This is a genomic window from Streptomyces sp. NPDC033229, assembly GCF_055576875.1.
This window is the reverse complement of sequence record NZ_JBVIQR010000002.1, coordinates 1-56826: the sequence shown is the minus strand read 5'-3', so window position 1 is coordinate 56826 and position 56826 is coordinate 1. Positions and strand designations below refer to the sequence as shown.

47 protein-coding genes and 3 pseudogenes (1 of these 50 only partly in view) are annotated in these 56826 nt (G+C 72.0%); 29 read left to right on the top strand and 21 right to left on the bottom strand.

Annotated elements, in window-relative coordinates; translation table 11 throughout:
• From ACZ53N_RS02145 to ACZ53N_RS02135, 3 genes and pseudogenes are all read right to left on the bottom strand, one after another.
• Positions 1-737: the 5' portion of a KdsC family phosphatase gene (locus tag ACZ53N_RS02145; RefSeq protein WP_469139361.1), read on the bottom strand. 418 nt of this gene lie to the left of the window's left edge; only the first 737 of its 1155 coding nucleotides appear in the window; its start codon is at positions 735-737; its stop codon lies off the left edge, out of view.
• Positions 738-770: 33 nt separating this feature from the next.
• Positions 771-1277, bottom strand: a pseudogene (locus ACZ53N_RS02140) (acylneuraminate cytidylyltransferase family protein); the annotation flags it as partial.
• Positions 1278-1327: 50 nt separating this feature from the next.
• Positions 1328-2614, bottom strand: a complete 1287-nt coding sequence (locus tag ACZ53N_RS02135) for a DUF6716 putative glycosyltransferase (RefSeq protein WP_469139360.1) — start codon at positions 2612-2614, stop codon at positions 1328-1330.
• Positions 2615-2837: 223 nt separating this feature from the next.
• Here ACZ53N_RS02135 and ACZ53N_RS02130 point away from each other — a divergent pair, with 223 nt between their 5' ends.
• The 3 genes from ACZ53N_RS02130 to ACZ53N_RS02120 are packed head-to-tail and all read left to right on the top strand — an operon-like array spanning position 2838 to position 6360.
• Positions 2838-3815 (top strand): glycosyltransferase family 2 protein, encoded by a 978-nt coding sequence (locus tag ACZ53N_RS02130; protein WP_469139071.1) that lies wholly within the window; start codon positions 2838-2840, stop codon positions 3813-3815.
• Complete coding sequence (locus ACZ53N_RS02125; protein WP_469139070.1) at positions 3815-5221, top strand: polysialyltransferase family glycosyltransferase; 1407 nt, start codon at positions 3815-3817, stop codon at positions 5219-5221. The genes ACZ53N_RS02130 and ACZ53N_RS02125 overlap by 1 nt, the downstream gene beginning before the upstream one ends.
• A complete protein-coding gene (locus ACZ53N_RS02120) occupies positions 5218-6360 on the top strand; it encodes an acyltransferase family protein (RefSeq protein ID WP_469139069.1) in 1143 nt (380 codons plus the stop codon). Before ACZ53N_RS02125 ends, ACZ53N_RS02120 begins: the two co-directional genes overlap by 4 nt.
• Here the strand turns inward: ACZ53N_RS02120 and ACZ53N_RS02115 are convergent.
• Positions 6334-6990, bottom strand: a complete 657-nt coding sequence (locus tag ACZ53N_RS02115) for a TetR/AcrR family transcriptional regulator C-terminal domain-containing protein (protein WP_469139068.1) — start codon at positions 6988-6990, stop codon at positions 6334-6336. The two genes, ACZ53N_RS02120 and ACZ53N_RS02115, sit on opposite strands and share 27 nt — an antisense overlap.
• Before the next feature lie 69 nt (positions 6991-7059).
• On the opposite strand from ACZ53N_RS02115, the gene ACZ53N_RS02110 reads away from it, so the two are divergent.
• Positions 7060-8616 (top strand): FAD-dependent monooxygenase, encoded by a 1557-nt coding sequence (locus tag ACZ53N_RS02110; RefSeq protein ID WP_469139067.1) that lies wholly within the window; start codon positions 7060-7062, stop codon positions 8614-8616.
• 59 nt (positions 8617-8675) lie between these two features.
• Here ACZ53N_RS02110 and ACZ53N_RS02105 read toward each other — a convergent pair whose 3' ends face one another.
• Both ACZ53N_RS02105 and ACZ53N_RS02100 read right to left on the bottom strand, forming a co-directional pair.
• Entirely contained in the window at positions 8676-10073 is a 1398-nt protein-coding gene (locus ACZ53N_RS02105; protein WP_469139066.1) for a GntP family permease, read from the bottom strand.
• A 142-nt stretch (positions 10074-10215) separates the two neighbouring features.
• Positions 10216-10725: a gluconokinase gene (locus tag ACZ53N_RS02100; protein ID WP_469139359.1), complete on the bottom strand. Its 510-nt coding sequence runs from the start codon at positions 10723-10725 to the stop codon at positions 10216-10218.
• A gap of 221 nt (positions 10726-10946) precedes the next feature.
• Here ACZ53N_RS02100 and ACZ53N_RS02095 point away from each other — a divergent pair, with 221 nt between their 5' ends.
• Complete coding sequence (locus tag ACZ53N_RS02095; protein WP_469139065.1) at positions 10947-11648, top strand: FadR/GntR family transcriptional regulator; 702 nt, start codon at positions 10947-10949, stop codon at positions 11646-11648.
• Between the two features lie 124 nt (positions 11649-11772).
• Positions 11773-11934, top strand: a complete 162-nt coding sequence (locus ACZ53N_RS02090) for a hypothetical protein (RefSeq protein WP_469139064.1) — start codon at positions 11773-11775, stop codon at positions 11932-11934.
• Here ACZ53N_RS02090 and ACZ53N_RS02085 read toward each other — a convergent pair.
• Positions 11897-13336 (bottom strand): amidase, encoded by a 1440-nt coding sequence (locus tag ACZ53N_RS02085; RefSeq protein WP_469139358.1) that lies wholly within the window; start codon positions 13334-13336, stop codon positions 11897-11899. The genes ACZ53N_RS02090 and ACZ53N_RS02085 overlap by 38 nt on opposite strands.
• Positions 13337-13532: 196 nt before the next feature.
• Between ACZ53N_RS02085 and ACZ53N_RS02080 the strand changes: the two genes are divergently transcribed.
• From ACZ53N_RS02080 to ACZ53N_RS02060, 5 genes and pseudogenes are all read left to right on the top strand, one after another.
• Positions 13533-15032: an alpha/beta hydrolase gene (locus ACZ53N_RS02080; protein WP_469139063.1), complete on the top strand. Its 1500-nt coding sequence runs from the start codon at positions 13533-13535 to the stop codon at positions 15030-15032.
• Positions 15033-15083: 51 nt separating this feature from the next.
• Complete coding sequence (locus ACZ53N_RS02075) at positions 15084-15521, top strand: SseB family protein (protein WP_469139062.1); 438 nt, start codon at positions 15084-15086, stop codon at positions 15519-15521.
• Positions 15518-16105: a hypothetical protein gene (locus ACZ53N_RS02070; RefSeq protein WP_469139061.1), complete on the top strand. Its 588-nt coding sequence runs from the start codon at positions 15518-15520 to the stop codon at positions 16103-16105. Before ACZ53N_RS02075 ends, ACZ53N_RS02070 begins: the two co-directional genes overlap by 4 nt.
• A pseudogene (locus ACZ53N_RS02065) lies at positions 16105-20470 on the top strand (putative T7SS-secreted protein); the annotation flags it as partial. The gene ACZ53N_RS02070 and the pseudogene ACZ53N_RS02065, both read left to right, overlap by 1 nt.
• Positions 20471-20877: 407 nt before the next feature.
• Positions 20878-21342, top strand: a complete 465-nt coding sequence (locus ACZ53N_RS02060) for a hypothetical protein (protein ID WP_469139060.1) — start codon at positions 20878-20880, stop codon at positions 21340-21342.
• Between the two features lie 177 nt (positions 21343-21519).
• On the opposite strand, the gene ACZ53N_RS02055 is transcribed toward ACZ53N_RS02060, so the two are convergent.
• Positions 21520-22026: a MepB family protein gene (locus tag ACZ53N_RS02055; protein ID WP_469139059.1), complete on the bottom strand. Its 507-nt coding sequence runs from the start codon at positions 22024-22026 to the stop codon at positions 21520-21522.
• 106 nt (positions 22027-22132) lie between these two features.
• Here ACZ53N_RS02055 and ACZ53N_RS02050 point away from each other — a divergent pair, with 106 nt between their 5' ends.
• The gene (locus tag ACZ53N_RS02050) at positions 22133-22306 is read left to right on the top strand and encodes a hypothetical protein (protein WP_469139058.1); all 174 of its coding nucleotides are present in this window, start codon (positions 22133-22135) and stop codon (positions 22304-22306) included.
• Between the two features lie 160 nt (positions 22307-22466).
• Positions 22467-23705, top strand: coding sequence for a PLAT/LH2 domain-containing protein (locus ACZ53N_RS02045; RefSeq protein WP_469139057.1), 1239 nt, complete (start codon positions 22467-22469; stop codon positions 23703-23705).
• Positions 23706-23759: 54 nt separating this feature from the next.
• Here the strand turns inward: ACZ53N_RS02045 and rocD are convergent, their stop codons facing one another.
• Entirely contained in the window at positions 23760-24965 is a 1206-nt protein-coding gene (gene rocD / locus ACZ53N_RS02040) for an ornithine--oxo-acid transaminase (protein ID WP_130879539.1), read from the bottom strand.
• A gap of 102 nt (positions 24966-25067) precedes the next feature.
• On the opposite strand from rocD, the gene trpS reads away from it, so the two are divergent.
• The 3 genes from trpS to ACZ53N_RS02025 all read left to right on the top strand — a co-directional run bounded on the left by trpS (position 25068) and on the right by ACZ53N_RS02025 (position 28113).
• The gene (gene trpS, locus ACZ53N_RS02035) at positions 25068-26081 is read left to right on the top strand and encodes a tryptophan--tRNA ligase (RefSeq protein ID WP_469139056.1); all 1014 of its coding nucleotides are present in this window, start codon (positions 25068-25070) and stop codon (positions 26079-26081) included.
• A 174-nt stretch (positions 26082-26255) separates the two neighbouring features.
• The gene (locus tag ACZ53N_RS02030) at positions 26256-26855 is read left to right on the top strand and encodes a 2'-5' RNA ligase family protein (RefSeq protein WP_469139055.1); all 600 of its coding nucleotides are present in this window, start codon (positions 26256-26258) and stop codon (positions 26853-26855) included.
• A gap of 154 nt (positions 26856-27009) precedes the next feature.
• On the top strand, positions 27010-28113 hold the full coding sequence (locus ACZ53N_RS02025; protein WP_469139054.1) for a YhjD/YihY/BrkB family envelope integrity protein: 1104 nt from the start codon (positions 27010-27012) through the stop codon (positions 28111-28113).
• On the opposite strand, the gene ACZ53N_RS02020 is transcribed toward ACZ53N_RS02025, so the two are convergent.
• A complete protein-coding gene (locus ACZ53N_RS02020) occupies positions 28022-29233 on the bottom strand; it encodes a D-alanyl-D-alanine carboxypeptidase family protein (RefSeq protein WP_469139357.1) in 1212 nt (403 codons plus the stop codon). The genes ACZ53N_RS02025 and ACZ53N_RS02020 overlap by 92 nt on opposite strands.
• Before the next feature lie 148 nt (positions 29234-29381).
• Here ACZ53N_RS02020 and ACZ53N_RS02015 point away from each other — a divergent pair, with 148 nt between their 5' ends.
• Positions 29382-29660 (top strand): SCO4848 family membrane protein, encoded by a 279-nt coding sequence (locus ACZ53N_RS02015; protein WP_229822222.1) that lies wholly within the window; start codon positions 29382-29384, stop codon positions 29658-29660.
• A 103-nt stretch (positions 29661-29763) separates the two neighbouring features.
• A complete protein-coding gene (locus ACZ53N_RS02010; RefSeq protein ID WP_469139053.1) occupies positions 29764-31326 on the top strand; it encodes an ABC transporter substrate-binding protein in 1563 nt (520 codons plus the stop codon).
• Between the two features lie 19 nt (positions 31327-31345).
• On the opposite strand, the gene ACZ53N_RS02005 is transcribed toward ACZ53N_RS02010, so the two are convergent.
• A complete protein-coding gene (locus tag ACZ53N_RS02005; protein ID WP_469139052.1) occupies positions 31346-32137 on the bottom strand; it encodes an alpha/beta fold hydrolase in 792 nt (263 codons plus the stop codon).
• 61 nt (positions 32138-32198) lie between these two features.
• Here ACZ53N_RS02005 and ACZ53N_RS02000 point away from each other — a divergent pair, with 61 nt between their 5' ends.
• Complete coding sequence (locus ACZ53N_RS02000; protein WP_469139051.1) at positions 32199-32549, top strand: MerR family transcriptional regulator; 351 nt, start codon at positions 32199-32201, stop codon at positions 32547-32549.
• A gap of 157 nt (positions 32550-32706) precedes the next feature.
• Here the strand turns inward: ACZ53N_RS02000 and ACZ53N_RS01995 are convergent, their stop codons facing one another.
• The 5 genes from ACZ53N_RS01995 to ACZ53N_RS01975 form a co-directional block, all read right to left on the bottom strand.
• Entirely contained in the window at positions 32707-33474 is a 768-nt protein-coding gene (locus ACZ53N_RS01995; protein ID WP_356453444.1) for a succinate dehydrogenase iron-sulfur subunit, read from the bottom strand.
• A complete protein-coding gene (gene sdhA / locus ACZ53N_RS01990) occupies positions 33474-35228 on the bottom strand; it encodes a succinate dehydrogenase flavoprotein subunit (protein WP_469139050.1) in 1755 nt (584 codons plus the stop codon). Before sdhA ends, ACZ53N_RS01995 begins: the two co-directional genes overlap by 1 nt.
• A 20-nt stretch (positions 35229-35248) precedes the next feature.
• Positions 35249-35725, bottom strand: a complete 477-nt coding sequence (locus ACZ53N_RS01985; RefSeq protein WP_184733302.1) for a succinate dehydrogenase hydrophobic membrane anchor subunit — start codon at positions 35723-35725, stop codon at positions 35249-35251.
• A gap of 6 nt (positions 35726-35731) precedes the next feature.
• Positions 35732-36112: a succinate dehydrogenase, cytochrome b556 subunit gene (sdhC, locus tag ACZ53N_RS01980; protein ID WP_469139049.1), complete on the bottom strand. Its 381-nt coding sequence runs from the start codon at positions 36110-36112 to the stop codon at positions 35732-35734.
• Between the two features lie 287 nt (positions 36113-36399).
• Complete coding sequence (locus ACZ53N_RS01975; RefSeq protein WP_469139048.1) at positions 36400-37152, bottom strand: 2-oxo-4-hydroxy-4-carboxy-5-ureidoimidazoline decarboxylase; 753 nt, start codon at positions 37150-37152, stop codon at positions 36400-36402.
• A 332-nt stretch (positions 37153-37484) separates the two neighbouring features.
• On the opposite strand from ACZ53N_RS01975, the gene ACZ53N_RS01970 reads away from it, so the two are divergent.
• The 7 genes from ACZ53N_RS01970 to ACZ53N_RS01940 all read left to right on the top strand — a co-directional run bounded on the left by ACZ53N_RS01970 (position 37485) and on the right by ACZ53N_RS01940 (position 46462).
• Complete coding sequence (locus ACZ53N_RS01970; protein WP_469139356.1) at positions 37485-39065, top strand: beta-N-acetylhexosaminidase; 1581 nt, start codon at positions 37485-37487, stop codon at positions 39063-39065.
• Positions 39066-39192: 127 nt separating this feature from the next.
• Positions 39193-41256, top strand: coding sequence for a glycosyltransferase (locus ACZ53N_RS01965; protein ID WP_469139047.1), 2064 nt, complete (start codon positions 39193-39195; stop codon positions 41254-41256).
• Positions 41257-41577: 321 nt separating this feature from the next.
• A complete protein-coding gene (locus ACZ53N_RS01960; RefSeq protein ID WP_469139046.1) occupies positions 41578-42555 on the top strand; it encodes a DUF4328 domain-containing protein in 978 nt (325 codons plus the stop codon).
• A gap of 34 nt (positions 42556-42589) precedes the next feature.
• Positions 42590-43249, top strand: a complete 660-nt coding sequence (locus ACZ53N_RS01955) for an RNA polymerase sigma factor (protein ID WP_469139045.1) — start codon at positions 42590-42592, stop codon at positions 43247-43249.
• The gene (locus ACZ53N_RS01950; protein WP_469139044.1) at positions 43249-44289 is read left to right on the top strand and encodes a hypothetical protein; all 1041 of its coding nucleotides are present in this window, start codon (positions 43249-43251) and stop codon (positions 44287-44289) included. Before ACZ53N_RS01955 ends, ACZ53N_RS01950 begins: the two co-directional genes overlap by 1 nt.
• 311 nt (positions 44290-44600) lie before the next feature.
• Positions 44601-46199: an acyl-CoA mutase large subunit family protein gene (locus ACZ53N_RS01945; protein WP_469139043.1), complete on the top strand. Its 1599-nt coding sequence runs from the start codon at positions 44601-44603 to the stop codon at positions 46197-46199.
• A gap of 50 nt (positions 46200-46249) precedes the next feature.
• Positions 46250-46462, top strand: a complete 213-nt coding sequence (locus ACZ53N_RS01940; RefSeq protein ID WP_362217905.1) for a hypothetical protein — start codon at positions 46250-46252, stop codon at positions 46460-46462.
• Positions 46463-46702: 240 nt separating this feature from the next.
• Here the strand turns inward: ACZ53N_RS01940 and ACZ53N_RS01935 are convergent, their stop codons facing one another.
• Both ACZ53N_RS01935 and ACZ53N_RS01930 read right to left on the bottom strand, forming a co-directional pair.
• The gene (locus tag ACZ53N_RS01935) at positions 46703-47887 is read right to left on the bottom strand and encodes a glutathionylspermidine synthase family protein (protein ID WP_469139042.1); all 1185 of its coding nucleotides are present in this window, start codon (positions 47885-47887) and stop codon (positions 46703-46705) included.
• A 6-nt stretch (positions 47888-47893) separates the two neighbouring features.
• The gene (locus ACZ53N_RS01930) at positions 47894-48238 is read right to left on the bottom strand and encodes a hypothetical protein (protein ID WP_469139041.1); all 345 of its coding nucleotides are present in this window, start codon (positions 48236-48238) and stop codon (positions 47894-47896) included.
• A 106-nt stretch (positions 48239-48344) separates the two neighbouring features.
• On the opposite strand from ACZ53N_RS01930, the gene ACZ53N_RS01925 reads away from it, so the two are divergent.
• Complete coding sequence (locus ACZ53N_RS01925; protein WP_469139355.1) at positions 48345-49181, top strand: DMT family protein; 837 nt, start codon at positions 48345-48347, stop codon at positions 49179-49181.
• A gap of 31 nt (positions 49182-49212) precedes the next feature.
• On the opposite strand, the gene ACZ53N_RS01920 is transcribed toward ACZ53N_RS01925, so the two are convergent.
• Positions 49213-49938 carry a potassium channel family protein gene (locus tag ACZ53N_RS01920; RefSeq protein WP_469139040.1) on the bottom strand — a complete coding sequence of 242 codons (726 nt, stop codon included), beginning with the start codon at positions 49936-49938 and terminating at the stop codon, positions 49213-49215.
• 4 nt (positions 49939-49942) lie between these two features.
• A complete protein-coding gene (locus ACZ53N_RS01915) occupies positions 49943-51304 on the bottom strand; it encodes a TrkH family potassium uptake protein (RefSeq protein ID WP_469139039.1) in 1362 nt (453 codons plus the stop codon).
• Between the two features lie 433 nt (positions 51305-51737).
• Between ACZ53N_RS01915 and ACZ53N_RS01910 the strand changes: the two genes are divergently transcribed.
• A complete protein-coding gene (locus ACZ53N_RS01910) occupies positions 51738-55649 on the top strand; it encodes a polymorphic toxin-type HINT domain-containing protein (protein WP_469139038.1) in 3912 nt (1303 codons plus the stop codon).
• Positions 55650-55695: 46 nt separating this feature from the next.
• The gene (locus ACZ53N_RS01905; protein ID WP_469139037.1) at positions 55696-56118 is read left to right on the top strand and encodes a hypothetical protein; all 423 of its coding nucleotides are present in this window, start codon (positions 55696-55698) and stop codon (positions 56116-56118) included.
• Positions 56119-56290: 172 nt separating this feature from the next.
• On the opposite strand, the pseudogene ACZ53N_RS01900 reads toward ACZ53N_RS01905, so the two are convergent.
• Positions 56291-56641, bottom strand: a pseudogene (locus tag ACZ53N_RS01900) (nitroreductase/quinone reductase family protein); the annotation flags it as partial.
• Between the last annotated feature and the right edge of the window lie 185 nt (positions 56642-56826).

The window sequence follows — 56826 nt, the reverse complement described above, 5'->3', positions numbered from 1 at the left end:
TCGGTCTGGGTGCCGTCGAAGTCGAGGACGACCGCGTCGACGTCGTCACGGGTGGGCAGCGCGCCGGTCCCGGGGGCGTCGAGCAGCGGGGCGAGCGCGCGGGCCCGCGCGAGATCGTGCGGGTCGTCGATCTCCAGCACCCGGGCGGCGTCGGTCCGCACGAGCTCGGTGCGCCCGAAGAACCGGTGCCCGGCCCTGCGGAACCCGTCCGCGCGCATGGCGTACGCGGCACCGGTCTCCAGCAGGTCCTGGGGGCGGTCCTGACGGCGGGGGCGGTGGGACTTGTGGTGGTTCACGCCGTGGCCTCCGGCGGCGGGGGCGGCTCCGCCGGACAGGGCGGGAGGCGCGGACCCGTCCGCAACACCACTCACCCGCGCGGCCTCGGCCCCGGCGGGGGCGGCGACGCCGGTAGCTCCGCCGAAGAGGGCGGGAGGCGCGGGCCGGTCCGCCACGCCGCCGCTCGCGCGCGCGGCCTCCGCCCCGGTCCTGGCGGCGGCCCGGACGGCCGCGGCCCGGTCCGGCCGACTGTCGGCCTGCTCGGCGCCGGGTGCGCTCTGTTCGGAGGCCGCGACCACCTCCGGAGCGGCGAACCCGCCCGTCGCTCCGCCCGGGACGGTCCCGGGCACGAAGTGCCGGGCCGTGGCGGATCCGGCCGCAGGCGTCGGCAGCGCGACGGCCTCCGCTTGCGGGACGGCCCCGGGCCCGTGCGCCCGATCACCCCGGGCGGGGACCGGCACGGCGGCCCGGGCCGGGACCGGGGTGGGCTCGACCCCCGACGACGCTTCGGCCGGCGAGGCCACGGCCCCGGCGAAGCCGTCCCCCTCCCGCCATACGAAGCCGTGGAAGGGGGCCACTGTCAGCGCGCTGTCGGCGCCCTGTTCGAGCACCGCGGCGGCCACGCCGTCGATGTCCTCACCGGTGAGGAAGGGGCTGGTGCACTGGACCAGCAGGACCGTGCCGACCCGGGTGTCGTGCGTGGCCTCGTACGCGTCCATCGCGTGCAGCACCGCCGCCTCGCTGGTCGCGGTGTCGCCCGCGATCGTCGCGGGGCGCTGGACCACGACCGCGCCCGCGCCGCGCGCGGTGGCCGCGATGGCGGCGTCGTCGGTGGACACCACGACGTCGGTGACCAGGCGGGCCGCCCGGCAGGCCCGTACCGCGCGGGCGACGAGCGGTACGCCGCCGACGGCGGCGAGGTTCTTGGCGGGCACGCCCTTGGACCCCCCGCGGGCAGGGATGACGGCCAGCACGGCGGGGCCGGACGGGGCGGCGGACATGACGGTCTCCTTGCGGTGGCGGGATGTTCCGTCCCTCACAGCTCCGGCCCTCACAGCTCCCCCAGCCGGCGGATGGCGGGGGCGACGCGCTGGACGCCGTGGCGGTACGCGCCGCGCGCCGCCTCGCGCACCGCGCGCCGCACGGCGCCCGGCTCGCCCGGCTCCCGGGCGGCGCCGGGCAGCGGCCGGCCCTGGGGGTCGAGGCCGTGGCGGGCGAGGAGGGCGGGCAGGTAGTGAGGGGCGGTCTCGGTCGTGTAGTACGGGGCGAGCGGGGGCAGCGTGTCCGCCGCGACCAGCTCCGTGATCCGCCGCCGTGCCGCGTCGAAGGCGGTGGCGTACGAGCCGTCCGCGGCGACGCCCTGGCGGGCCGTCCACGCCGGATCGGCCACCGGCAGGTGCCCGGCGTCGAGTTGGTCCCAGGAGGCGAGGCAGCCGGAGCCGAGGAAGTGGTGGTTGCCGAGCGGTTCGCGGATGCCGAGATCGGTGAGGACGGCGGTCGGGATGCCCCGGTGGAGGGACTCCAGGGCGGCCGTGGAGCTGACGGTCACGAGCAGATCTGTCCGGTCGAGGACCTCGCCCATGTGTCCGTAGACGAGACGGCAGTTGGGCGGCAGCCCGCCCGGCAGCCTGGCCGCCAGCTTCTGGTACGGGAGTTCCTCGATGTGCGTGGTGTGCTCACCGGGCTTGCTGCGCAGCTTGATGAGCACCTCCCGGCCGGGGTGCCGCCGGGCGTGCCCGACGGCGCGGCGCAGCAGGTAGGTGCGGTCGGCCCGGTTGTCGGGGACGGAGGGCTGGGCGGCGAACACCACGGTGCGGAGCCCCTCCGGGGCGGCGGGCCCGGCCGCGTACCGCTCGCCGCCGAGGAACGGCAGCGCGCACTCCGTGACGCTCTCCCCCGGGGCGCCGACGCCCGCGTACACCTCGCGGAACCGCTCCGCGTCATGGCGGGAGTTGGCGAGCACCACGTCCGCGCCGTGCCGCAGCAGCAGTCCGTCGGCGAGCTTCTCGTAGACGACGCCCACGTACCCGGTGACCACGACCGGTCGCGCCGGGGCGCCGTCCCAGGCCCGGGCCAGGCCGTGCAGCATGGCCTGGACGGCGCCGCCGACGCAGGCCAGTACGGTGACGTCGTACCGCGTGCGGTCGACCGCCCTGACGAACTCGGTCCCCGTGACCTCGCGCAGGGCGTCCGCCCGCACGCCGACCTCGGCGAGCTGCCGGACGGTCGGCGTGGCGCGGCCGCGCAGCAGATAGCCGTCGAGCCGGGCGGCGTCCGGGGCGAGGCGGTGCGCGGTGAGGGCACCCCATTTCCACCGGGTGTCGGAATCGGCGAGCACGGCGACGCGTGGCGGGGATTCGGTTCGTAGTGGCACGTGGCCGACGATAGGAATCCATTCCGTTTCGTTGCCCAACGCGAGTTCAACAACCGGTAAACAGCACACCGCCGGACGGCGAATCGGCTTGCGTCCGCGGCGGGTTCATCATTCCGCCGTTCTTCGTTCACCTCCGCGTACGCCATAGGTCAAGACGAATGCCGGGGGGCCACCTAACGTCACCCGAGTGGTTAAGCTCTCCGTCATCGTGCCGTTCTTCAACGTGCAGACCTACGCGCCCGACACACTGAGGAGTCTGCGCGCGAACGCCCGCGCGGACTTCGAATTCATTCTCGTCGACGACTGTTCGACCGACGAGACCCCGGACATCCTCCGGCGCGCCGAGCGCGAGTTGCCCGGGGCCGTGCTCGTGCGGCACGAGAAGAACGGCGGCCTCGCCACCGCCCGCAACACCGGGCTGGAACGGGCGCGCGGTGAATACATCACCTTCCTCGACGGCGACGACTGGCTGGCGCCGGGCCACTACGAGCAACTCCTCGAAGTGATCGAGGGGTTGGGGGTGGAATTCGTCCGCACGGACCACGTCCAGTGCACGGCCCGCGCCCGGACGGTCCACCGCGTTCCGCACGGCCGGCGCGGTGTGGTGCTCAGCCCGCGCGACGCGATACTGCCCGCCGACCGCTCCACGTCCGTGGACTACGCCTACGCGTGGGCCGGGATCTACCACCGGCGACTGCTGGACGAGGGGCTGCTGCATTTCCGGCACGGGCTGCGGACGGCCGAGGACCGGCCCTGGATCTGGCGGCTGCACCGCGAGGCGCGTACGTTCGCGGTGGCCGGGCTGCTCGGTGTCTTCTACCGGCGCGGGGTCGCGTCCTCACTGACCCAGATCGGTGATGTGCGGCAACTCGATTTCCTTCGCGCATTCGATCAGGTAATCGACGAAACCTCGCGCGACGCGGATGCGGAGATCCTGCTCCCCAAAGCCGTGCGCACCTATTGCGCGATCATTTCCCACCATCTCGGTTCCATCGAACGATTCGAACCGGCCGTGGCCCGGACATTGCGTTCGAAGAGCGCGGCCGCCCTGCGGCGAATGCCCCAGGATCTCCTCAAGGACGCCTTGAATTCCATGGACGACGATCGCGCGGCCCGGCTGCGCAGGCTCCGCCGCCGCCCCGCACCGGCGGAGGTGACCGGCTGATGGCCGAGCCCCGGCGCACCCAGATCTTCCTCGCCTCGACGCTGTACGGGGCGGCGACGCTCGCCGCCGCCCTGGATGCCGAGCAGTTCCCCCGCGCCGACCGTCGGCTGCTGCTGGTGGCCAACAACGCGGCGACGCCCGAGACCACCCCCGCCTTCGACGAGGCGCCCGGCTTCGAGCGGCTGCGTACCCGCTTCGACGGGGTGCTGTCCTGGAACGAGACGATCAGGCCCTTCCACCCCGGCGGCTGGTCGCCCCGGTTGGACGACGTCCCGCTGTGGGAGCGGCACCTGCGGCTGCTGTGGGGGCTCGGCACCGACGACGTCGAACTCGTCGTCGAGTCCCTCCAGGTCAACCCGGCCCTCGCGATCGCCCAGCTCTTCCCCGACGCACCGCTCGAGGTCTACGCCGACGGTCTGATGAGCTACGGCCCCACCCGCAACAAGCTCGACCCGCTCGTGGGCGGGCGCGTGCGGCGGCTGCTCCACCTCGACCTGGTGCCGGGGCTGCGGCCGCTGCTGCTCTCGGAGTTCGGCGTCCCGGCGGAGATCGTGCCGGCCGAGGTCTTCACCAAGGTGCTGGCCGAGCTCTGCGACGCCACCCCGCTGGTCGAGGCCCCCGAGGGAGCCGCGCTGCTGCTCGGCCAGTACCTGTCGGCGATCGACATCCTCACCCCCGAGGAGGAGGAGCGGCTGCACGTGCGGATGCTGCGCGGCGCGGCCGCCCTCGGCCACCGCGAGCTGGTGTTCAAGCCGCACCCGAGCGCCCCGGCCCGCTGGTCGCGGATGCTGGAGACGGAGGCCGGGCAGCTCGGTGTCGCACTGACGGTCCTGGACACCCCGGTCCTGGCCGAGGTGGTCTTCCGCCGGTCGCGTCCCGCGCTCGTCGTCGGCTGCTTCTCGACGGCGCTGCTCACCGCCAGCACCTTCTACGGGCTGCCCGTGGCGCGGGTCGGCACGGATCTGCTGCTGGAGCGGCTCAGCCCGTACCAGAACAGCAACCGGGTGCCGGTCACGCTCGTCCACGCGCTGCTGCCCGACCTCGAACGGCCCGAGACGGTCGCGGGCCGGCCCCCGGGGAAGTTGCCGGGCGAGGGGCTGTCGGGGCTGCTGGCCGCCGTGGGCTTCGCGATGCAGCCGCAGATCTACCCAACGCTGCGCCAGGCCGCCGAGCGCTATCTCGCGGACCACCTCGACGCCGGCACCCGGCGCTACTTCAAGCGCCGCCGCCTGACCGCCCTCGCCCTCCCGGGCGCCGTCCCCTCCCCACTGGCCTTCCTGCCGCGCAATCCGACCGTGCGGAAGGTGGCCCGCCGGGCGCGGTCCGCACAGCGGCGCCTGGCGCTGCGGCTGCCCGGACAGCGGGCGTCCGTTCCGGGCCGGCCCCGGAACGGCAGCGCGCGGTGACCTCCGAAGCGGTGCTGCCCGCCGCACCGCCGGACGCCCGGACGGCCCGCCCGGCACCAGCCTCCCCGCCCGCTCGGGGCAAGGGCCGCCTCCGGGCCCTGGACGGCCTGCGGCTGCTCGCGGCCCTCATGGTGGCGCTGTACCACTACGGCGGCCGGGGCGGTGAGGTCCAGCAGGCGTGGGGGGCTTCGCCGCGCCGGGAGTTCCCGAGCCTGTCGGGCGTCTTCGCGTACGGCTGTCTCGGCGTGCAGATCTTCTTCGTCATCAGCGGCTTCGTGATCTGCATGAGCGGCTGGGGGCGCCCGCTGCGCTCGTTCTTCGCCTCGCGCGTCGCACGGCTCTACCCCGCGTACTGGGCGGCGATCGCGCTCGTCACGCTGGCCTTCGCGCTGCCGTGGGTCGCGTACCGGACGGTCTCCCCGAGCGACCTCCTGGTGAACCTCACCATGCTGCAACAGCCGGTCGGCGCGCGGCGGGTGCTCGGGGTGTGCTGGACGCTCTGGGCGGAGCTGCGTTTCTACGCGCTCTTCGCGCTCTTCGTGGTGCTGCCGGGCGCGACCCGCCGCCGGGTGGTGCTCTTCTGCGCGGTGTGGACGCTGGCGACGGTCGTCACGACCGCTTCGCACCTGGAGGTGCTCCGGGTCGTCGTCATGCCCGAGCACGCGTCGTTCTTCATCGGCGGCATCGGCCTGTATCTGATCCACCGGTTCGGTCATGACGCCCTCGCCTGGGGCATCGTGGCGGTCAGCTTCCTGATCGGCCAGCACTACGCGGTCACCGGCCTGTGGCACCCGCCGGGCCCGCAGTACTTCTCCTACCGCTCCCCGTACGTCATCATCGCCGTCGTCGCCGTCGGCTACGCGGCCGTCGCAGCCGTCGCCGTGGGCAGGCTGCACTGGGCGAACTGGCGCTGGCTGACCGTCGCGGGCGCCCTGACGTACCCCTTCTACCTGGTGCACGAGCACCTGGGGTGGGTGGTGATCGGCGGTCTGCACCGGGGTCTGCGCATCCCGTCGTACGCGGCCTTCCCGCTGACGATCGCGCTGATGCTGCTGCTGGCGTGGGTGCTGCACCGCTGGGTGGAAGAGCGGCTCACTCCCCTGCTGCGCGCGTCACTCCTGCCCGGCCGGGGCCGGTAGCAGCGTCACCCCGATGCCCGCGATGACGGCACGCAGCCCGTCGTCGAACCCCGCCTCGAGGTCGTCGAAGAACTCGTGCCCCGCCTCGATGGCCAGCGGGGAGCCGTCGCCGAGGCGGCGCGCCCGTACCGCGTGGTCGTAGGCGGGGTCGCGCTCCCCCGGCACGGGGTGCACGGACTGCTCCTCGATGGCGTAGCCCATCGTGTAGGTGTTCACCGTGAACCAGGCGCGGGCCGCGCCGCGCGAGGTGAAGCCCGCGTCGAGGCAGGCCCGCAGGAACGACTCCAGGGTTCCGGCGTAGAAGTCGTCGGTGAAGCGCGTGCCGCTGAAGACCTTCGCGCCGTCCCGGTAGCCGAGCAGCTCCTGGCGCATCACATGGGCGGCGTGCGCCATGAGCTCCTGCCAGGTGGCCCCTTCGGGCAGGGCCAGCTTCGGGACCATGCGGCGGAACATCTCCGTCGCCATCTCGTCCAGCAGCTCCTGCTTGCCCTTGAAGTGCCAGTACAGGGCGGGAGCCTGGACGTTCAGCTCCTTGGCGATCCTGCGCAGCGTGAGCCCGTCGAGGCCCACCTCGTTCAGCAGGCGCAGAGCGGTGTCCGCCACCAGGGCGCGGTCGATTCGAGTTGCCACCTTGACAGCTTAACGCTGTTCAGTTCAGGCTGGGGTCACAGCGAACTTAACGATGTTAAGGAGGCTCTCATGAGCCTGCCCTCGACCGCTCCGACCACTTCCACCACTTCCACCGCTTCCACCACCGAGGTCCTGATCGCCGGTGCCGGGCCGACCGGTCTGGTCCTCGCCATCGACCTCGCCCGGCGCGGCATCCGGCACCGCGTCGTCGACCGCTCCGAGCGCGGCTTCCCCGGTTCGCGCGGCACCGGGATCCAGCCACGCAGCCAGGAGGTGCTCGACGACCTCGGCGCGATCGACGCGCTGTGGGCCGCCGGTGGACCGTGCCCGCTGGTGCGGATCTGGGAAGGCACCACCCACGTCGGCGAGCAGCGGATCGTCGAGCCGGCCGAGCCGTCGCCCGGCGTGCCCTACGGCGAGATCCTGATGATCCCGCAGTGGCGCACGGTGGAGATCCTCACCGCACGGCTCGAAGAGCTGGGCGGCCGGGTGGAGTTCGGCACCGAGCTGACCGGCTTCGACCACGACGCGGACGGCGTCACGGCCACCCTGCGGGACGCCGACGGCGCCGAGCAGACCGTGCGGGCGGAGTATCTGGTCGCGGCCGACGGCGGGCGCAGCACCGTCCGCAAGGCGCTCGGCATCGCCTTCACCGGCGAACAGGTCGACGCGCGCCCGGTGCTGATCGCCGACGTGATGATGGAAGGCGAGCTGCTGGACCGCGACCACTGGCACATGTGGCCCCGGGCGAAGGGCGGTCTCCTCGCCCTGCGGCCGCTGGAGAACGTGGAGACCTGGCAGGTCATGGCCAGTTTCAGCGACGCCTCCTACGAGCTGGACCCGGCCCGCGACGCCACCCCCGAGGCCCTGGCCCGCCTCATCTCCGAGCGCACCGGGCACCCGGGGGTGCGCACCGGCGAGGTGCGGTGGGCCTCCGCCTTCCGGGCGCGGGCCGCCATGGCCGAGCGGTTCCGCACCGGCCGGGTCCTGCTCGCCGGGGACGCGGCGCACGTCCACTCCCCGGCGGGCGGCCAGGGGCTGAACACCAGCGTCCAGGACGCGTACAACCTCGGCTGGAAGCTGGGCGCGGTGCTGCGGCTCGGCGCGCCCGACGCGCTGCTCGACACCTACGACACCGAGCGGACGCGGGTCGCCGCCGACGTGCTCCGCCTGTCCACCAGCGTCCATCAGGCCGACCAGGCCGGCGGGGGTCCGAGCCTCCGGGGCCGCGAGACACACCAGCTGACCCTCAACTACCGCGAGAGCCCCCTCACCCGGGAGCTGCGCCGGGACCTGCCCGAGGGCGCCCTGCGAGCGGGCGACCGCGCGCCCGACGCGCCCTGCGTGGACGCCTCGGGCACGGCCGTCCGTCTCTTCGACGCCTTCCGGGGCCCGCACTTCACACTGTTGGCGCTGGGCGACGCGGAGTGCGCGGCGCCGGACGCCGCGTGGGTGCGCACCTACCGCGTGGGCGGCGGCCCGGCGGCGGACCTGCTGGACGCGGAGGGTCACGCCAAGGCGGCCTACGGTTCGGGGCTGTTCCTGATCCGCCCGGACGGCTATGTGGGCCTGGCGACGGACGACCCGGCGGATGTCGCGCCGTATCTGTCGGAGGTGTCGGGGTAGAGCGCGGGGCTCAAGCGCGGGACGGGCCGCACCACTTCCGGCAGCTACAGCACCAGCGACTACAACACCAGCGACAGCAGCATCACGAAGCCGATCCCGACGACCGAGATGATCGTCTCCATCAGCGACCACGTCTTGATCGTCTGGCCGATGTCCATGCCGAAGTACTCCTTCACCAGCCAGAACCCGGCGTCGTTGACGTGGCTGAAGAACAGCGAGCCCGCGCCGACGGCCAGGACGAGGAGGGCGGAGTGGGTCGTGCTCATGTCGGCGGCGAGCGGGGCGACCAGTCCGGCGGCGGAGATCGTGGCGACCGTCGCCGAGCCGGTCGCCAGCCGGATGCCGACCGCGATCAGCCAGGCCAGCAGCAGCGCGGAGACGGACCAGTCCTCGGAGAAGTCCAGGATCATCTGCCCGACGCCCACGTCGATCAGCGTCTGCTTGAAGCCGCCGCCCGCGCCGACGATCAGCAGGATGCCAGCGATGGGCACCAGGGACTTCTCGACGGTCCCGGCCAGCCGGTCGCGGCCGAAGCCCGCGGCCCGGCCGAGGGTGAACATGCCGACGAGGACGGCGGCGAGCAGCGCGATCAGCGGTGATCCGACGACGTCGGTGACCCGCTGGACGTGGTCCTTCGGGTCGTCGACGACGATGTCGACGAGCGCCTTGGCCAGCATCAGCACCACCGGCAGCAGCACGGTCGCCACGGTGGCCGCGAAGCCCGGGCGGCGTTCCAGGTCCTCCGAGGGCCGCTGGGGTATCAGCTTCTCGGGCGGGGCGATGTCGACCCAGCGGGCGGCGACGCGGGAGAACAACGGGCCCGCGATGACCGCGGTCGGCACGGCGACGAGCACGCCGAGCGCGAGCGTCACCCCGAGGTTCGCGCCGATCGCGTCGATGGCGACCAGCGGGCCGGGGTGCGGCGGCACGAGGCCGTGCATCACGGACAGCCCGGCCAGCGCCGGAATGCCGATGCGCATCAGCGAGTAGTTGCCGCGCTTGGCGACCAGCAGCACCACCGGGATCAGCAGCACGATCCCGACCTCGAAGAAGAGCGGCAGCCCGATGACGGACGCGATCAGCACGATCGCCCACGGCATCGAGCGGGGGCCGGCCTTGGCCAGGATCGTGTCCACGATCTGGTCGGCACCGCCGGAGTCGGCGAGCAGCTTGCCCAGGATCGCACCGAGCGCGATCAGCACGCCGACGCCCGCGACCGTGGCGCCGAGCCCGGTCGTGAAGCCGGCGATGACCTTGTCGAGCGGTGCGCCCGCGACGGCGCCGAGCACCAGCGAGCCGATGGTCAGCGACAGAAAGGCGTGCAGCTTGAAGCGGGTGATGAGGAGGACGATGACGGCGATGCCGACGAGGACGGCGATGCCCAGCTGTGCGTGACCTGCCGAAGTGATCGGTCCGGCGGGGGCCGCGGCCAGCATCTCGACGCTGAGAGTGCTCACGGGGCTTCCTAGAGAGGCGGGGGGACGGGGGGGCCGAAAGGTGGTCAGGGCCGAGGTACCAGGGCCGAGGCATCAAGGCCGCCGGGCCGAGGTGTCAGGGCCGAAAGGTGTCAGGGCCGAAAGGTGTCAGGGCCGAAAGGTGTCAGAGGTGCCGCAGTGCGGCGGTCGCCCGGCGGGCGATGGCGTCCGGGCCGGGCGCGACGTCCACCGCGACGCCCGCCTCGTCCGCGTCCAGCGGCTCCAGGGCCGCGAACTGCGAGTCCAGCAGCCGGGTGGTCATGAAGTGCCCCTTGCGGGCCTCCATCCGCTCGGCGATCAGCGCGCGGTCGCCGGTGAGATGGAGGAAGACGATGCCGGGGGCCGCGGCGCGCAGCCGGTCACGGTAGACGCGCTTGAGGGCCGAGCAGCTCACCACTCCCCCTCGTCCGGCGCGCCCGTGCGCCCAGGCGCCGATGGCGTCGAGCCAGGGGGCGCGGTCGGCGTCGTCCAGCGGGGTGCCCGCGCTCATCTTGGCGATGTTCGCGGGCGGGTGGAAGTCGTCGCCCTCGGCGTAGGGGACGCCGAGGGCGTCCGCCACCAGCGGGCCGACCGTGGTCTTGCCCGTGCCGGACACGCCCATGACGGCCACGACAGGGGGGTGGGGGGCCTGCATCGCTACCTCGCTGTCCTCGTTGACCTCGACGCCATTGGCGATGCGGACACTCAAGCTCATAAGTACGACGTATACAAGACCTCGTGACTTAAAAGTCATACGTAATTGCCTCCCCGGATCGCCCCGGGCCGCCGTTGCGGATCGCCCCCGGCCGCGACCCGGATGGCCCCGGTCGGGCCCGGGCGGCCGGGGGCGACCGGCGGAAACCGTAGGCTGAGCCCATGGAGAACCAGGGGCAGGGGCTGCACGCGCGCGTGCTGCAATCCCTCGGGCCCGCGATCACGGCCGGCGAGTACCCGCCCGGCAGCGTGCTGCGCACCGACGAGCTGGAGCAGCGCTTCGAGGTCTCGCGCACGGTCATCCGCGAGGCGATACGCGTACTGGAGTCCATGCGGCTGGTCGCCTCCCGGCGCCGGGTCGGGGTGACGGTCCTGCCCACCGAGGAGTGGAACGTCTACGACCCGCAGGTCATCCGCTGGCGCCTCGCGGGCGCCGACCGCCCGCGCCAGTTGCGCTCACTGACCGTGCTGCGCTCGGCCGTGGAGCCCATCGCGGCCGGTCTCGCCGCCCGGCTCGCGACGCCCGCGCAGTGCGCCGAGCTGACGGACCACGCCCTGGGCATGGTCGCCACCTCACGCGGCCAGCAGTTGGACGCCTATCTGGTCCATGACATCGCCTTCCACCGCGTCATCCTGCGCGCCTCCGGCAACGAGATGTTCGCCCGGCTCGGCGACGTCGTCGCCGAGGTGCTGACCGGCCGCACCCACCACCAGGTGATGTTCACCGACCCCGACCCGGCCGCCGTCACCCTGCACGTCCGCGTCGCCGAGGCCGTACGGGAACGGGACGCGGCCCGCGCCGAGGCCCTGACCCGCGAGATCGCCACCGGGGCGATGGCCGAACTGGACATCCTGGCGCCGTAGTCGGCCGCGCGCGGCCCACCCGCCGATGATGGCGATGTCCCTGCTCCGTACCGGCCTTGCCACAAGCCACCGTCCTGGCCGTAAAACTGACACATCATCGAACAGGCGTCCGTAGGCTGGCTCCATGAGTCGCCATCCTGACCACGAGCCGCTCCTGGTCCGCCAGCGGTACGGAAACCGCTGGGTCTACCACCACCGCAACCCCGGGGGCCTCGCCCTCGTCGTCATCACCCCGATCGTCGCCGTCCTCACGCTGTGGGCCCTGTCGAGCGGCATCCCGCGCTGAGCGGACCGCTCCGCCCGGCCGCGTCCGGCCACCGCTCGTACCACCGCTGGTCCGCCTCCAGTTGCGCGGCCAGCGAGATCAGCAGCGGCTCGCTGTTCGCCGGGCCGAGGAGTTGTACGCCCATCGGCAGACCGCCGGGGGTGAACCCCGCGGGTACGTTCACCCCCGGCCAGCCGAGCACGTTCCAGGGCCAGGCGTAGGGGCAGGCCGCGATCATCGTCGCGTCCGTCCGGTGGCTCGACAGCTCCGCCAGCTCCCCGGTCCGCGGCGGCGGCACCGCCGTGGTGGGGGTCAGGACCACGTCGAACCGGCCGAAGAGCTCCCCCGCCCGGCGCCGCAGCGGCCCCTCCGCCGCCCGCGCCGCGCGCAGCACCCCGCCGCCGAGCAACAGCCCGCCGCGCGCGTTCACCCGCGTACGGGCGTCCAGTAGCGACGGATCGGGCACCCGCCCGACCCAGTCCCGGATGCCGGCCATCGACCGCGGCACGAACGACAGCCCGACCAGCCCGTAGCGCGGCTCCTCCGCCACCACCTCGTGCCCGAGCGCCGCCAGCCGCTCACCGATCCGCACGGTCGCGGCCCGGACGACCGGGTCGAGCCGCTGCCGGACCACCGCGAAGGCGGGCCGCAGCGACAGCGCGATCCGCAGCCGCCGCGGCTCGCGGCCCGCCGCCGTGAGCAGGTCGACGGACGGCGGCCGGTGCAGATCACCGGCGTGCGAACCGCTCGCCGCGTGCAGCAGCAGAGCGGCGTCGGCGACCGTCCGGGCCAGCGGACCGTCACAGGTGATGCCCCGGAACGCCTCCGCGTCCGGCCAGGTCGAGATCCGGCCCCGCTGCGGCTTGATGCCCACCAGATGCGTCCAGGCGGCGGGGATGCGGATCGAGCCCGCCCCGTCCGATCCGAGCGCGGCCGGTACGAGCCCGGCGGCGACGGCCGCGGCGGAGCCGCCCGACGACCCTCCGGGGGTGTGCTCCAGGTGCCACGGGTTGCGCGTCACCCCGAAGGCCGTCCCCTCGGTGACCGGCCATTGCCCCAGCTCGGGCGTGTTCGTCTTGCCGACGATCACCGCGCCCGCGGCTCGCAGCCGCCGCACCGCCTCACTGTCGGCGCGCTTCAGCGGAAACCGCCCGGGACACCCGAAGGCGGTCGGCTCGCCCGCCACGTCCATGTCGTCCTTGACCGCCACCGGCACGCCCAGCAGCGGCAGCCGCTCCCCCGCCGCCAGCCGCCGGTCGGCCGCGTCGGCCTCCGCCCGCGCGGCCTCGGACCGCACCCTGCGGAAGGCGTTCACCGTCGCCCGCGTCTGCTCGATCCGCTCCAGCGCCCGGTCGACGAGCTCCCGCGAGGACACGTCCCCGTCGGCCAGCGCACGGGCTTGCTCCACCAGCCCGTCGGCCATGAACCCGGTCACCCCGATCCCCTCCCGTCGGTCGCCCACACCGGTCGAACACACGGTAGGGGAGCACGAGTTGCTCGCACATCAGTCTTGCGGTGGTGGAGGCCTCGTAGAACGACGGGCGCCGGGGGCTACCCCCACCCCTGGGGGAACGGCTGGCCGGATGGGCAGGACGCCGGGCGTCAACCACCCTTTCCCCATGCCACTTTCGAACCGTACGCACCGCAAGGCCCTGCTGCTCACTCTCGCCACCACGGCGGTCGCCGCGACGCTCGCCACCCCCGCGCAGGCAGCCCCCACCACGCCCACCCTCGACTGGAAGCCGTGCGAGAGCCCGGCCGGCGCCACCGAGTGCGCGACCCTTTCCGTCCCGATGGACTACCGCGACCCGGGTGGCCAACGGGTCGATCTCGCCGTCTCCCGGCTGCGCGGCACCGAGTCCCCCGCCAAACGCGGCACCTTGCTGGTCATCCCCGGCGGCCCCGGCGGTTCGGGCGTGGCCCGCCTGGCGACCAAGGGCGCCGAGCTGCGGAAGCAGACGGGCGGGGCGTACGACATCGTCGCCTTCGACCCGCGCGGCGTCGGCGGCAGCACCCCGGTCGACTGCGGTCTCTCCGACGACGACCGCGAGCTCACCCACCTCCGCCCCTGGCCGGGCCCCGACGGCGACATCACCGCCAACGTCGCCCGGGCCCGCCGCGTGGCCGCCGCCTGCCGGACCAACGGCGGGGCCATGCTGCGCAACATCTCCACCGCCAACGAGGTCCGCGACATCGAGAGCCTCCGCCAGGCCCTCGGCGAGAAGAAACTGTCGGCGTGGAGTACCTCCTACGGTACGTATGTGGGGGCGATGTACGCGCAGAAGTACCCGCACCGCACGGACCGCCTGGTGCTGGACAGCAACGGCGACCCCGACCCGAAGCGGGTCGCCCGGGGCTGGTCGGCGAACATGTCCGTCGGCGCGGAGGACCGCTTCCCCGACTTCGCCGCCTGGGCGGCCGACCCGGACCGCGACCGCGCACACCGCCTGGCCGAACGCCCCGAGGACGTCCGCCCGATGTTCCTGGAGCTGGCGGCGGAACTGGACGCGGCACCGAGGAAGTTCGCCGACCCGGACCACTTCCCCCTCACCGGCAACCGGTTGCGCCAGGCCCTGCAGCAGACCCTCTACAGCAAGAACGCCTTCGAGCCCCTCGCCGAACTGATGCTGGCCGCCCGCGACACGACCGGCCCCCTGACCGTCCGCGACGTCCTGCCCGGCGGCCCGCTGAGCCAGCGGGAGACGGCGGTCATGGTCGGCACCATCTGCAACGACGTCGACTGGCCCCACGACATCGCCTCCTACGCCCGCGCCGTCACCGCCGACCGCGCCCGCCACCCCCTCACGGCGGGCATGCCGGTGGGCGTCATGCCCTGCGCCTTCTGGAAGACCGCCCCCGCCGACAAACCCGTCCGCATCACCCCCCACGGCCCCTCGAACATCCTCATGATCCAAAACCTCCGGGACCCCGGCACCCCCTACCACGGCGCCCTCAAAATGCGCGAGGCATTCGGCGACCGCGCCCGCCTCGTCACCGTCGACTCCGGCGGCCACGGCGCCTACTTGGCAAACGGCAACACCTGCGGCGACCGCATGGTCACCGACTTCCTGACCACGGGCCGCCGCCCGGCGGGGGACGTGGTCTGCCCGAAGGAGTGACGTGATCTTCGCGGTTGCGGCTGCGAAATCGCGCGTGCGAGCATCGCGGTCATGACCATGACGGGGGATCAGGCGCGGACGCGGACCGACGAGGGGGACGTGGCGGCGTTCGACGCGGCCCGCCGCGCGTTCGCGGCCACGCTCGGCGACTTCCGCCGCTCCCCCGTACTGGTCCCGCTCGACGACCGGGGCGGGCTGTGGACCACGTCGTACGGGGGCGTGTGGTGGATCCACGCCTTCTCCGACGAGGAGGCCCTGGCCGACTTCGCCCGGGCGCGGGACGAGCACGCCGGGAGGCAGTGGGACTACGTCTCCGTCCTCGGCGCGCGACTGCTGGACGTGGTGATTCCCGGCATGGGAGAACCCGCGGGCGTCGCCCTCGACCCGGGAGGGGCGCACCCGGTGCTGTTCCCGCCGCTCATGGGAGTCGTACCGGACAGTGCCGCGGTCGACGGCGGCACGCACACGTACGAGGAGGGGGCGCGGTGAGCGACCAGCCGGATCTGAGGGCCCACGCGCACGACCTGTCCCTGATCGCGAAGGGGCTGACGGACGCACTCTCCGAGCTGGGGGAACTCAGCCCCTTGGGCGGGGCCGCCGCGGGTCGCGGCTTCGAGGACATCGCCCTGTCCGGCCTGGAGCTCGGGCACATGGGCCTCGCGGCGCGGTTCAAGGAGTTCTGCGAGCGGTGGGAATGGGGGGTGCGCACCCTCGTCCACGACGGGAACGAGTTCGCCCGGCGGGTGGGGTTGTCGGCCGGCACGTACTACGAGCAGGACAAGTACGCCGAGGGAACGATGAAGGTGGCCGGTGCCGCGTTCGGCGCGAACCCCAACCTCAAGGACGAGGACGTCGAGAACATGTCCTGGGACGAGGTGAAGGCGAACGGGAACTTCGCGGACGCCGACTACAGCGGGAAGTCGTTCGAGAAGTCGTGGGACCGCGCCAAGGAGACGTGGGACGGGGTGGCCAAGGACATGGAAGCCACCCGGAACGAAAGGTTCCGGATGCTGCTGGAGCAGGCCGCGCAGCACGCGCCGCGATCGGCCGACCAGCGGCAGGGTGACCGCTGATGGGCACCTACGACATGTTCAAGGACGTCGTCAACGCGGCGGCCGACAAGGCCGGCGACCTGGTGGACAAGGGCAAGGCGAAAGCCGGGGAGGCCGTCGACTGGGGCACCGAGCAGCTCGCTGCCGGCCTGGAGCGGGTGGGCCTGCACGACGCGGCCGACGTGATCGAGGACGCCGGTGACTTCCTCGCGGGCCGAATGGGCGCGAAGGTCGACGAGCAGCAGCTCGGGCAGACCGAGCAGGCCAATGAGCTCATCCACGGATCGCCGGGGAGGATCCGGGCCTCGGCACTGCACCTGAAGGATTTCCACGCCGCGTTCGACCGCGTCGGCCAGGGGATGAAGGGCTTGGACTCCGGCCAATGGCGCGGGGAGGGAGCGGAGGCGTTCCGCAAGAAGTTCGCCATGCACCCCCAGCAGTGGCTGAAGGCGGCGGACGCGTGCGAGGAGGCCTACAAGGCCCTGGAGTCCTACGCGGAGACCGTGACCTGGGCCCAGGGCCAGGCGAGGGAGGCCATCGCCGCGTACAAGGCGGGCAAGGAGGCCACCAAGAAGGCCGCCGCCGCGCACAACGCGCAGGTCCACGCCTACAACGCGGCGGTCGACGCCTACAACGCCCGGCTGGGCGAGGGCAAGGACCCCGGTGCGAAGCCGACGGGCGCGCCCGGGGCGTTCAGCGACCCCGGCGCGGCCAGGATCAAGGAAGCGCGGGAGATCCTCGCCCGGGCCCGTTCGCAACGCGATTCCGCCGCCGAGAAGGCGCGGGAGACGGTCGGCGGAGCACTGGCCCACGCCCCGGCGAAGCCCGAGTTCACCGACCGGGTGTCGGACGATTTCGCCGACTTCCGCACGGCGTCCGCCGACACCGGCCTCCATGTGCTGGGAGGCGCGACCAAGGGGGGCGCGGGCGTGGTGAAGTTCGCCCGCGGCGTCTTCCCCCTCGACCCGTACAACGTGACCCACCCCGCCCTCTATCTGGACCACCTCAACGCCAGCGTGGCGGGTCTGACCACGCTGGCGATGCATCCGGACCGGGCGCCGCAGGCGCTGCTCGGCGACGGCTGGGGCAAGGACCCGAGGGAGGCGGCCGGACGCCTCGGCTTCGACCTGACCTCGGCACTCGCGACCGGCGGGTCGAGCGCGGCGGGCAGTGCGGGACGGCGGGGCCTCGCCGCCGGGGCCAGGGAGACGGGCAAGGAGGGCGCGGAGAGCCTGGCCCGCAGGGAGCTGGGCGGGGACGCGCGCGAACCCGCGCGCACGGACGGCACGAAGGCCACCTGCGAGACCGACCCGGTGGACCTCGCGACCGGCAGGATGTTCCTGTCCCAGACCGATGTCGCGCTGCCCGGCACGCTGCCCCTGGTGTTCCGCCGACGGGTCCAGTCGGGGTACCGGCTGGGGCGATGGTTCGGCCCCTCCTGGTCGAGCACGGCCGACCAGCGGCTGGAGATCGACGCGGCCGGTGTGGTCTTCGTCCACGAGGACGGTCTGCTGCTGGACTATCCGCACCCGGCGCCCGGTGTCCCGACCCTGCCGGTCGAGGGCCCGCGGTGGCCCCTGGAGAACGCGGCGGACGGCGGGTACGTCGTCACCGACCCGGTCGGCGGCCGCACCTGGCACTTCACACCGCACGGCGACGGGCTGGCCCTGCTGGACCAGATATCCGACCGCGGCGGTCACTGGATCACCGTCGAATACGACACCGACGGCACCCCCACGGCCCTCGCCCACGACGGCGGTTACCGCGTCCGCGTCTCCACCGACGCCGGCCGCGTCACCGCCCTGCACCTCGTCGGCGCGGGGCCGGGCGGCACCGACACGGAGCTCGTCCGCTACGGCTACACCGACGGCGATCTGACCGAGGTGATCAACTCCTCCGCTCTGCCGCTGCGGTTCACCTACGACGGGCGCGGCCGGGTCACCTCGTGGACGGACCGCAACGACAGTCGCTACGACTACGCCTACGACGACGAGGACCGGTGCGTCCACCAGTCCGGCGTCGCGGGCCACATGCGCAGCACGGTGGAGTACGGACCACGCGACCCGGCGAGCGGGCTGCGGGTCACCCGGGTGACGAACTCGCTGGGCCACACCAGCCGTCTCACCTTCAACGCGGCCCATCAACTCCTCGCCGAGACCGACCCGACCGGTTCGACCACCCGCTACCGGTGGGACCGCTACGACCGCCTCCTGTCACGCACCGACCCGCTCGGCCGCACCACTCGGTTCCGCCACGACGAGGACGGGCGGCTGCTCGCGATGGTCCGCCCCGACGGGCGCGAGGCGACGACCGCGTACAACGCGCTGGGCCGGCCGGAGACGGTGACGCACGCGGACGGCACGACCTGGCGGCAGACCTTCGACGACGCCGGCCGCCGGACCTCGGTGACCGACCCCTCGGGCGCGACCACCCACTACGCCTACGACGCGCTCGGCCATCCGGCCTCGGTCACGGACGCGCTGGGCAACACCACCCGCGTGCGGTGCGACCGGGCGGGGCTCCCCGTCGAGACGACCGACCCCCTCGGCGGCGTGACCGCCTGCCTCCGTGACGCCTTCGGCCGTGTCACCACGGTCAGATCCCCTCGGAGCGACGACGAGGCTGTCGTGGTCGGTGGAGGGCAAGCTGGTCCGCCACGTCGCTCCCGACGGGTCGGAGCAGTCCTGGACGTACGACGGCGAGGGCAACTGCACCACGCACACCGACGCCCTCGGCGGCGTCACCCGTTCCGAGTACACCCATTTCGACCTGCTCAGCGCCCGGACCGGCCCCGACGGGGTACGCCACGAGTTCACCCACGACACCCGGCTGCAACTGGTCGAGGTCACGAACCCGCAGGGCCTGACGTGGAGTTACACCTACGACCCGGCGGGCCGCCTCGCCGCCGAGACCGACTTCGACGGACGCACGCTCACCTACGCGCACGACGACGCCGGTCAACTCACCGCCCGCACCGACGCGTCGGGCCGGACCATCACGTACCGGCACGACGAACTCGGCCGAGTGGTCGCCAAGGACGCGGACGGCAAGGTCACCACGTACGCGCACGACGCGGCGGGCAGGCTGCTGGAGGCGTCGGGGCCGGACGCGACTCTGCTGTACGGCCGCGACCGGCTGGGCCGCGTCAAGTCCGAGACTTCCAACGGCCGCACGACCGTCTTCGCCCACGACGCACTGGGCCGCCGCACGCGCCGTGTCACCCCCATGGGGGCCGTCAGCACCTGGACGTACGACGCCGCGGGCCGCCGCACCTCGCTCACCGCTTCCGGCCACACCTTCACCATGGAGCACGACGCGGCGGGCCACGAGATCGCCCGCCACTTCGGCGAAGCCCTCACCCTGTCGCACGGCTGGGACGCGGCGGGCCGCCTCAGCTCACAGACCCTGACGGGCGAGGGCGTGGGAACGGTCCAGTCCCGCGCCTACACCTATCGGCGCGACGGCAACCTCACGGCCGTCGACGACCACCTCTCCGGCCTCCACACCTTCGACGTGGACACTGCCGGGCGCGTCACCGCCGTATCGGCACCCGGCTGGTCCGAGCGCTACGCCTACGACGAGACGGGCAACCAGACCGAGGCCGCCTGGCCGGCCGAACACACGGGCCCGGCTGCCCTCGGCCCCCGCTCGTACACCGGCACCCGCATCCAGCGCGCGGGGCGCGTCCGCTACGAACACGACGACCTCGGCCGTGTCGTCCTGCGCCAGAAGCCCCGCCTCTCCCGCAAGCCGGACACCTGGCGCTACGAGTGGGACGCGGAGGACCACCTCGTGGCCGTCGTGACCCCGGACGGCACGCGCTGGCAGTACCTGTACGACCCGCTGGGCCGCCGCATCGCCAAACAGCGCCTGACCGACGCCGGGGACGTCGCCGAGCGGGTGGACTTCACCTGGGACGGTCCGACGCTCGTCGAACAGACCACGACGACGACGGCCCTGCCGAATCCGGTCACGCTCACCTGGGACCACGACGGCCTGCGCCCGGTATCCCAGACGGAACGCATCACGGCTGCGGACGCGCCCCAGACGGAGATCGACAGCCGATTCTTCGCCATCGTCACCGACTTGGTCGGCACGCCCAGCGAACTCGTCGACGAATCCGGCACGATCGCGTGGCGACGCCGCGCGACGCTCTGGGGTGCGACGACGTGGGCGGCGGACAGCACGGCGTACACGCCGCTGCGTTTCCCGGGCCAATACTTCGACCCGGAATCGGGCCTCCACTACAATTTCTACCGCCACTACGACCCGGAGACGGGCCGCTATGCGTCTACGGACCCGCTGGGCTTGGCGCCGGCGCCGAATCCTTCGACATATGTGCATAATCCGCTTACGTGGGCGGATCCGCTGGGGCTGGGGCCGTGCCCTGGAAGAGTCCCGATCTACCGGGGTACAAATATGTACCTGGAAAATGAAATCGCGGACCAAACCCGCATGCTCATGAGTCAGGCCGCGCAGGATGCCTATATGGCGACCGGCTCCGTTGAGGCCGCACTACGGGCGTCACGGGACGCTCATGCGGCAGCCCTATCCGAATGGGGAACCATCGAGGACCTTGCACATGCTCACGCGGAATTCGGTACGGAAATGCAGCGGACCTACGGGAGCCGCACGATGATGTCCTTCACCACCGATCCCGATATTGCGAAATTTTTCGCCGGTGGCGGAACTGTATACACGGCAGATATTCGCCCGAATGAGGGGTTTTGGCAGACCCTTGCCACATCAGGAGAAAGTGAAATCCTCATACCCCACATGATCGAGGTCAGACCATGGACCAGCTGACAATTCGTTTTGGAAAGCGTAACGTCACCTACATCCCTGCAGGTGAACTCATCGCTATGCAAGACGAAATTGGGAACCTTGACGAGCCGGAAGACAGGTCCCTTGCTCGCCACCCAGGCATGCGACGCATCCTGGTAAGGCTATTTCCCCACCGCCCCCTTGCTTTGTACTACCTTCACTGGAGCGACGGAACCGACCTCGACCAGCTCGACAGCCGAGTCCGCTCCGGAGCAGTAATGGACGATGACTTCACCAACGCTCTGGTCGGCGAAGCAGTCGACATGAGATGCCTGGAGTGCCAAGCAGATCATCGAGTAGTAGTGGCATCCGTTCCCTCTCCGCTCTTTCATGACAATCTCAGGCGACTGCAATCCCATTCCTACAGAGAGTACTGCCCAATTTGCGAGAAACGGTGGACAGCCAGCGTGCTCGAGTTCATCGATACCAAATAAGAATCTCGCCAATTCAGGGGTGTCAGCCTCGCTCCGCGTCCGTCCACGACGGCCAGGCCTCGGCAGCGACCGAGACCCGCCACAAGGTTCCGCCGCCAAAACGCACCACACCCCGCCCACCGAGCGGCCGAGCGTCGACGATGCCCTGATCTCACGGTTGCGGGCGCAGTCGCTGACTCAAGGGTGATACAGCATCCGGGTACGCTCCCGGTCGACAGAGCCGTCCTCGGGTATCGGCAGGAAATACCGCGTCTGCCACTTCTGCGTGGTACCCGCCTGGCGGTTCGTCGTCGTGACCCACGGCGGGTAGACGCGGAACGCCCGCTTTCCGCCGACCCCATCCGTCGACACGATGTCGCGCCCGCGCAGCACTTCCCGCGGAAAGACGAACTGACCGAAGCGGTCGCCGTCGCGGGTGCTGATGACGAAGAGGTCGACCGGGTCCGCCGTGTCGAAGGGCTGGATCGGGCCGCCCGGGGATCTCTTCCACACCGTGACGAATTGGCCCACCTTCGTGGGCGTCGTCTTCGCCGCCCGGAACCTCACCGACCGGCCGTCCACCGTGAATGCGTGCGCCGCGTACTCGGCGCTCTCCGCCTCGGGCACCGGCTCCGAGCAGGTGAACCCGCTCGGGTCGTACACCAGCGTCTTCGCCGCGAGCAGGTCGCCGTGGGTCGTCGTCATCGCCTCATCGTGTCATCCCGCCGAAAGCACGGGATGCGGCCCGCGGCCCCTCGTGTCAGCCTTTCCGCGAGACCCGATCCGCGTCACCCGCAGGGAGTGATCAAGCATGGGTAATGAAGAGAAATCGCGGGGCAAGGCGCGGCAGAAGTCCGACGACGCCGCGTCCAAGACGTCCAAGCCCAAGGAGCAGGCCGAGGAGCAGGCCCGTAAGGCCAAGCTGAAGGCCGACGAGGAGGACCAGCGGGCCCGCGAGACGTTCGACCGGGACTACGACGCCTGACCGCCTGAGCCGGGCCGGACCCGGCCCGACCGCACCCCCTATGCGACCGTTCGGGTCGATTTTATGTAAAGAATCCCACCCGGCCGCGTGCCCCGCCCCGCATTCGCCACGATCCCTGGCGCCCTTTTCTCAACAGGAGCGTAAAGAAGGGGCTGATCACATGTTGATGTACAAGGTCAGGATCGCCGTCGCCGACATCAACGAGGCCGGCACCGACGAGAAGGTGCAGGCACGCCTGGTCTTCCGGGACGGCTGCTCCACGGTGTGGACCATGCTCGGCACGTTCCAGCGCGGCACCAGCCCCGCCTTCGACATCGTCCTCGAGCAGGACCTCGGCACGCCGACGGGGATCGAGCTGATGAAGAACGGCCCGGACAATCTCTGTCTGACCGCGATCGAGGTGATCTGCCCCGGCGGGGCCATCGCCCGGTGGATCGGTGACGGCGGGGCCCGCGAGTGGCTGGCCCACGAGACCAGCGACCGCTACGACACGTACTTCGGTGTCCGGAGCCTCTTCGACCTCAGCCCGGCGGACGCGACGACCGCCATCGCCCGGCCGGCAGCGCAGCCGATGGCACAGCCGGCAGCACAACCGGCGACACAGCCCGTCGCCCCACCGGCCGCCCCACCCCCCGCGCGGCCGGCCGCTCGCGCCGCCGTCGTGCACGCCGTGCTGCCCGTCCCCGACCATCAGCGCATTGACGGCAGGAGCCGCTTCTGGGCGTTCAACGGCGACCAGTACCGGCTGATCGAGATCTCCGACGGCCCCGACCGCACCGCCACCATCGTGACCCGCGACCGGCCGATCTCGCAGTGCCCGGCGCTCGTCGGGCTGCCCGCCCTCGACACCATCTGGCCGGTCCCCGACCGCCAGCGCATCGGGCCCCTGGACGGCGGTGAGGGCACGGAACCCACCAGCGAGTTCTGGGTCTTCTCCGGCGACCGGTACCGGAAGATCTCCATCGAGGACGGTCCCGCCCACTCCAACCGGGCGCTCGGCGAGGACCACCCGATCCGTGACTGGTCGGCCCTCGACGGGTTCTCGTTCCTGGACGCCGTCCTGCCCGTGCCCGGCCATCAGCGCGTCAACGGCACCAGCCGCTACTGGGTGTTCTCCGGCGACCGCTACCGGCTCATCGAGATCGAGGACGGCCCCGCGCACACGAACACCATCATCACGCCCGACCGGCCGGTCGGGCAGTGGGCGGCGTTCGAGGGCTGGACCCACGTGGACACCTTCCTGCCGGTCCCCGACCACCAGGGCGTGTTCGACAAGAGCCGCTTCTGGGCGTTCAGCGGTGACCGGTTCCGGATCATCGAGATCGACCACGGCGTGGGACACGCCGACAACCTCGTCGCCGGCGACCGGCCCGTCTCGCAGTGGGCCACGCTCACCTAGAGCCGGCAGATGGTGAGGGGGCGAGCCACCCAACCGCTCGCCCCCTCACCCCCCTCACCCCTCCAGTACCGCCCTGAGCTGGTCCAGCCCCCAGTCCAGGTCCTCCTTGCTGATCATCAGCGGCGGCGCGATCCGGATCGTCGAGCCGTGGGTGTCCTTCACCAGCACGCCCCGGTCCATCAGCCGCTCCGAGATCTGCCGGCCCGTGCCGTGGGAGGGGGCGATGTCGACGCCCGCCCACAGGCCCCGGCCGCGGACCGCCTCGACCGCGCCGGTGCCCGCCAACAGGCCCAGTTCGTGGTGGAGGTGCTCGCCGAGCTCCGTCGCGCGCTGCTGGAACTCGCCGGACTTGAGGATCGCCACGACCTCCAGGGCCACGGCGCACGCCAGCGGGTTTCCGCCGAAGGTCGAACCGTGCTCGCCCGGGCGGTAGACGCCCAGGACCTCCCGGGAGGCCGCCACGGCGGAGACCGGCACCACGCCGCCGCCGAGCGCCTTGCCCAGGATGTAGACGTCGGGCACCACGTCCTCGTGCTCGCACGCGAAGGTCTTTCCGGTACGTCCCAGCCCCGACTGGATCTCGTCGGCCATGAACAGCACGTTCCGCTCGGCGGTCAGCCGCCGGACGCCCGCGAGATAACCCGCCGGCGGCACGAGCACCCCGGCCTCGCCCTGGATCGGCTCCAGCAGCACGGCGACGGTGTTCTCGTCCACCGCCGCCTCCAGCGCCGCCAGATCGCCGTACGGGACGATCTCGAAGCCGGGGGTGTACGGGCCGTAGTCCGCGCGGGCCTCGGGGTCGGTGGAGAAGCTGACGATCGTGGTCGTGCGGCCGTGGAAGTTGTTGTCGGCCACGACGATCTTCGCCCGGCCGTCCGGCACGCCCTTGACGCGGTAGCCCCACTTGCGGGCGGTCTTCACGGCCGTCTCGACCGCCTCCGCCCCGGTGTTCATCGGCAGCACCATGTCCTTGCCGCACAGCGCGGCCAGCTCGGTGCAGAATTCGGCGAACCGGTCGTGGTGGAAGGCGCGCGAAGTGAGTGTCACCCGTTCCAGTTGTGCCTTCGCCGCGTCGATCAGCCGGCGGTTGCCATGGCCGAAGTTGAGCGCCGAGTAGCCGGCGAGCATGTCCAGATAGCGACGCCCTTCGACGTCGGTCATCCACGCGCCCTCCGCGGTCGCCACGACGACCGGCAGCGGGTGGTAGTTGTGGGCGCTGTGTTCCTCGGCGGCCGCGATGCTGTCTTGCGTGAAGGTCAACGTGTGCTCCGTTCGGTGTCGGGGCATGCTGCTCGTCACTTTCTAACACCCCCACCCCCACCGCCGGACCGAGTCCGGTTCCGCACCTGAGAGAATGTGTGCATGGCCCTTGATCGTCCGCGCGCTCTCTCCGGTATCCAGCCCACCGCAGGCTCGTTCCACCTCGGGAACTACCTCGGTGCCGTCCGGCAGTACGTGGCGCTGCAAGAGACCCACGACGCCTTCTACATGGTCGTCGACCTGCACGCGATCACCGTGCCGCAGGACCCGAAGGAGCTGCGGGCCAACACCCGCATCGCCGCCGCCCAGCTGCTGGCCGCCGGCCTCGACCCGGACCGCTGCACCCTCTTCGTCCAGAGCCATGTGCCCGAGCACGCCCAGCTCGCCTGGGTGATGAACTGCCTCACCGGCTTCGGCGAGGCCTCGCGCATGACGCAGTTCAAGGACAAGTCCGCGAAGCAGGGCGCCGACCGCACCACCGTCGGCCTGTTCACCTACCCCGTGCTCCAGGTCGCCGACATCCTGCTCTACCAGGCCGACTCCGTACCGGTCGGCGAGGACCAGCGGCAGCACGTCGAGCTGACCCGCGACCTGGCCGAGCGCTTCAACACCCGCTTCGGCCAGACGTTCACCATGCCGTCGGCGCACATCGTCCGCGAGACCGCGAAGATCTACGACCTGCAGGACCCGACGGCGAAGATGAGCAAGTCGGCGTCGAGCACCAAGGGCCTGATCAACCTGCTCGACGAGCCCAAGGTCTCCGCCAAGAAGATCAAGAGCGCGGTCACCGACACCGACACCGTGATCCGCTTCGACGCGCAGAACAAGCCCGGCATCAGCAACCTGCTGACGATCTACTCCACGCTCACCGGAACGGGTGTAGCGGAATTGGAGCAGAAGTACGAGGGCAAGGGTTACGGTGCGCTGAAGGTGGATCTGGCCGAGGCCATGGTGGAGTGGGTCACCCCGTTCCGGGCCCGCACCCAGGAATATCTGGACGACCCCGAGACGCTGGACTCTGTCCTGGCCAAGGGCGCCGAGAAGGCCCGCGCCGTGGCGGGCGAGACCCTCGCCCGGGTCTACGACATGGTGGGTTTCCTGCCCGCCAAGCACTGACAGCACCGGTCATCGGGCCGGTGCCGACCGGCCCGTACCACCGGTGACGGGACGGTCACGGAGCGCGCGGGGCCGGGGTCCCGCGCGCGAAGGACCGAGTGACCTGGCGACAGGTGTGGCTCAGCCGCCACACTGGCCACGGGGACGTACAGGCTGCACAGGAGGGAGAACGCAATGGGGACCGTAACGCTCGGCGTTTCGATCGCGGTCCCGGAGCCGTACGGCAGCTTCCTCCAGAAGCGGCGCGAGGGCTTCGGCGACCCGCACGCACACGGCATCCCCACGCACGTCACCCTGCTGCCGCCCACCGAGGCGGACGACTCCTGCCTGCCCGCCATCGAGGCCCATCTGGCCGAGGTCGCGGCCGCGGGCCGGCCCTTCCCGATGCGGCTGTCCGGGACCGGTACGTTCCGCCCCCTGTCTCCCGTCGTCTTCGTCAACGTGGTCGAGGGCTCCGCCGCCTGCGCCTGGCTGCAGAAGCGGATCCGCGACACCGCCGGCCCCGTCGCCCGCGACCTGCTGTTCCCCTACCACCCGCACGTCACCATCGCGCACGGCATCGCCGAGGAGGCGATGGACCGGGCGTTCGAGGAGCTGGCGGACTTCGAGGCCGCCTGGGCCGTCGGCGGCTTCGCGCTCTACGAGCAGGGCACGGACGGCGTATGGCGGCTGGAGCGTGAATACCCTTTCGGACAGGGTGAGCAGGACGCGCCGCCCTTGGCATCCGGCGTACCTCATCAGGGTGTGGTGCGCCCTTCCGCGCCCTCCCGCTGACGCGCAGCCGAAGCCAACCAGCCCCGGCGCGCGGGGCCGTGCTTCTTCCCGCCCCTCCCTCGCGCCCCGCTCCGGCGCCACACCCTCGCGACGCTGCCCGCTCACGCTTTCGGGGGACAGGGGTGTCCGGCCGTGAAGTGGTTAGGTGTCGTCCATGGACTGGTTGACCCGGCTGCCGTGGATCGGACCCCTGATCGTGCGGCTGATGCGCACCCATGTGTGGCGCTCGTACGAGACCCTCGACCGGGCGAAATGGGCCCGGCTGGCCGCCGCGATCACGTACACCAGTTTCCTCGCGCTGTTCCCCCTGATCACCGTCGGGGCGGCGATCGGCGCGGCCTTCCTCGACGACGCGCAGTTGCGGAAGCTGGAGGACAAGGCCGCCGAGCAGGTGCCCGGCATCGCCGGCCAGCTCGACCTCAGCGGCCTCGTCGACAACGCGGGCACGGTCGGGGTCGTCGCCGGCGCCCTGTTGCTCTTCACCGGCATCAACTGGATCGGGACGCTCCGCGAGTGCCTGCGCGCCGTGTGGGAGCTGGAGGAGGCCCCCGGCAACCCCTTCCTGCTCAAGGGCAAGGACGCGGCCGTGCTCGTCGGTCTCGGCGGGGTGGCGCTGGTGTCACTCGGCTGCTCGGCGTTCGCGTCGGCGGCGGTGAGCTGGGTCGTCGAGAAGACCGGGCTCGCCGACGGCGGGGCCGGGGCTCCCCTGCTGACGGCGGCGGGCTTCGGCGCCGCCGTGCTCGCCGACTTCGTGATGATGCTCTACGTCCTGTCACGGCTGCCCGGCGTCCTGCCCGAGCGGCGCCGGCTCGTCGTCGCCGCGCTGCTCGGCGCGGTCGGCTTCGAACTGCTCAAGCTGCTGCTGAGCGGCTATCTGCAAGGAGTGGCCGCGAAGAGCATGTACGGGGCGTTCGGCACCCCGGTGGCACTGCTGCTGTGGATCAACTTCACGGCGCGGCTGACGCTCTTCTGCGCCGCCTGGACGGCCACCCCGCACGGCGAGGTGCCCGCGAGGGATGACGCGGCCGAAGAGGCCGCCCCCGCCGTCCCGGAGGACGCGGCCGAAGAGGTCTCCCCCTCCGGCCCCGACCCCTCCGGCCCCGACCCCTCCGGTTCCGACGCCCCCGGCCCCGAATCCTCCGGCCCCGACCGGTCCGCCCGGGAGGTCAGCCTTGGCGACGGCTCCGGTCAGGCAGCGGCCAGCGACGGTGCACGGCGAACCCCGCCACCGCCACCGCCACCAGCGAGGCCAGCGTGATCCCGACCGCCGTCCACATCCCGCCGCCCGATCCGGCGACCGACGCCTGCGAGCTGTCCGCCGTGCCGGGGACACCGCTCTGGCCGGTCTTGTCGGCCACGCCCGGCGGCGGCACCAGATGGCCCACCGGCTTGACGTGCCCGGCCGCCTCGAAGCCCCAGTCCAGCAGGCGCGCGGTCTCCTTGTAGACCTCGTTGGCCTCCCGGTTCTCCGGGTTCATGACGGTGACCAGCAGCTTGCGGCCGTCGTGCTGGGCGACGCCGGTGAAGGTGTTGCCGGCGTTGGTGGTGCTGCCGTTCTTGACGCCCGCCATGCCCTTGTACGCGGTCATCCCGTTCGCGCCGGTCAGCAGCCGGTTGGTGTTCATGATGTCGAACGTGTCCCGCTTGCCGTCCTTCTTCGCCTCGCCGGGGAACTTCGCGTACGCCGTGGAGCAGTACTCGCGGAAGTCCGCCTTCTGGAGCCCGGAGCGGGCGAACAGGGTCAGGTCGTACGCGCTGGAGACCTGCCCCTGGGCGTCGTAGCCGTCGGGGCTGACGACATGGGTGTCCTTCGCCTGGAGCGCCTCGGCGTGCGCCTGCATGTCCTTGACGGTCTGCGGGATGCCACCGTTCATGGAGGCCAGCACGCGCACCGCGTCGTTGCCCGAGCGCAGGAAGACGCCGAGCCACAGATCGCGGACGGAGTAGGTCTGGTCCTCCTTGACCCCGACCAGGCTGCTGCCCGCGCCCATGCCCGCCAGATCGGCGGGCTTGACCTTGTACTGCCGGTCCTTGGGGAACTTCGGCAGCACGGTGTCCGCGAAGAGCATCTTCAGGGTCGAGGCGGGCGGCAGTTGCCAGTGGGCGTTGTGCGCGGCGAGCACCTCGCCGGATTCGGCGTCCGCGACCAGCCACGAGCGGCCGGTGAGCTCCTTGGGGAGGGCGGGTGCGCCGGGGCCGAGCCGCACCTGGGTGCCCGGCTTGCCGAGCAGCTCACCGCCGACGGTGGACATCCGGGCGGGCGGCTGGGCGGGCGGGCGGCCCTTGTCGTCCTTCTTCTCGTCGGCCAGGGCCGGGGTGGCGGTGAGCGCGGGGAGCAACAGGGCTGCGACCAGAGCGGCGGCGCGGCGGCGCGACATGGCGCACCGCGGGGAGTGTGATGTCGTCGTCGGCACGTTCGTGAACGTACCTCCAGGTCCACGCCCGCAGGAGGGCGCCTCACCGGCGCGTGCCCCCGGCGTGGACCCGATAGGACCAGTGCGCGGGTCCGAACGCATACTGAAACCCATGCCGAACTCTTCCGAGGACTCCCCGCGCGCGGGTTTCACCCTCTCGCGCCCCGTGGCCTGGTTCCTGCTCGCCTTCGGGGTGTGGAGCTGGTTCATCTGGATCACTTTCGTCAAAAACCTCTGGAAGGACGGCAGCGGGCTCGCCTTCGACGACGCGGGCGATCCGACCGCGTACTTCTGGGTCCATCTGCTGCTCGCGATCACCTCGTTTCTTCTGGGGACGGCTGTCGGGGTCATCGGGTTGCGTGGCGTGAGGGCGTTGCGGCGCAGCTCATAGCCGACCCGCCCGGGAGCACTTGACGATCACTTGGCCGATTCCCGGGACGTACGTCCGTTCGTGTGTTTAGGTGATGCGCATCACTGGGCGGAGGGGGCACGGGGTGCGCGGGGTCCGGGTTCGGACGGCTACAACGAGTGCGGTGGGCGTTTTACTGCTGGCGGTCGGCGTCGGAGGCTGCTCGCTCTTATCGCCGGAGACGAAGAAACAGGAGCCGATCTCGGTCGGCACGACCGACACGGTCAGCTCGCTCGACCCGGCGGGAGCATACGACGCGGGCTCGTGGGCGCTGTACAGCAACGTGTATCAGTCACTGTTGACCTTCGCCGCGGGCTCCAGCTCCCCGGTGCCGGACGCGGCGGAGCGCTGCGGCTTCAAGGACCAGTTACGCACCTACGCGTGCGTGCTGCGGCCCGGGCTGAAGTTCTCGAACGGGCGGGGGCTGACGGCGAAGGACGTGAAGTTCTCCTTCGACCGCATCCGACGCATCAAGTCCGACCAGGGTCCCGGATCGCTGCTGGAGACCCTCCGGTCGGTCGAGACGTCGGGCGACGACAGGGTGACCTTCCGGCTGAAGGTGCCGGACGCCACCTTCCCGTTCAAGATAGCCACGGGCGGCGGGGCGATCGTCGACAGCACCCGCTACCCCGCCGACCGGCTCCGCACGGGGGACGAGGTGGACGGCTCGGGCCCGTACGTCCTCAAGAAGTACCGGGCGGGCGCGAGCGCCGAGCTGGCCCCCGCCGAGCAGTACCGGGGCGGTATGAAACGCAAGGGCTCCCCGGTGGTCGTGCGCTACTTCGCCGATGCGGAGCGGATGAGCCAGGCGTGGCAGCGGCGGTCCATCGACGTCGCCACCCGCTCGATGCCGCCGACGGACATCGCGGCGCTCTCCCCCGCCGACTCGGACGTGAAGGTCATGGAGTCCGCCGCGGCCAGCACCCGGAACCTGGTCTTCAATCTGCGGGACGGCTCGCCCGTGAAGGACGTCGCGGTGCGCCGGGCCGTCGCCTCGGTCGTCAACCGCGAGGCCCTCGCCCGTGACGTCCACCGCAGGACGGTCGAGCCGCTGTACTCCCTCGTCCCGACGGGCCTCACCGGCCACACCACGTCCTTCTACGACCGCTACCCCCGGCCCGACCCGGCAAAGGCCCGGCAGTTGCTGCGGGAGGCCGGGATCCGGCTGCCCGTCCGCTTCGACCTCGCCTATTCGCAGGGCGCCGCCACGGACCAGGAGGCGACGCTGCTGAAGAAGCAACTGGAGGCGAGCGGACTGTTCGAGGTGACCACCCGGCGCGTGGGGTGGACGGAGTTCCAGAAGGGCTACGCCCGTGGGGCATACGACGCGTACTGCGTCAGCTGGGTCGCCGACTTCCCCGACCCGGACACCTTCACCAGCCCCCTGGTCGGTGCGGGCAACGCCCTGCACTCGGGCTACTCCAACCCCCGCGTCGACCGGCTGATCGAGGCGAGCCAGCAGAACGAGCAGCGCGGCCGGGTCGCGGGCACCTTCCGGGACATCCAGAAGATCGTCGCCGAGGACGTGCCCCTCCTGCCGCTGTGGCAGAAGAAGGACTACGCCCTCAGCGACTCCGCCATCTCCGGCACGCAGTACCTCTCGGACGGCACGGGCACCTGGCGGCTGTGGCAGCTGGGACGCATCTGACCAGTGGTCAGAGCGCCTGTCACAGGCCGTGCTTGGCCAGGAAGTCCGTGATGAGCTTCTGCCACTCCTCGGGCCGCTCGGCCATGGGGACGTGGCCCGCCTCGATCTCGGCGTACTCGGCGCCGGGGATCCGCTCCGCGAGCACCCGGGAGTTGGCGGGCGAGACCAGCGTGTCCAGGGTGGTGGCGATGACCAGGGTGGGGACAAGGATCCCGTCGAGGTCACCCGTGGTGTCGGCGGTCCCCACGAGGGACGCCTGGTCGGCGGTGCCGTCCGGGACACCGGCGGCGATCTGCTCGTAGAAGGAGTCGAGCTGCTCGGTGGGGACGGCGTTGAAGAACGGATCGCTGAAGGCGCTGAGGGAGACGAAGCGCGCGAACGTCTCCCGGTCCCCGTCGGCCAGCAGCTTGAGCCAGATGTCCAGGGATGCCAGCATCCGGTTGTCGGCCTTGGCCAGACCGGCCGTCAGGACCAGTCCGCGCACCCGGTCCGGGTACCGGGCGGCCGCCCGCACGGACACCAGGGTGCCCAGCGAGTAGCCGACCAGGGTGAACGTCTCCAGGCCCGCCTCGGTGGCGGAGGCGACCACGGCGTCGGCGAGACCGTCGAGGGTCAGCGGCTCGCTCGCGCGGGGCGTGCCGCCGGAGCCGGGGTAGTCGGGGGCCACCACGGTGTGCCGCTCGGCGAGGGCCGGCAGGATCGGCAGGTAGTTTCCCTCGATGCTGCCGCCCGCGCCGTGCGCGAGCAGGAGGCCGGGGCCGGATCCGTGGACGGTGGTGGCGAGGGGCGTGAGAATCTGTGTCTGTGTCATGGGCCGGAGGTTGCCGTATGACATCAGTGTCAAGGTCAAACGCGGGTGGGGAAGTCGCGCGATGCGGATCGGTGAACTGTCACGGCGTACCGGGGTGAGCCCCCGGCTGCTGCGCTACTACGAGGGTCAGGGCCTGCTCGTCTCCGAGCGGGACTCCAACGACTACCGGCGCTACGGGCCCGACGCGGTCGAGCGGGTGGCCCGTATCCGTGAGCTCCTTGCCGGTGGCCTGACGACGGAGGCCATCCGTGACCTGCTGCCCTGCACCGAGGGCGGCCCGGGGCTGCTCGCGTGTGAACACTCCGTCCAGGTGCTGGACGGGCAGCTGTCCCGTGTGGAGGAGCAGATGGCGGAGCTGGCGCGCAAGCGGGACGCTCTGCTGGGGGTGACGTCGACGCTGCGGTCGGCGTAACCGGGGCTCCGCCCCGGACCCCGGTCCTCAAACGCCGGGCTCAATTTTGAGCCCGTCCGGCGATTGAGGACACCGCGCGCAGCGCGGCAACGGGAACGCCCGAGGGCCCCGCTCCAAGGATGGAGCGGGGCCCTCGTCGTCCACAGCGGACCGCAGGTCAGAAGCGGCGCGTGATCAGCGCGCGCTTGACTTCCTGGATCGCCTTCGTGACCTCGATGCCACGCGGGCAGGCGTCCGTGCAGTTGAACGTCGTGCGGCAGCGCCAGACGCCGTCCTTGTCGTTCAGGATCTCCAGCCGCTGCTCGCCGGCCTCGTCGCGCGAGTCGAAGATGAAGCGGTGGGCGTTGACGATGGCCGCCGGGCCGAAGTACTGGCCGTCGTTCCAGAACACCGGGCAGGACGACGTGCACGCGGCGCACAGGATGCACTTGGTGGTGTCGTCGAACCGCTCGCGGTCCTCCGCCGTCTGCAGGCGCTCACGCGTCGGCTCGTTCCCCTTGGTGATGAGGAACGGCATGACGTCGCGGTACGCCTGGAAGAACGGCTCCATGTCGACCACGAGGTCCTTCAGGACCGTAAGGCCCTTGATGGGCTCGACCGTGATCGGCTTGGCGGGGTTGATGTCCTTGATCAGGGTCTTGCACGCCAGGCGGTTCTTGCCGTTGATCCGCATGGCGTCGGAGCCGCAGATGCCGTGCGCGCAGGAACGCCGGAACGTCAGCGTGCCGTCGTGGTCCCACTTGATCTTGTGAAGACCGTCGAGGACCCGCTCCTTGGGGTCGATCTCCAGCTGGAAGTCCTGCCAGGTCGCCTGGTCGGAGATCTCCGGGTTGAACCGGCGGATCCGGAAGGTGACCGTGATCAGGTGCGCGGGGGCCTCGGACTCGGCCGAGGCCGCGCTCTTCTCGAGCGTCGGGGTGCTCATCAGTACTTACGCTCCATCGGCTGGTAGCGGGTCTGGACGACCGGCTTGTAGTCGAGGCGGATCGAGTCCTTGCCGTCCGCGTCGACCTCGCGGTACGCCATGGTGTGCCGCATGAAGTTGACGTCGTCGCGGTTGGGGAAGTCCTCGCGGTAGTGACCGCCGCGGGACTCCTTGCGCGCCAGCGCGGACACGGCCATGACCTCGGCCAGGTCGAGCAGGTTGCCCAGCTCGATGGCCTCCAGCAGGTCGGTGTTGAACCGCTTGCCCTTGTCCTGGACGGAGACGTTCTGGTAGCGCTCGCGCAGCTCGGCGATCTTCTCGACGGCCGTCTTGATGGTCTGCTCGGTGCGGAACACCATCACGTTGGCGTCCATGGTCTCCTGCAGCTCCTTGCGGAGCTCGGCGACCCGCTCGTTGCCGGTGGAGTTGCGCAGCCGCTCGACCTGGTCCGCGACGAGCTGCGCCGGGTTCTCCGGCAGCTCGACGTAGTCGGCCTTCGCGGAGTACTCGGCGGCCGCGATGCCCGCCCGCTTGCCGAAGACGTTGATGTCCAGCAGCGAGTTGGTGCCGAGGCGGTTGGCGCCGTGCACGGAGACACAGGCGACCTCGCCGGCGGCGTACAGGCCGGGGACGACGGTGTCGTTGTCGGCCAGCACCTCACCCGCGACGTTGGTCGGGATGCCGCCCATGGCGTAGTGCGCGGTGGGCTGGATCGGGATCGGGTCCGTGTAGGGCTCGATGCCGAGGTACGTACGCGCGAACTCGGTGATGTCCGGGAGCTTGGCGTCGAGCTGCTCCGGCGGCAGGTGGGTGAGGTCGAGGTAGACGTGGTCGCCCTCGGGACCGCAGCCACGGCCCTCGCGGATCTCCGTGTAGATGGAGCGCGAGACGACGTCTCGCGAGGCGAGGTCCTTCATGACGGGCGCGTACTTCTCCATGAAGCGCTCGCCGTCCTTGTTGCGGAGGATGCCGCCCTCACCACGGGCGCCCTCAGTCAGCAGGATGCCCATGCGCCAGATGCCCGTCGGGTGGAACTGGAAGAACTCCATGTCCTCCAGGGGCAGGCCACGGCGGTAGCAGGCGGCCTGGCCGTCACCGGTCAGGGTGTGGGCGTTGGAGGTCACCTTGAAGAACTTGCCGGTGCCACCGGAGGCGTAGATGACGGCCTTCGCCTGGAAGACGTGGATCTCGCCGGTGGCGAGCTCGTAGGCCACCACGCCGGCCGACTTCTTGACGCCGTCGACCTCGGTGATCAGCTGGTCGAGGACGTAGAACTCGTTGAAGAACTCCACGCCCTCCTTGACGCAGTTCTGGTACAGCGTCTGGAGGATCATGTGGCCGGTGCGGTCCGCGGCGTAGCAGGACCGGCGGACCGGGGCCTCGCCGTGGTTACGGCTGTGACCGCCGAAGCGGCGCTGGTCGATGGTGCCGTCCGGGGTGCGGTTGAACGGCAGGCCCATCTTCTCCAGGTCGAGGACCGCGTCGATGGCCTCCTTCGCCAGGATCTCGGCGGCGTCCTGGTCGACCAGGTAGTCGCCGCCCTTGATCGTGTCGAAGGTGTGCCACTCCCAGTTGTCCTCTTCCACGTTGGCCAGCGCGGCGGCCATGCCGCCCTGCGCGGCACCCGTGTGGGAGCGGGTCGGGTAGAGCTTCGTCAGGACCGCGGTGCGGCTGCGCTTGGTCGACTCGATGGCCGCGCGCATGCCGGCGCCACCGGCGCCGACGATGACGGTGTCGTACTTGTGGATCTTCATGGTCGCGTCAGCCCCGGGCTCTAGCGGATGTTCGGGTCGAAGGTGAAGATCACCAGCGTGCCCAGCAGGACGGTGAACACCGTGGCCGCGTACAGCAGGTTCTTCAGCCAGAAGCGGGTCTTGGGCCGCTCCGCGTAGTCGTTGATGACCGTGCGCAGGCCGTTGGCGCCGTGCAGCATGGCCAGCCACAGCATCAGCAGGTCCCAGCCCTGCCAGAACGGCGAGGCCCAGCGGCCGGCCACGAAGGCGAAGCCGACCTTGCTGACGCCGCCGTCGAGGACCAGCTGGATCAGCAGGTGGCCCAGGACCAGGACGACCAGCACGACGCCGGACAGCCGCATGAACAGCCAGCCGTACAGCTCGAAGTTGGTGCGGGTCGACTTCGGCGTCTTCTTGGTGCGCTTGCGGGGCGGCTCGATGACCGGCGCCGGATTGTCCACGTCGTACAGGCTCACGCCCTCGACGGGATCGACCGCGGAAGAGGTGTCAGCGGACATCAGACGTCAGCTCCCGAACAGTTCGCGTGCGGCGTGCCCGAGGACGGGGTACAGAGCCCCGGCCATCAGCACGATCCAGATGCTCATGACGGTCCAGAGCATCTGCTTCTGGTACTTCGGGCCCTTGGACCAGAAGTCCACGGCGACGACGCGGAGGCCGTTGAGCGCGTGGAAGAGGATGGCGGCGACGAGGCCGTATTCCATCACGGCGACGATCGGTGTCTTGTACGTCGCGACGACGTCGTCGTATGCCTCGGGCGAGACACGGACGAGCGCGGTGTCGAGGACGTGCACGAACAGGAAGAAGAAAATGAGGACGCCGGTGACTCGATGAGCCACCCAGGACCACATGCCTTCCCGGCCGCGGTACAGCGTTCCAGCCGGCACGGAAAACCCTCCGGGAGCGGGGATTGGGGCCTGCCGGCTTCACTGTCAGCGGGCCCGGCCGGGTACGGTCCACCGGCCCTGGCCATCGTAGCGACGCCTTGTCGGTTCGGTCTCGCGGGGTATGTCAGGTGTGATCAAACAGGCACGTACGGCCTAGCTATCGGGGGGCCGAGGCCTTGGCGAGGCGTCCGGTCCGTCCCAGCGTGTCCGATACGGGTGGGGCTTTTGTCAGGATAGGTGCGACTTCCGTCTGCCGCTCATACGAGTCCGATCTTGCGACCAAAACGTCACCGACGGCTCTCCTGACACTCCCGCGGATCCCATGCGGGACCCCCGCCGCCGGGCACGAGGGTGCCTTCGGCCAGCCGGGTGAGGCGGCCGCGGGCGAGGCGGCGCAGCTCCCCGGCGGCGATGGCGTGCTCCTCGTGGAGGGTGCCCGCGAGCCGGACGGCCAGGGCCGAGAGCAGCCGGCCGGGGGCCTCCTCGGGGCGGCAGCCGTCCAGGCAGATCACGAAAACGTGGCCGAATCTGCGCTCGTAGGCGGCGTACGCGGCCCGTAACGCACCGGCGGCGCGCGCCTGCGAGGGGGTGAGCGAACCGGCGGCCTCCGCGGCGAACGCCTCAAAGAGGTCGGCGCGGCCGAGGGCGCGGGCCGCGGTGTCGGCGGCGGCCAGCAGGGCGTCCGGGGCGGGATAGGGACGGTGGGCCACGACCCGCCTGGCCCAGCGGCGGCTGCCGCAGCAGACGAGGAGAGCGGCCTCGGCTTCGTCCGGGGCCGCGGCGTTGAGCCGATCGAGTCCGTCGAGTCGGCCGAGTCCAGCGAATCGGCCGAAGCGGCCAGAGCGGTCGAAGCGGTCGAGGTCGTGCAGCGTGGGCTCCTCGGAGGACGGGCGAAGAGGGACAGGCGGGGCACACGGGCAGCAGCGGGCTGGCCGGAGGCAGCGAGGAGGAGTAACGAGAAAGGGGCAGAAAGATGGCAGGACCGGGCAGTACGGGGCGGGAGTGACGAACTGCGGCGGGAGCGACGGCCGGGACGCCAAGCTGAGACGTCATCGACGCCAACCCGAGACGTCACGACGTCAAGGTTTACGCCACGGTAACGATGCATCTCAGCCACTGTCCGACGGATGCGCGAATTTCATTCGGACGAGAGGGGTTTCGGGCGCGTAGTCGACGCCGGGAGCGGTGAAGGGCAATACCTTCGCCCCAGAGTCGCACCAAATAGGAGATTTGCTCCATGGGACTACCTGGCAGGATCACCCGCGCTCCGCTCGCCCGCGTTCAGATCATCCGCGCCCGGACCGCCCGCGCTCAGAGCGCCCGTGCGCCGCTCGCCCGGGGACTCGTGGCGAGCCTCTCCCTCGTCGCCACCATGAGCCTCATGGGCTGCCCCGGGAGCGACGGCGGCGCGAGCGACGCCCCGACCAGGCTCGACTCCCGGTCCCCATCCAGCGCGGCGAGCTCCCCCGGCACCTCGGCCGCCGCGACCTCCTCCGCCCCGTCCTTCGCCGCCGTCCCGGCCGGGCCCCCGCGCACCATTCCCTCCGTGCGGTCCTTCACCGCGGGCAACGGCCCCGGCTGGCGGCCCACGACCGGCGCCCGGGTCGTCACCGACCCCGGCGGCCCGCTCGCCGACGAGGGCCGTCGGCTCGCCCAGGACCTGAACCTCGCCTCCTCCGGCGGCCCCGCCCGCGCGGGCGACATCGAGCTGGCCCTGCGCCCGGGCCAGAGCGGCGGCTCCGAGGGGTACGAGCTGACCACCCGTGACCGCAAGGTCCAGATCACCGGTGCGGCCGAGGCGGGCGTCTTCTACGGCACCCGGACCGTCGTCCAGGCCGTGCGCTCCGGTGGCGGGGTTCCCGAGGGCGTCGTGCGCGACAGCCCCGACCGGCCGCAGCGCGGCCTCAACCTCGACACCGCGCGCAAGCACTTCCCCGCCGAGTGGATCGAGGCCCGGCTGCGCGAGATGGCCGACCTCAAGCTCAACATGCTCGGGCTGCACTTCTCCGACGACCAGGGCTTCCGCATCGCGAGCGAGTCCCACCCCGAGGTCGTCTCCGCGCAGCACCTCACCAAGGCCGAGGTCCGCCGGATCGTCGCGCTCGCCGGGGAGCTGCACATCACCGTCGTCCCCGAGCTGGACTCCCCCGGCCACCTGGGCGCGGTGACGGACGCCCACCCCGCCCTGGAGCTGCGCAACCGGGCCGGGACGCCCGCCGAGGGCGCGGTCGACGTCACCCGGCCCGAGGCCGCGCGCATCGTGGACGACCTGCTGCGCGAGTTCGCGCCCCTCTTCCCCGGCCCGTACTGGCATCTGGGGGCCGACGAGTACCGTGCGCTGCTCGCGAAGGACCCGCAGGCCTCCTATCCGCGCCTGGCCGAGCAGGCCCGGGCGAAGTACGGGCCCCAGGGCCGTATCCAGGACCTGGCCACGGGCTGGCTGAACGACCGGGCCGCCGTCCTGCGCTCCCTCGGCAAGAAGGCCAAGGCCTGGAACGACGGTTTCTTCAGCGGTGGTGCGGTCAGCGCCGACAAGGACATCGAGGTCGAGTACTGGACCGGCAAGGAGCTGGGGGCCCGTGAGCCGCTGGAGTACCTGAACGAGGGACGCCCGGTGGTCAATCTCAACGACGAGTACCTCTATTACGTCCTCGGCGAGCCCAACCAGTTCCGCTACCCCACCGGGGAGCGGATCTACGAGCAGTGGTCCCCGGCGGTGCTGCGCGGCACGAGCGCCGTACCGGCGAACCTCGCCGGGCCCTCGCGGATCCTCGGCGGCCGGCTCGCCGTCTGGTGCGACCGGGCGGGCGCACAGACCCCGCAGCAGGTGGCGAACGGCATCCGGCTGCCGCTGGCGGCGCTCGCCCAGCGGCTGTGGGACCCCCGCCCGCCGACCCTGCCGTGGAGGGACTTCTCGGCACTCGCCGGGCGTGTCCGGGCGCCGGGGGCTTAGCCTCCGGGGGTGAACCACGTGGGCCGTCCCTTCGTCACGCGGATACGGAAGGACAGATTCGGGATGCCCGCGTACTCTCCACGGCGGAGTGCGCGCACGCGCGCCCGCGCATCTGAACGAGGGCCCGATGAAGATCGAATTCCTGCTTCACAACGCGTACGGGATCGGCGGCACGATCCGCTCGACCGTCAACCTCGCAGCCGCCCTCGCGGACCGGCACGAGGTGCGGATCGTCAGCGTCAACCGCCCCGTGGACGAACCAGAGCTGGCCATCGATCCACGGGTGCGCCTGACCCCCCTCGTGGACCTGCGCGAGGGCACCGAGGGCGACGAGTACACGGCCCCGCGGAACCAGCAGCCGAGCGAGATCTTCCGTGACGAGCGCATCGACAACGGCCGGATGGCCGCGACCGCCCTCACCGACGAGCGCGTCGCCGCCCACCTCGCCGCCACCGACGCCGACGTCGTCATCGCCACCCGGCCCAAGCTCATCGGCTATCTCGCGAAGTACGGCAGCGACCGCTATCTGCGCCTCGGCCAGGAGCATCTGACCCACGAGGCGCACGTCCCCGAGCTGCACGCCGTGATGGACCCGGCGATCGCCGCGCTGGACGCCTTCGCCACCGTCTCCGAGGCCGACGCCGGGCACTACCGGGACGCCCTCCCCGGCGCCCACGCGAAGATCCTCTCCATTCCCAACGCCGTGCCCGCCCCCGCCGCCGAGCCCTCCACCGGCGACTCGAACACGATCGTCTCGGCCGGCCGCCTCGTGGGCGTCAAGCGCTACGACCGGCTCATCGCCGCCTTCGCGAAGATCGCCGCCGAGCGCCCCGAGTGGAACCTGCGGATCTACGGCCGCGGCCCCGCCAAGGCCAAGCTGCGCAAGCAGATCGAGGAGCTGGGCCTGTACGAGCGGATCACGCTCATGGGCGCCCGTTCGCCCATCGAGACCGAGTGGTCCAAGGGTTCCGTCGCCGCCGTCGCCTCCGACGCCGAGTCCTTCGGGATGACCATCGTCGAGGCCATGCACGCGGGCCTGCCCGTCATCGCCACCGACTGCCCCTACGGCCCGCGCGAGATCCTCACCGACGGCACCGACGGCGTGCTCGTCCCGCTCGACGACGCGGACGCCGTCGACGCCTACGCCGACGCCCTGCTGAAGCTCACCGGCGACGCCGAGCAGCGCCGCCGCCTGGGCGCCGCCGCGCGCGAGACCGCCCACCGCTACGAGCCCTCGCGGATCGCCCAGCGCTACGAGGAGCTCTTCGAGGAGCTGCGCCCGGGGTCGACGGCCGAGAGGAAGAAGGGGCTGCTGCGCGGTCTCTTCGGCGGCGGACGCCCCAAGGCCGCCCCGGCCCCCGCGCCGCAGACCGACATCGCCCACCCCGTGGCCCGCTGCGCCGTCGAGGCCGACGGCACGCTGACCGTCCGGCTGCGCGCCGAGCAGCTCACCGACGCCGACACCCATGTGCTGCTGCGGCACCGCGGCACCAAGGGCAAGGAGAGCGTGCGCGCCGAGCTGACGGGCCGCCGTGAGCCGGGCGGCTGGGCCGAGGCCCGCTTCGCGTGCGCGCCGCTGGCCGAGGGCCGCTGGGACAGCTACGTCGAGCGCCCCGGCGACAAGTCCCGCCGCCGGCTGGCCGCCGGGCTCGTCGAGCAGAAGGCGCTGCTGACGCTGCCGCTGGCGGCGACGGCCGACGGCGTCGCCGCGCGCGTGCCGTACGAGACGAGCGACGGCTTCCTCGCGGTGCGCACCTGGCTGCGCCCCGAGCACGCGGAGGTCACCGAGGTGCGGGTCGGCGAGGAGGGCGTCACGCTCACCCTCGCCGCCCACGGCACGACGTTCGGCGAGGGCGCCGAGATCGTCGCCCGGCTGCGCGGCGGCGACGGTTCGGTGGGGGACGTGCGCGCACCGCTCGCGGGCGGCTCGGGCTGCCTGCCGTACGGGCCGATGGAGACGCGGCGCGGCGACGAGCAGGATCTGTGGGACCTGTGGGTGCGCCCGGCGGCGGGGGCCGCGCTGGTGCGCATGGGCCGGATCGGCGGGGACTTCGCGGACCGCAAGGGCATCGACACCTTCCCGGCGGCGACCCGCGGCGCAGCGGGAGGGGTGCGGCTGCGCCCGTACTTCACGGTGACCAACGACCTGACGATCACCGTCAAGGACGTCACCGACGAAGCGGCCGAATAGCAGGGGCGGCTCCGGACGGAGGACGGCCGGAGCCGCCACCCCCCACAGGAGAGGCTCCGGCCGCCGTCCGGTGCGAACCATGGAGTGGCCCGCACTACCTACAGCGCCACGACCCGCGATTACGTCACACCCGCCATCGGAATCGATCGCGCCGTGGAGACGGGGGTGGTGTGGACGCGGCCGGGCCCCAGCCCGTAACGTGCCCTTTTCCGCGCCTGGTGGGCGCGATCGTCACTGACTTTTCCCGGTGGCCGGGGTCACGGCCACATCCCCTGGGGGCTGAAGAAGATGTATCCGTGCGGTCACTGCCGCGCTGTCGCCGTGGGCCCGGACGGCCGCTGCGCGGCGTGCGGCTCCTATCAGCAGGCACCGCAGCCGATGGGCATGCCGGCCCCGCCGTACCCGTACGCCGGGGCGCTGCCCGTCGGCGGCGTGGACCTGCGCCGGGGGGTGCGGATCGCGCTGACCGTGCTTCTGTGGCTGAACGTGCCGATGCTGATGCTGGTCATCGGGGCGCGCGGCAAGCACCGGGCGGCGATGCAGGACTTCCTCGACTCGGGACTGTCGCTGTCGGCCGGGCGCGAGCTCGACGACGCGGAGGCCTTCGCCGTCGGCATGGACTTCGTGTATCTCCTGGTGATGGCCGCCACGGCGGTGCTCTGGGTGATCTGGTTCCGGCGGGCCCGGCTCAACGCGGAGTACTTCGCGCCGGGCACGCACCGGTTCACCTCCGGCTGGGCGGTGGGCGCGTGGTTCACGCCGGTCGTCAACCTGTGGTTCCCCAAGCAGATCGCCAACGACATCTACCGGGCGAGCTCCCCGGCGGGCCCGCAGAACGTCCGCAAGGGGCTGCTCAACTCCTGGTGGACGCTGTGGACGGCGGCCATGGCGTTCAGCCTCATGGGGTCGACCACCTACTCGGTCGCCTCGGCGAAGATCCGGGCCCGGGGCTACGACGCCTCCGATGTCGAGGGCGACATCCACACCCTGATGACGGGCGCCTCCTTCACCATCTTCTCCCGGCTGCTGCTCCTCGCCGCCGCGGTGCTCGCGGCGCTGCTCGTGGGGCAGCTGACGAAGATGCAGGAGCAGCGCGCGCTGGCCGGGCCGCCTGCCGGGTTCCCTCCGAACGGATATCCGCAGGCCGGTTTCGCGCAGCCCGGTTACCCGCCCGTCGGCGCTCCGCAGCCCGGATTCCCCGGTTACCCGCCCGCACAGCCCGGTCCGCAGCCTGGTTCCCCGTACGGCCCCGGCGGCCCTGCGCAGAATCCTTTCGGCAGCGGTCCGGCGGGCTACTGAAGTTCGGTTTCCACCAGTGGGGCAGGATGAAGGCGTGCAGGGGGACGACGCTGAGCTGACCGTCGCGGTGCGTGCGGCGCAGGACGGGGACGAGACGGCATTCCGTACCGTCTACCGGTCCGTGCACCCGCGGCTGCTCGGATACGTGCGATCGCTCGTCGGTGACGCGGACGCCGAGGACGTGGCGTCCGAGGCGTGGTTGCAGATAGCCCGGGACCTCGCCCGGTTCTCCGGGGACGCCGACCGCTTCCGCGGCTGGGCGGCCCGGATCGCCCGCAACCGCGCGCTCGACCACATCCGGATGCGCGGACGGCGCCCGGCCGTCGGCGGCGACGAGAGCGAGCTCGCGGGCCGCCCCGCCGACGCGGACACCGCGGGCGAGGCCCTGGAGTCCCTCGGCACCGGCCGCACCCTCGCCCTGATCGCCCAGCTCCCGCAGGACCAGGCCGAGGCCGTCGTGCTGCGCGTCGTCGTCGGACTCGACGCGAAGAGCGCGGCGGGCGTGCTCGGCAAGCGCCCCGGCGCGGTGCGCACCGCCGCGCACCGGGGCCTGCGGCGGCTGGCCGAGCTGGTCACTGCCGGTCCCGGCCCGCAGTCGGCCGACCAGATCCCCGGACAGCGGCAGTCCTCTCCCGGAGCAGGCGGTTCTGCGGGTGTGACGCAATTGCGGCCGCGGACGCAGAAGGACATGTGATGGCGGACGACCACCGGTACGACTGGCTGGATGACGATGCCGTGGAGCGAATGCTGCGCGGCGGAACGGTCGACTCCGCAGCTCTGGACAAAGACACCCGCCCCGTCGCCGAGCGGCTGGCCGCGAGCCTCGCCGACCTGCGGCCCCCGGTGCTGCCGGAAGCCGGGGCCGACGGGCCGCTGCCCGGCGAGGAGGCGGCGCTCGCCGCGTTCCGCGCGGCCCGGGCCGAAGGCGCCCCGGGCGCACGGGCGTCGCTGCGCTCGGTGCGCGGCGGTGCGTCGGGGGCCGCCGCGGATAACGACGAGCCTGTCGTGCGGCTCGCCACCCCTGCCCGGACCCGGTCGTTCCTGCGCCGCCCCGTCAAGGGCGCGCTGGCGCTGGCCCTGGCCGGGTGCGCGCTCGGCGGGGTCGCGGTCGCCGCCGGAACGGGCGTGCTGCCGGGCCCCTTCGGGAGCGCGGGCAGCGCACCGGCGCCCGCCACCAGCGTGTCGGCGGCCGAGGACCGTGACACGCGCACCCTCGCGCCCGGCATCGACGATCACGGCGCCACGCCCTCGCCCGGCGCCACCGGCACCCGGCGACCGGGCGAGAGACCCTCGGCGTCCGGCTCCGCGACGCCGGGCCACGGCTCGGCCACCGGGCGGGACGGCAAGGACGACGGCCCCGGTAGGAGCCCCTCGGCCACGACCGGACCGGACGACGACCGCGCCGGGACCGGCAAGGGCGGCAACGCCAAGCAGGACCCCAAGGCCTACGCCCGGGTCTGCCGCCTGCTGCTGGCCCGTCAGCGCGTCGACGAGGACGAGGTCCGCACCCTGGAGCGCGCCGAGGGCGGCGCGGCCCAGTTGCGCGCCCTGTGCCAGCGGATCCTCAAGAGCGGCACCGTCCCCGACTGGGACGAGGCCCACCGCACCTCACGGCCCGTTCCGCACTCGCGCAGCGGCTCGCACACCCGGCCGCCGACGCTGCCGGTGCCTCTGCCGCCGGCGCTCCCGGCACCCACCGCGGCGACGCCGGTGCTCGACATCCTGGCCCGCTGACCGCACTCCGCTGCCGCGGATTCGCCGGATTCTTCCGACGGTGTGACGTTCGGTGTGACGTTTTTCGACCCGGTGACGCAGAAGGGAGTGGGCCGACTGGTCATCGGCCGCGCATGAGCTGGAGTTCCCCCAACAGCCGGCTCTGCGCACCCGGCGCGGGCGGGGCTCTTCCCCCGGCCCTGCCCGCGCCCCCCTCCCTCCCCGGGCGGGGTGCCCGTGCGCGCCCCCGCCCCCGCCCGCTCCCCCGCCGCTACAGTCGCGTTGCACAGGCTCTGGTGGTTGCCGGTGACGGCGGCGGGAGGCGTGAACACATGGCACGCGAGTCGGACGGCACGTGGACGAACGAGTCGGGACTGCCCGTCGAGCCGGTCTACGGGCCGGGAGCGCTCGACGGCTGGGACCCCGCCGAGAAGCTGGGCGAGCCCGGCGCGTTCCCCTATACCCGCGGCGTCTACCCGACGATGTACACCGGCCGCCCCTGGACCATGCGGCAGTACGCGGGCTTCGGCACGGCCGCCGAGTCCAACGCCCGCTACCGGCAGCTCATCGACCACGGCACGACGGGCCTGTCGGTCGCCTTCGACCTGCCCACCCAGATGGGCCACGACTCGGACGCGCCCCTCGCGAGCGGTGAGGTCGGCAAGGTCGGCGTCGCGATCGACTCCGTGGAGGACATGCGGACGCTGTTCGACGGCATCCCGCTCGACAAGGTCTCCACGTCGATGACCATCAACGCCCCGGCGGCCCTGCTCCTGCTGCTCTACCAACTCGTCGGCGAGGAACAAGGCGTCCCGGCCCGGCGGCTGAACGGCACCATCCAGAACGACGTCCTCAAGGAGTACATCGCGCGCGGGACGTACATCTTCCCGCCCAAGCCGTCGCTGCGGCTGACCGCGGACATCTTCCGGTACTGCGGTGCCGAGATCCCCCGGTGGAACACGATCTCGATCTCCGGCTACCACATGGCCGAGGCGGGAGCCTCGCCCGCGCAGGAGATCGCCTTCACCCTGGCCGACGGCATCGAGTACGTCCGTACGGCCGTGGCGGCGGGCATGAACGTCGACGACTTCGGCCCGCGGCTGAGCTTCTTCTTCGTCTCCCGGACGACGCTGTTGGAGGAGGTCGCGAAGTTCCGGGCGGCCCGGCGGATCTGGGCGCGGGTGATGCGCGAGGAGTTCGGCGCGCGCGACCCCAAGTCGCTGATGCTGCGCTTCCACACCCAGACGGCGGGGGTGCAGCTGACCGCGCAGCAGCCCGAGCTGAATCTGGTGCGGGTGGCCGTCCAGGGCCTCGCCGCCGTCCTGGGCGGCACGCAGTCGCTGCACACGAACTCCTTCGACGAGGCCATCGCCCTGCCCACCGACAAGTCCGCCCGCCTCGCCCTGCGCACCCAGCAGGTCCTCTCCCACGAGACCGACGTCACGGCGACGGTCGACCCCTTCGCGGGCTCGTACGCGGTCGAATCGCTGACCGACGACGTGGAGCGGGCCGCGCTCGACCTGATGACCCGCGTCGAGGACCTCGGCGGCGCCGTCGCCGCCATCGAGCAGGGCTTCCAGAAGGGCGAGATCGAGCGCAACGCCTATCGCATCGCCCGGGAGACCGACAGCGGCGAGCGCGTGGTCGTGGGCGTCAACCGCTTCCAGCTCGCGGAGGAGGACCCCTACGAGCCGCTCCGCGTGGACCCGGAGATCGAGGCCCGCCAGGCCCGGCGCCTGGCGGAGCTGCGCGCCGGACGCGACGGCCGGGCGGTCGAGTCCGCGCTGTCGGACCTCAAGCGCGCGGCACAGGGCACGGACAACGTCCTCTACCCGATGAAGGATGCCCTGCGCGCACGGGCGACGATCGGCGAGGTGTGCGGCGCGCTCCGCGAGGTCTGGGGCACCCACGTACCGACGGAGTCGTTCTGACGCCCGTCCGGAGCGCCGGTGGTCCCGCCGCGCTGCGTCACACTGGTGTCATGTCCTCTCCCCGCCGTACATGTCCCGTCTGTGCCCGTGAGATCGCCGTCGTCGGCGGTCGCTTCGCGCGGCACGATCCGCCGGGCCGCCGTTCCTCGTTCGAGCTCATCTCCTGCCCGGGGTCGCGGAAGTCCGCGCCCCTGCTGTCGACGGCCCCCCGGCTCTTCGACCCGGACGAGCCGCCGACGCGGGGGCAGCAGCAGCTGTTCTGACGTCCGCTGTGTCCGGCGGATCATGGGGCGCACCACCGCTGCGCGGCGGTGTCCTCAAGCGCCGGACGGGCTGTTATCGGCTGAGCTCAGCCACATCAAGCCCGTCCGGCGTTTGAGGACGCGCCCGCAGGGCGCCCGCCGCCGCAGGCGGCCACGCGGGCCATAGTCGAGATCCGCCGGTCAGGCGAGAAGCGGCACAGTGGCCGGCAGTCGAAGGCCCGCCGGTCAGGCGAGAGGCGGTCAGAGGATCACGTGGGGCAGGAAGCGCGCGTAGCCGTCCGTGACCAGGCCGGAGGACTCCCGGATGCCGAGCCCCGCCGCCTCGTCCTCGACGACCCACGCGCCGAGCACCACGCGGTTGCCGTCGAAGTCGGGCAGCGGCGCCAACTCCTGGTAGCAGCAGGCCTCGTCGCGGGCGGGCGCGGCGGAGCCCGGTTCGTGGACGGTGACGCCCGCGCCCTCACGGCCCAGCAGCGGCTTGGCGACGTAGCCACGGCCGTGGGCCAGCTCGCGGGGGCCGTCGAGGTAGGCGGGCAGCAGGTTGGGGTGGCCGGGGAACAGCTCCCACAACACCGCGAGCAGGGCCTTGTTGGACAGCAGCATCTTCCACGCGGGCTCGATCCACAGCGTGGAGCCGGTGCCGCCGCCGTTGTCGAGGGTGTCCAGGACGTGCGGGCCGAAGCGGTCCGTGGCCAGCCACTCCCACGGGTACAGCTTGAAGCAGGCCCGTACGAAGCCGTACCGCTCGTCGACGAAGCGGCCGGAGAGCCGGTCCCAGCCGATGTCCTCCATCGAGATGGCCCGGGTGTCGAGGCCCGCCTGTTCGGCCGTCTCGCGCAGATAGGCGACCGTCATCAGGTCCTCGCCCAGCTCGTCGTCGGCCGAGTGCGCGAAGTACAGCGGCGCGCCGGGCGGCAGCAGGGGGGCCTGGCGCTTCCAGGAGTCGACGAGCCGCTCGTGGAGGGAGTTCCACTGGTCGGCGTCGGGGAAGCGGTCCTCCATCCAGAACCACTGCGGGCTCGCGGCCTCCACGAGAGAGGTGGGGGTGTCGGCGTTGTACTCCAGCATCTTGGCCGGGCCGTCGCCGTCGTAGCGCAGGTCGAACCGGCCGTAGACGGACGGCAGTTCGGCGCGCCGCCGCCAGGACTCGGCGATCAGGGCCGCGAGGCGCGGGTCGGTGACGCCGAGGTCGGCGAAGCGGCCGGTGTCCACGATGTGCGCGGCGGCGGCCAGGCACATGCCGTGCAGCTCCTCGACGACCTCCTCGAGCTCCTCTATCTCCGCCAGCTCGAAGGAGTAGTACGCGCTCTCGTCCCAGTACGGCCGCAGGGAGCCGTCCGGGTAGCGGGTGAGGGGGTAGACGAGCCCCTGCTCCTCGACGATGGTCTGCCAGCCGGGCCGGGGCTCTGTGCGATGGCGGCGCATGCTCGCTCAGCCACCGCCCGAGCCGGAACCGGAGCAGCCGAAGCCGCCGCGGTCGACGGCCTGGCTCTTGCTGAACGTGCCGCGGTCGGAGAAGCCGCCGGACTTGCTGCCGTCGTAGTACCAGCGCCCGGAGGAGGAGCCGCCGCTGCTTCCGCCGCTGCCGCTGCCGCCGCCCTTGCCGCACGCCTTGGAGTCGACGACCTTGTAGCCGCGCGAGACGTCGTAGCTGTTCGGGTCGACGCAGCGCCTGTCGGGTTCGGAGCCGCAGGAGGTCAGGGCGGTGGCAAGGACTCCCATTCCGCCCAAGACGACCGTACTGGACCGCAGTCGTCGTCGTTCCTTCGCTGCCATGTGGCTGACCCCCGTCAACTCGGACCGATTGAAGTCCGTTCACCCTAAGGGGCGCGTCCCGGCATCGGAACTCAGGGCGTTCTACAGTCGGTATGTGCTTTTGGGGATGATCTGCGCGCTCGGTTCGGCGGTCTGCTTCGGCACCGCGTCCGTCCTCCAGGCCGTCGCGGCCCGGGCCGTCGCGCCCGGCAGCGGCTCGGGCGTGGACACGGTGCTGCTGATGCGCGTGCTGCGCCAGTGGCGGTATCTGGCGGGTCTGGCCCTCGACGCCCTCGGCTTCGCACTGGAGCTGTTCGCCCTGCGCCACCTGCCCATCTACGCCGTCGGCGCCGCGCTCGCCGCGAGCCTCGCGGTGACGGCCGTGGTGGCCTCCCGGGTGCTGCGGGTGCGGCTCAGCCGCGTGGAGTGGGCGGCGGTGGGCGTGGTGTGCGGGGGCCTGGCGATGCTGGGCCTGGCCTCCGGCGCGGAGGGCGACGAAACGGGCTCCCTCGCCCTGCGCCTGGGGACCCTGGGCGTCGCGGCCGGGGTGCTGGTCATGGGCGCGCCGGCCGGCCGGCTCCCCGGCCGGGCCCGGGCGGCGGCCCTCGGCCTGGGCGCGGGCATCGGCTTCGGGGTGGTGGAGGTCGCGGTCCGGCTGGCCGACGACGTCTCGCCGGGCGCGCTGGTCACCAACCCCGCCGCCTATGCCGTACTGCTCGGCGGCGGCGCGGCGTTCCTGCTGCTGACGTCGGCGTTGCAGCGCGGCTCGGTGACGGCGGCCACCGCCGGCATGGTCATCGGGGAGACGCTCGGTCCGGCGCTGGTGGGCGTGGTGTGGCTCGGCGACCGCACCAGGCCGGGCCTGGCCCCGCTGGCGGTGGCGGGCTTCGCCTTGGCGGTGCTGGGCGCGCTGGCGCTGGCACGGTTCGGAGAGGCGCCGGTGGTCGAGGAGCGCGGGCCGTAAAGGACCGGCACGTCCTTGAAGGCAGGGCGTCTCACATCATTTCGGCGAAGGTCTCCACGATCCGCGTCCGGCCGGTGACGATGATGATGTCCCCGGGCCGTACGACCGTCTCGGCCGTGGCGTAGGTGAAGTCCTCGCCGGCCCGCTTGATGCCGACCACCGTGATCCCGTACGTGGAGCGGATCTTGAGCTCACCGAGCGGCCGACCGGTGGCGCAGGCGGGTGCGACGGTCTTGGCCAGGGCGTAGTCGTCGTCGAACTCGATGAAGTCGAGCATCCGCCCGGTGACGAGGTGAGCCACCCGCTCCCCCATGTCCTGTTCGGGCAGCACCACATGGTGGGCGCCGACCCGCTCCAGGATCCTGCCGTGCTGGCGGCTGACGGCCTTGGCCCAGATGCGCGGGACGCCCGCGTCGGCGAGGTTGGAGGTGACCAGGACGCTGGCCTCCAGGGCGTCGCCGATGCCCACCACGGCCCGCGGGAACTCCGCCACCCCGAGCTGGGCCAGCGCCTCGGGGTCGGTGCAGTCCGCCGCGGCGGCGTGAGTCAGCTCGTCGCGCAGCCGCTGCACGAGGGCGGCGTCGCAGTCCACGCCCAGAACGTCCCAGCCGCGGCGCATCAGTTCGGTGCCGAGCGAGATCCCGAAGCGTCCCAGCCCGATGACCGCGACCCGCAGATCACCGGCGCCGGGGCCGTCGGCGGCGCCCCGCCGGTGCGTACGGCGGATGCGGCGCGGGCCGCGGCGCAGTCGGTCCATGTGACTAGCCAATGACGGGTCGCTCCTCGGGCAGCTGGTAACGGCGGCCGCGCACGCGCAGCGCGAGCGCGGAAGCGAGGGTGATCGGGCCGAGCCGGCCGAGGAACATCAGCGCGATCAGGATCAGCTGCCCGGCCGTCGGCAGGTCGCCGGTGATGCCCGTGCTCAGCCCGCAGGTGCCGAACGCCGAGGTGGCCTCGAAGAGGACGGCTTCCAGCGGCTCCTCGCTGATGGTCAGCAGGACGATGGTGGCGAGCATGACCGCGCCCACGCCCAGCAGCGCGACGGTCAGCGCCTGACGCACGACCGAGGGTGCGACCCGGCGGCCCATGACCTCCACCGCGGAGTCGCCGCGCGCCTCGGCGAGGATCGCCGCGGCCAGCACGGCGAAGGTGGTGACCTTGATGCCGCCCGCGGTGCTCGCGCTGCCGCCGCCGATGAACATCAGCACGGTGGTGCCGAGCAGGGTCGCGGGCTCCATCTCCCCGACGTCGACGCTGTTGAAGCCGGCCGTGCGGGCGGTGACGGAGTTGAAGAAGCCGCCTGTGAGCTTGTCGGGCCAGGACAGCGGCCCGAGGGTGCCGGGATTGCCCCACTCCAGCAGCAACGTGAAGGCGCCTCCGGCGGCCAGCAGGAAGCCGGTGGTGAGGAGGGTGAGCCGGGTGTGCAGCGACCAGCGTCGGGCGGACCGGAGAAAGGCGCCCGAGCGGGCGCCGCGCAGCACTTCGAGGAGCACCGGGAAGCCGATGCTGCCGAGGAAGCAGGCCAGGGCGATCGGCAGCATGACCCAGACGTCCTTGGCGTGGCCGACGAGATTGTCGGGGCGCAGCCCGAACCCGGCGTTGTTGAACGCCGATACCGCGTGGAACAGCCCGTGGTACGCCGCTTCCCCGATCGGCTGCCCACGGCCGAAACGGAAGCGCAGCGTCAGCCAGCCGCCGATCGTGAGCTCCACGGCGGCGGTGATGACGGCCACCCCGCGCAGGACCTTGCGGACGTCTCCGATGCCGAGGCTCTGCGTCTCGGCCTGGGCGGTCAGCTGGAGGCCCAGCCGGAGCCTGCCGGAGACGAGAAGCCCGAGGAGGGAGGCGAGGGTCATGATGCCGAAGCCGCCGAGCTGGATCAGTCCCAGCACCACGACCTCGCCGAAGGCGCTCCAGTGTCCGCCGGTGTCGACGACGGACAGCCCGCCGGTCATCGCGCCGGTCGCGGTGAACAGGGCGGTCAGCGCGCTCGTGGCCCGCCCGTTCTCGGCCGACGCGGGCAGCATGAGCAGCCCGGCCCCGACCGCGATGACCCCGACGAAGGCACCGACCAGCACCCGCGCCGGATGGGCCAGCAGCGCTGCCCACCGCGTGCGGTCCATGCCGTGCCCCTTCGCCTCCGACGCCGCGCACCAAGGTACTGGCAAGGCGGGACAAAGAGGGCATATGACTCGGGCGGAAAGGAGGCTCGAACGACGGCGGGCACCCGAAGGGCGCCATCGGCCCATTACCCGGGCACGCCTTTCCGAATGGCGGCCGTTTCAGCAGCCACGCAATCGGCGCGCGGCTTCATTTCCGCGCATAAGCATTGGATAAAGGGCCCACTCATAACGTATCACCCGGCCACCCCGACGCATAATCAAGTCCGTTGCGTCAGACGGAATTTCACCTTCCATATATAGCCAGTTGACGGCCCCTCACCAGCGCTTATGCTCAGCCGACCCATACATGGGCATCTCACAGCACGTTGGAAAGGCCGACTCGGTGAAGAGAAGTGTCTACTCCGCGAGAGCGAGAAGACAGGCGAATACCGGCATGCGCGGTGCGTGCCTGACAGTGGTGTCCCTGGCCCTTGTCGCGGGATTGCTCGGTACGAGCCCCGCAGCGGCCGACGCGGCGGGTGACGTCACCATCGTCAACCCCGTCCCGGCGACGGAACGCGGCCGGATAGTCGACCTGTGGAAGACCGGCGGTCCGGGCGTCAAGGCGGCTGCGGAAGCGGCCCTGTTGGGCAGTGACGCGGATGTCCGTCGCTTCCTCGACAGCGAGAAGGAACTCGCCGAACTGCACGACGACCGCGTGGCCACCGTCCAGGTGTTCACCCTGGGCGGCCGAGGGGTGCGCGAGGCCGCCAAGCAGGCCCTCGCCGGCACCCGGGAGGAGCTGCGGACGTTCCTGCGGAGCGGCTGGCAGGCTCCGATGGAGCAGGACCAGCGGGTCCGGGTCATGCAGATCGTCAGCGCGGGCGGCAGCGGTGTCCAGGAAGCCGGCAAGGCCGCGCTGGGCGGCACGCCGGAGGACGTCCGCAGGTTCCTCGACGAGGGCCAGTACCCGGCCCGGGAGGCCGACGACCGGGTACGGCTCATGCAGATCATGAGCGCCGGCGGCCCCGCGACGAAGGAAGCCGCCAAGGTCGCCCTCGCCGGTTCCATCGACGACATCCGGGAGTTCCTGGACGTCGGGCAGAACGTGGCCCGCGCCCGGGACGAGGAGCGCTCCACCGTCGCCCAGCTGGCCGAGCGCGCCAAGGAGGCCGGGAAGCTCGCCAAGCGGGAGACCGACGCCGCCAAGGAGGCCTCCGAGCGCGCGGTGATGGCCGCGAAGCTGGCCAAGGAAGCCGCCCAGAAGGCGGCCAAGGAGACCGAGGAGGCCCGTAAGGACTCCAAGCTGGCGGCGAACGCGGCGGGCCGGGCGGCGGAGGCCGCGACCGGTGCCGCCCAGGCCGCCCAGGAGGCCATCGGCGCGGCCCGCGCGGCCAACACCTCGGCCCGCATCGCGGCGAGCGCCGCGTCGCAGGCCGCCGAGGCCGCCGCGGGTGCCGCCGAGGCCGCGGCGCGCGCACGTGGCGCGGCGGCGAACGCGGCGACCGACGCGGGCCAGGCCTCGGCCGCCCGCAAGGCCGCCGAGGACGCCCGCAACGCCGCCAAGGGCGCACGGCTCGCGGCCGACGCCGCCGTGGCAGCGGGCGAGGCGGCGACCCAGGCCGGTGAGGCGGCGGCAGCCGCCGCCGGTGCGGGCGCCAACGCCACCGCCGCCGCGGACGCGGCCGACGAGGCCGGCAACTTCGCCGACGCCGCCGGTGCGCAGTCCGCCGTCGCCAGGTCGGCCGCGGCGGCGGCCCGCCGCCACGCACGCGAGGCGACCCGCGCGGCCAACGCCGCCCAGTCGCTCGCCCAGCAGGCCGCGGGCGCCGCCTACCAGGCGCGCGACGCCGCCACCTCGGCGGCCGAGCACGCGGAGAAGGCGGCGGAAGCCGCCGAGGAGGCCGCGAAGCACGCCGGTGAGGCGGCGAAGGCCGCCTCGGAGTCCACCGCCCACGCGACGGCCGCCAAGAAGGCCGCCGACGTGGCGTCCGGCGCCGTGGACAAGGCCCGTACGGTCCAGGAGATCGCCCGCAAGGTCGAGGACGAGGAGCTCAAGTCCCGTACCGCCGGGGCGATCGAGCAGGCCAAGGACCTCAAGGCCGCCGACGACGAGCGCAAGACCAAGGCCGCCGAGGGCGTCAAGGAGGCCAAGGCGCTCGACGAGGAGGCGACCCGGCTCGCCACCGAGGCCGCCAAGCCCGGTACGGACACCAAGCAGGTGGCCGAGAAGGGCCGTCGGGTCGCGCTGCTGGCGATGAAGACCCGTGGCCCCTGGAGCCGCACCGCCGCCGAGGCGGCACTCGCCGCCCCCGACGACGCGGTCCGTGACTACGTCCGCTCGGGCTGGAAGACGGCGGCGCAGCAGGACGAGCGCGCCCGCGTCGAGCGACTGGTCGACGAGGCCGACTCGGAGGCCGTGCGCAAGGCCGCGGCGGAGGCCCTCAAGGGCGACGCCGCGAGGATCAGCGAGTTCCTGCGCACCGGACAGCACCAGGCGGCGGTCGACGACTACCGCGTGAGCGTGGTCCAGATCGCCAACAACAGCAAGCGGGGCATCCAGGAGGCGGCCAAGGCGGCGCTGAAGGACGGCTCGCCGACGAAGCTGCGCGAGTTCCTGGGCGAGGGCCAGTACGCGGCCCGCGAGGCCGACGAGCGCGTCGAGGCCGTGCAGCTGATGAGTGCCGGTGGCGCCGAGCTCAAGGCGGCCGCCCGGGTCGCCCTGGAGTCGCCGCCGCTGCTGCTGCACGCGTTCATCCAGAACGGCCAGTTCAAGGCCGCGCGCAAGGACCAGCTCACCGCCACCCACGTGGCCGAGGTCAAGAGCCTCATCGCCGGGGCCTCCGTGGTCGCCGCGACGGCTCAGCAGAACGCGGCGGAGGCGGCGCGCGTCGCGGCCATCGCCCGTAAGGCGTCCGAGGAAGCCGACGGCTGGGCCAAGCAGGCCGCGGACTCCGCCAAGCAGGCCAAGGGCTACGCGGTGGACGCGCTGAACTCCGCCAAGCAGGCCGCGGCCTCGGCGGCCGACGCCGCCAAGTCCGCCAAGGTCGCCCGTGACGCCGAGGCCGCCGCCAAGCGCGACGCGCGTGAGGCGGAGACCTCCGCCGCCCGCGCGGCCGTCTCCGCCTCCTGGGCGCGCTCGTCGGCCGACGAGGCCTACGCCGCCAGGGACGAGGCCCGCGCCTCCGCCACGGCCGCGGGCAAGGACTCCGAGGCCGCGAACAAGGCCGCGGAGGAGGCCTACGAGGTCGCCGTCGCCAAGCAGCGCGCCGAGGACGAGGCCCGCCGCCGCGAGGAGCAGCTGCGCAAGGAGCGCGAGGAGGAGCTCCGTCGGCAGGCCGAGAAGGAGGACGACGGCTGGGGCTGGGGCGACTGGGGTCACCTCGCCCTCGACGTCGTGGGCGCCGTGCCCGGCATCGGCACCATCGCCAACGGCGTCAACTGCGCCTGGTACGGGGCCGAAGGCGACTACGGCAACGCCGCCCTCTCCTGCGCGGCCGCCATTCCGATCGCCGGTGAGGCCGCCACGGCCGCCAAGCTCGCCAAGTACGGCGACAAGGGCCTCGGGTTCATCAACGGTCTGCGGAAGGCCTGCAAGAACAGCTTCACGCCGGGCACGCCCGTGCTGATGGCCGACGGTTCCGTCAAGGCCATCAAGGACGTACGGACCGGCGAGAACGTCCTGTCGACCGACCCCGCGACGGGCCGCACCGAATCGCAGCCCGTCGACGGCATCATCGTCGGCAACGGCGTGAAGCAGCTGGTGAACCTCACCGTCGACACCGACGGCGACAAGGGCGACGCCACCGGCACGGTCACCGCGACCGCGGGTCACCCCTTCTGGCTCGCCGACAAGCAGGCCTGGGTCAAGGCCGGCGACATCAAGCCGGGCGGCCGACTGCGCACCGCGACCGGTGCGACGGTCGAGGTCACGGGCACCGACGCGCGGACGGCGACGCAGCAGGTCTTCAACCTCACCGTCAATTCCATCCACACGTACTACGTGCTCGCGGGCCGGACCCCGGTCCTCGCCCACAACGCCGAATGCAAGATCGACACCATCGCCAACGACTGGGCCGCCAAGGGCTTCCACGTGAAGCTGCCGGGCAAGGGCAGCGCCGGTGAGGTCTCCGTCTCCGCCGACAAGGCAGGCGAGATCCTCTACCGGTCCACGTTCTCCGGCAAGGCGGGCAAGGAGGCGCTGGCAGCGGCCAAGCGGAGCTTCGGCAACGCCGCGTTCCAGAAGAAGGCCCTGGAGGCGGCCGAGAAGGGGCTGAAGTACCTCAAGGAGAATCACAGCTTCAGCAATGAGATCCCCGGCCTGGAGCGCCTGGTGGAGACACTGAAGAAGCTCACCACTCCGTGAGTGGGCAACCGACGAGTGAGCAACCGATGAGTGAGGAGCGACCCTGATGAACGCCCTCCTGCGCTTCATGCGCACGGGAGAGCTGGGCGCCGCCGTCCCCGGCACCGACTACCGCGACCTCGTCGCGGCCTGGGGCGAGCCGGACGGCCTCGCCAGTGATGACCCGGTCTTCTGCCTGTACGGCGACGTACAGCTGGGGTTCTCCACCGAGGGCTCGCTCACCCACATCGCGGTCGAGCCCGACGGGGACACGGTCTCCGTCCCCGGTGACGGGGACACGTTCTTCGACGAGCGGGTCCCCCGCCTGTCGGAGGCACTGGCCCGACTGGCCGAGGACGGCTACGGCGCGACGAAGTGCGCGCCGTTCGTGCCGGACGAGACGTGGTGGCGGATCGACCGTTCGGGCGTCCTCGTCGCGGACGACCCGGACGACCACCTGACGGCGATCCTCCGGACGCTGAGCCCCTAGCCGGCATCACCGCATCACCGCATCACCGAAGTGAGCCCGAGCAGTCGCTGCTCGGGCTCACTGCTTTCCACGGCACGGCACACGTGCGGCCGGGTGCCCTTCTCGCGGCTCCGGCCTGGTATCGGCCCCCGGCCCGGTATCCCGGCGTCCTGGCGGTCCAGCCTCCCCGCCGTCAGCCCGCTCGCCCGGCCGGGGTGACCAGGACCAGGGGGATCTCCCGGGTCGTCGCGGTGCGGTAGGCCGCGTACGAGGGCATCGCGGCCACCACCGCCGGCCACAGCCGGGCCGCCTCGGCCGCCGTGGCCGGCCGGGCCGTCGCCGGGAAGGCGGCCGCGTCGACCTGGAGGGTGACGTCCGGGGTGGCCAGCAGGTTCAGGTACCAGGCCGGGTGGTGGTCCGCGCCCCCGTTGGAGGCGGTCGAGACGTACGCGTCCCCGTCCCGGACGTACGCCAGCGCCGTGCGGCGCAGCAGGCCGGACCTGCGGCCCCGGGTGGTCAGCAGCAGGTCGGCCACGCCGGGGCGGGGGCGGCCTCCGGCCTCCGGTCTCCTCGAAGCGACGGATGTGGTCGGCGACCCAGGGGGTCGGGTTGTCGTGGATCGTGTCGGTCATGCGGCTCTACCTTCTTCCTGGGTCTGCCCCAGCCATTCGTAGGGTTGTGGCACCCAGGGGAGCTGGGTGTGGCTTTCATGCGGCTGCCGTCCGTGGC

Bases quoted from the DNA above. Each gene is read 5' to 3' on its own strand.
- ACZ53N_RS02110 (WP_469139067.1), top strand. From the start codon at position 7,060: ATGAGCCTGCCCTCGACCGCTCCGACCACTTCCACCACTTCCACCGCT.
- ACZ53N_RS02025 (WP_469139054.1), top strand. From the start codon at position 27,010: ATGGACTGGTTGACCCGGCTGCCGTGGATCGGACCCCTGATCGTGCGG.
- ACZ53N_RS01945 (WP_469139043.1), top strand. From the start codon at position 44,601: ATGGCACGCGAGTCGGACGGCACGTGGACGAACGAGTCGGGACTGCCC.
- ACZ53N_RS02020 (WP_469139357.1), bottom strand. From the start codon at position 29,233: ATGTCGCGCCGCCGCGCCGCCGCTCTGGTCGCAGCCCTGTTGCTCCCC.
- ACZ53N_RS01905 (WP_469139037.1), top strand. From the start codon at position 55,696: ATGAACGCCCTCCTGCGCTTCATGCGCACGGGAGAGCTGGGCGCCGCC.
- ACZ53N_RS01950 (WP_469139044.1), top strand. From the start codon at position 43,249: ATGGCGGACGACCACCGGTACGACTGGCTGGATGACGATGCCGTGGAG.
- ACZ53N_RS02030 (WP_469139055.1), top strand. From the start codon at position 26,256: ATGGGGACCGTAACGCTCGGCGTTTCGATCGCGGTCCCGGAGCCGTAC.
- ACZ53N_RS02060 (WP_469139060.1), top strand. From the start codon at position 20,878: ATGGACCAGCTGACAATTCGTTTTGGAAAGCGTAACGTCACCTACATC.
- ACZ53N_RS02125 (WP_469139070.1), top strand. From the start codon at position 3,815: ATGGCCGAGCCCCGGCGCACCCAGATCTTCCTCGCCTCGACGCTGTAC.
- ACZ53N_RS02095 (WP_469139065.1), top strand. From the start codon at position 10,947: ATGGAGAACCAGGGGCAGGGGCTGCACGCGCGCGTGCTGCAATCCCTC.
- ACZ53N_RS01920 (WP_469139040.1), bottom strand. From the start codon at position 49,938: ATGGACCGACTGCGCCGCGGCCCGCGCCGCATCCGCCGTACGCACCGG.
- ACZ53N_RS02055 (WP_469139059.1), bottom strand. From the start codon at position 22,026: ATGACGACGACCCACGGCGACCTGCTCGCGGCGAAGACGCTGGTGTAC.
- trpS (WP_469139056.1), top strand. From the start codon at position 25,068: ATGGCCCTTGATCGTCCGCGCGCTCTCTCCGGTATCCAGCCCACCGCA.
- ACZ53N_RS02000 (WP_469139051.1), top strand. From the start codon at position 32,199: ATGCGGATCGGTGAACTGTCACGGCGTACCGGGGTGAGCCCCCGGCTG.
- ACZ53N_RS02050 (WP_469139058.1), top strand. From the start codon at position 22,133: ATGGGTAATGAAGAGAAATCGCGGGGCAAGGCGCGGCAGAAGTCCGAC.
- ACZ53N_RS02045 (WP_469139057.1), top strand. From the start codon at position 22,467: ATGTTGATGTACAAGGTCAGGATCGCCGTCGCCGACATCAACGAGGCC.
- ACZ53N_RS01925 (WP_469139355.1), top strand. From the start codon at position 48,345: ATGATCTGCGCGCTCGGTTCGGCGGTCTGCTTCGGCACCGCGTCCGTC.
- ACZ53N_RS01930 (WP_469139041.1), bottom strand. From the start codon at position 48,238: ATGGCAGCGAAGGAACGACGACGACTGCGGTCCAGTACGGTCGTCTTG.
- ACZ53N_RS01995 (WP_356453444.1), bottom strand. From the start codon at position 33,474: ATGAGCACCCCGACGCTCGAGAAGAGCGCGGCCTCGGCCGAGTCCGAG.
- ACZ53N_RS02075 (WP_469139062.1), top strand. From the start codon at position 15,084: ATGACCATGACGGGGGATCAGGCGCGGACGCGGACCGACGAGGGGGAC.
- sdhA (WP_469139050.1), bottom strand. From the start codon at position 35,228: ATGAAGATCCACAAGTACGACACCGTCATCGTCGGCGCCGGTGGCGCC.
- ACZ53N_RS01985 (WP_184733302.1), bottom strand. From the start codon at position 35,725: ATGTCCGCTGACACCTCTTCCGCGGTCGATCCCGTCGAGGGCGTGAGC.
- ACZ53N_RS02080 (WP_469139063.1), top strand. From the start codon at position 13,533: ATGCCACTTTCGAACCGTACGCACCGCAAGGCCCTGCTGCTCACTCTC.
- ACZ53N_RS02005 (WP_469139052.1), bottom strand. From the start codon at position 32,137: ATGACACAGACACAGATTCTCACGCCCCTCGCCACCACCGTCCACGGA.
- ACZ53N_RS01910 (WP_469139038.1), top strand. From the start codon at position 51,738: ATGCGCGGTGCGTGCCTGACAGTGGTGTCCCTGGCCCTTGTCGCGGGA.
- ACZ53N_RS01940 (WP_362217905.1), top strand. From the start codon at position 46,250: ATGTCCTCTCCCCGCCGTACATGTCCCGTCTGTGCCCGTGAGATCGCC.
- ACZ53N_RS01965 (WP_469139047.1), top strand. From the start codon at position 39,193: ATGAAGATCGAATTCCTGCTTCACAACGCGTACGGGATCGGCGGCACG.
- ACZ53N_RS02085 (WP_469139358.1), bottom strand. From the start codon at position 13,336: ATGGCCGACGGGCTGGTGGAGCAAGCCCGTGCGCTGGCCGACGGGGAC.
- ACZ53N_RS02090 (WP_469139064.1), top strand. From the start codon at position 11,773: ATGAGTCGCCATCCTGACCACGAGCCGCTCCTGGTCCGCCAGCGGTAC.
- ACZ53N_RS01935 (WP_469139042.1), bottom strand. From the start codon at position 47,887: ATGCGCCGCCATCGCACAGAGCCCCGGCCCGGCTGGCAGACCATCGTC.
- ACZ53N_RS02015 (WP_229822222.1), top strand. From the start codon at position 29,382: ATGCCGAACTCTTCCGAGGACTCCCCGCGCGCGGGTTTCACCCTCTCG.
- ACZ53N_RS01970 (WP_469139356.1), top strand. From the start codon at position 37,485: ATGAGCCTCATGGGCTGCCCCGGGAGCGACGGCGGCGCGAGCGACGCC.
- ACZ53N_RS01915 (WP_469139039.1), bottom strand. From the start codon at position 51,304: ATGGACCGCACGCGGTGGGCAGCGCTGCTGGCCCATCCGGCGCGGGTG.
- ACZ53N_RS02100 (WP_469139359.1), bottom strand. From the start codon at position 10,725: ATGCAGGCCCCCCACCCCCCTGTCGTGGCCGTCATGGGCGTGTCCGGC.